The 41393-nt window shown below is 66.6% G+C and carries 37 protein-coding genes; 10 read left to right on the forward strand and 27 right to left on the reverse strand.

What is annotated here, in order from left to right:
• Positions 1-185 precede the first annotated feature (185 nt).
• From FHG66_RS17820 to FHG66_RS17890, 15 genes are all read right to left on the reverse strand, one after another.
• A complete protein-coding gene (locus FHG66_RS17820; protein ID WP_139078403.1) occupies positions 186-1337 on the reverse strand; it encodes a glycosyltransferase family protein in 1152 nt (383 codons plus the stop codon).
• Positions 1334-2494 carry a glycosyltransferase family 4 protein gene (locus tag FHG66_RS17825; protein WP_139078404.1) on the reverse strand — a complete coding sequence of 387 codons (1161 nt, stop codon included), beginning with the start codon at positions 2492-2494 and terminating at the stop codon, positions 1334-1336. The genes FHG66_RS17820 and FHG66_RS17825 overlap by 4 nt, the downstream gene beginning before the upstream one ends.
• Before the next feature lie 12 nt (positions 2495-2506).
• On the reverse strand, positions 2507-3997 hold the full coding sequence (locus tag FHG66_RS17830; RefSeq protein WP_139078405.1) for an oligosaccharide flippase family protein: 1491 nt from the start codon (positions 3995-3997) through the stop codon (positions 2507-2509).
• Positions 3998-4092: 95 nt separating this feature from the next.
• Complete coding sequence (locus tag FHG66_RS17835; protein ID WP_139078435.1) at positions 4093-5514, reverse strand: mannose-1-phosphate guanylyltransferase/mannose-6-phosphate isomerase; 1422 nt, start codon at positions 5512-5514, stop codon at positions 4093-4095.
• Positions 5515-5643: 129 nt separating this feature from the next.
• Positions 5644-6603, reverse strand: a complete 960-nt coding sequence (gene fcl, locus FHG66_RS17840) for a GDP-L-fucose synthase (protein ID WP_139078406.1) — start codon at positions 6601-6603, stop codon at positions 5644-5646.
• A gap of 22 nt (positions 6604-6625) precedes the next feature.
• Positions 6626-7744 carry a GDP-mannose 4,6-dehydratase gene (gene gmd, locus FHG66_RS17845; protein WP_246082671.1) on the reverse strand — a complete coding sequence of 373 codons (1119 nt, stop codon included), beginning with the start codon at positions 7742-7744 and terminating at the stop codon, positions 6626-6628.
• A 220-nt stretch (positions 7745-7964) separates the two neighbouring features.
• Positions 7965-8144 (reverse strand): sugar transferase, encoded by a 180-nt coding sequence (locus FHG66_RS22695; protein WP_425471756.1) that lies wholly within the window; start codon positions 8142-8144, stop codon positions 7965-7967.
• Between the two features lie 45 nt (positions 8145-8189).
• Complete coding sequence (locus FHG66_RS17855) at positions 8190-8639, reverse strand: lasso peptide biosynthesis B2 protein (protein ID WP_139078409.1); 450 nt, start codon at positions 8637-8639, stop codon at positions 8190-8192.
• Positions 8632-8910, reverse strand: coding sequence for a PqqD family protein (locus FHG66_RS17860; protein WP_139078410.1), 279 nt, complete (start codon positions 8908-8910; stop codon positions 8632-8634). The genes FHG66_RS17855 and FHG66_RS17860 overlap by 8 nt, the downstream gene beginning before the upstream one ends.
• Positions 8911-9081: 171 nt before the next feature.
• A complete protein-coding gene (locus FHG66_RS17865; RefSeq protein WP_139078411.1) occupies positions 9082-9987 on the reverse strand; it encodes a phosphoenolpyruvate carboxykinase (ATP) in 906 nt (301 codons plus the stop codon).
• Positions 9988-10353: 366 nt separating this feature from the next.
• Positions 10354-10500 carry a lasso RiPP family leader peptide-containing protein gene (locus FHG66_RS17870; RefSeq protein ID WP_139078412.1) on the reverse strand — a complete coding sequence of 49 codons (147 nt, stop codon included), beginning with the start codon at positions 10498-10500 and terminating at the stop codon, positions 10354-10356.
• Between the two features lie 37 nt (positions 10501-10537).
• A complete protein-coding gene (locus tag FHG66_RS17875) occupies positions 10538-12421 on the reverse strand; it encodes an asparagine synthase-related protein (protein ID WP_139078413.1) in 1884 nt (627 codons plus the stop codon).
• The gene (locus FHG66_RS17880) at positions 12418-14007 is read right to left on the reverse strand and encodes an ABC transporter ATP-binding protein (protein WP_281282966.1); all 1590 of its coding nucleotides are present in this window, start codon (positions 14005-14007) and stop codon (positions 12418-12420) included. The genes FHG66_RS17875 and FHG66_RS17880 overlap by 4 nt, the downstream gene beginning before the upstream one ends.
• Before the next feature lie 62 nt (positions 14008-14069).
• Positions 14070-15224 carry a nucleotidyltransferase family protein gene (locus tag FHG66_RS17885; RefSeq protein ID WP_176556330.1) on the reverse strand — a complete coding sequence of 385 codons (1155 nt, stop codon included), beginning with the start codon at positions 15222-15224 and terminating at the stop codon, positions 14070-14072.
• Between the two features lie 178 nt (positions 15225-15402).
• Entirely contained in the window at positions 15403-16098 is a 696-nt protein-coding gene (locus FHG66_RS17890) for a sugar transferase (protein ID WP_139078416.1), read from the reverse strand.
• Between the two features lie 515 nt (positions 16099-16613).
• Between FHG66_RS17890 and FHG66_RS17895 the strand changes: the two genes are divergently transcribed.
• Positions 16614-18773 (forward strand): polysaccharide biosynthesis tyrosine autokinase, encoded by a 2160-nt coding sequence (locus tag FHG66_RS17895; protein WP_246082673.1) that lies wholly within the window; start codon positions 16614-16616, stop codon positions 18771-18773.
• A 295-nt stretch (positions 18774-19068) separates the two neighbouring features.
• Here the strand turns inward: FHG66_RS17895 and FHG66_RS17900 are convergent, their stop codons facing one another.
• The 3 genes from FHG66_RS17900 to FHG66_RS17910 all read right to left on the reverse strand — a co-directional run bounded on the left by FHG66_RS17900 (position 19069) and on the right by FHG66_RS17910 (position 23671).
• Positions 19069-20436 (reverse strand): polysaccharide biosynthesis/export family protein, encoded by a 1368-nt coding sequence (locus FHG66_RS17900; protein ID WP_176556332.1) that lies wholly within the window; start codon positions 20434-20436, stop codon positions 19069-19071.
• 783 nt (positions 20437-21219) lie between these two features.
• On the reverse strand, positions 21220-22572 hold the full coding sequence (locus FHG66_RS17905) for a family 1 glycosylhydrolase (RefSeq protein ID WP_139078418.1): 1353 nt from the start codon (positions 22570-22572) through the stop codon (positions 21220-21222).
• A 67-nt stretch (positions 22573-22639) separates the two neighbouring features.
• The gene (locus FHG66_RS17910; RefSeq protein WP_139078419.1) at positions 22640-23671 is read right to left on the reverse strand and encodes an aldo/keto reductase; all 1032 of its coding nucleotides are present in this window, start codon (positions 23669-23671) and stop codon (positions 22640-22642) included.
• A gap of 166 nt (positions 23672-23837) precedes the next feature.
• On the opposite strand from FHG66_RS17910, the gene FHG66_RS17915 reads away from it, so the two are divergent.
• From FHG66_RS17915 to FHG66_RS17935, 6 genes are all read left to right on the forward strand, one after another.
• Entirely contained in the window at positions 23838-24665 is an 828-nt protein-coding gene (locus tag FHG66_RS17915; protein ID WP_139078420.1) for an aldo/keto reductase, read from the forward strand.
• Between the two features lie 60 nt (positions 24666-24725).
• Positions 24726-24884, forward strand: a complete 159-nt coding sequence (locus FHG66_RS21725) for a hypothetical protein (RefSeq protein WP_176556333.1) — start codon at positions 24726-24728, stop codon at positions 24882-24884.
• A 113-nt stretch (positions 24885-24997) separates the two neighbouring features.
• Positions 24998-25291: a ribbon-helix-helix domain-containing protein gene (locus FHG66_RS17920; RefSeq protein WP_139078421.1), complete on the forward strand. Its 294-nt coding sequence runs from the start codon at positions 24998-25000 to the stop codon at positions 25289-25291.
• Positions 25292-25391: 100 nt separating this feature from the next.
• Positions 25392-25790, forward strand: a complete 399-nt coding sequence (locus FHG66_RS17925; RefSeq protein ID WP_139078422.1) for a VOC family protein — start codon at positions 25392-25394, stop codon at positions 25788-25790.
• Positions 25791-25815: 25 nt separating this feature from the next.
• A complete protein-coding gene (locus FHG66_RS17930) occupies positions 25816-26337 on the forward strand; it encodes a Twin-arginine translocation pathway signal (protein WP_176556334.1) in 522 nt (173 codons plus the stop codon).
• Between the two features lie 15 nt (positions 26338-26352).
• The gene (locus FHG66_RS17935) at positions 26353-27924 is read left to right on the forward strand and encodes a GMC family oxidoreductase (protein ID WP_139078423.1); all 1572 of its coding nucleotides are present in this window, start codon (positions 26353-26355) and stop codon (positions 27922-27924) included.
• A gap of 149 nt (positions 27925-28073) precedes the next feature.
• Here FHG66_RS17935 and FHG66_RS17940 read toward each other — a convergent pair whose 3' ends face one another.
• Entirely contained in the window at positions 28074-29747 is a 1674-nt protein-coding gene (locus FHG66_RS17940; RefSeq protein ID WP_176556335.1) for a glycoside hydrolase family 2 protein, read from the reverse strand.
• Positions 29748-30396: 649 nt separating this feature from the next.
• On the reverse strand, positions 30397-30981 hold the full coding sequence (locus FHG66_RS17945) for a DUF1003 domain-containing protein (RefSeq protein WP_139078425.1): 585 nt from the start codon (positions 30979-30981) through the stop codon (positions 30397-30399).
• 222 nt (positions 30982-31203) lie between these two features.
• Between FHG66_RS17945 and FHG66_RS17950 the strand changes: the two genes are divergently transcribed.
• Positions 31204-31977, forward strand: a complete 774-nt coding sequence (locus FHG66_RS17950; protein ID WP_176556336.1) for a ZIP family metal transporter — start codon at positions 31204-31206, stop codon at positions 31975-31977.
• A gap of 63 nt (positions 31978-32040) precedes the next feature.
• Here FHG66_RS17950 and FHG66_RS17955 read toward each other — a convergent pair whose 3' ends face one another.
• The 7 genes from FHG66_RS17955 to FHG66_RS17985 are packed head-to-tail and all read right to left on the reverse strand — an operon-like array spanning position 32041 to position 39362.
• Positions 32041-32802: a potassium channel family protein gene (locus tag FHG66_RS17955; protein ID WP_139078426.1), complete on the reverse strand. Its 762-nt coding sequence runs from the start codon at positions 32800-32802 to the stop codon at positions 32041-32043.
• A 32-nt stretch (positions 32803-32834) separates the two neighbouring features.
• On the reverse strand, positions 32835-33929 hold the full coding sequence (locus FHG66_RS17960) for a CgeB family protein (protein ID WP_139078427.1): 1095 nt from the start codon (positions 33927-33929) through the stop codon (positions 32835-32837).
• Positions 33926-35020 carry a CgeB family protein gene (locus FHG66_RS17965; RefSeq protein WP_139078428.1) on the reverse strand — a complete coding sequence of 365 codons (1095 nt, stop codon included), beginning with the start codon at positions 35018-35020 and terminating at the stop codon, positions 33926-33928. The genes FHG66_RS17960 and FHG66_RS17965 overlap by 4 nt, the downstream gene beginning before the upstream one ends.
• Positions 35017-36120, reverse strand: coding sequence for a CgeB family protein (locus FHG66_RS17970; RefSeq protein WP_139078429.1), 1104 nt, complete (start codon positions 36118-36120; stop codon positions 35017-35019). Before FHG66_RS17970 ends, FHG66_RS17965 begins: the two co-directional genes overlap by 4 nt.
• 1 nt (position 36121) lies before the next feature.
• On the reverse strand, positions 36122-37210 hold the full coding sequence (locus FHG66_RS17975; RefSeq protein ID WP_139078430.1) for a glycosyltransferase family 4 protein: 1089 nt from the start codon (positions 37208-37210) through the stop codon (positions 36122-36124).
• The gene (locus FHG66_RS17980; RefSeq protein WP_246082672.1) at positions 37207-38259 is read right to left on the reverse strand and encodes an SDR family NAD(P)-dependent oxidoreductase; all 1053 of its coding nucleotides are present in this window, start codon (positions 38257-38259) and stop codon (positions 37207-37209) included. The genes FHG66_RS17975 and FHG66_RS17980 overlap by 4 nt, the downstream gene beginning before the upstream one ends.
• Positions 38256-39362 carry an NAD-dependent epimerase/dehydratase family protein gene (locus FHG66_RS17985; protein WP_139078432.1) on the reverse strand — a complete coding sequence of 369 codons (1107 nt, stop codon included), beginning with the start codon at positions 39360-39362 and terminating at the stop codon, positions 38256-38258. The genes FHG66_RS17980 and FHG66_RS17985 overlap by 4 nt, the downstream gene beginning before the upstream one ends.
• 302 nt (positions 39363-39664) lie before the next feature.
• Here FHG66_RS17985 and FHG66_RS17990 point away from each other — a divergent pair, with 302 nt between their 5' ends.
• Entirely contained in the window at positions 39665-40648 is a 984-nt protein-coding gene (locus tag FHG66_RS17990) for an MDR/zinc-dependent alcohol dehydrogenase-like family protein (protein WP_139078433.1), read from the forward strand.
• Between the two features lie 371 nt (positions 40649-41019).
• Positions 41020-41393, forward strand: a 374-nt coding sequence (locus FHG66_RS17995) for an NAD-dependent epimerase/dehydratase family protein (RefSeq protein ID WP_139078434.1), incomplete at its 3' end; no start/stop codon positions are given.

Raw genomic sequence — 41393 nt, forward strand, 5'->3', positions numbered from 1 at the left:
AAAGAATGGCAGTCCAGGCCCGAGCTTTTCCACGAGGAGCCGTGCCACTTGATGGCGGGACTAAACACCTAAACATCGCTCACCTTCGCAGCCTCGGCGCGCCGAGCTTCCGAGCCCCTGCCGACGTCTGGCTCTGTGCCGGCTGTGGCGGCCTGACCGGCGCGACAGGGCCTGGCCACTCGGCTTCAGGGCCCTACCAGGATCTCCTGCATCCGCGCATCGAACATCCCGGACGAGAAGCGCCGCCGCGCCATCGTGGCGGCTTCACTGAGGAGCTCTGCCCGCGCTTCGCGCTCGGCCAGCGCCACGGCGAGAGCGCCGGCCACTGTGGCAGGCCACGCGTCGGGGAGCACCCGGGCAGGGTAGCCCGCCGCGGTTGCCCGCAAAGCCGGTGTGTCGAGCACCAGGACCTCTTTGGCACGGCACATCGCTTGGATGAGAGCGAGCGGCTGGCATTCGCTGGCGTATCGTGAGGGAAGGGCCACGAGATCCGACTGGTCCACAAGGTCGCTGGCGGCCTCGGGCCGGACGGGGCCGAGGTACTCGAACCAAGGCTCGGCCCGCAGCGCCGCGAGCCGCGCCTCGACTTGGGGCAGGTCCATCTCGGGATCAGCTAGCGGCGCCCCAACCGCGACTAGCCGGACGGGCGTGCCGGCTGCCACCGCGGCGCGAACGCCCTCGGCCACGTCGAAGAAACCCTTGCTAGCGAGGATGTTGGAGTTCCATGCTACCCGAAGCGGGCCTCCCGTCGCGTGGAGTGGCTCGGGACCGGGATAGCCGGGCAGGAAGTTCTCGCACATGTGCAGGGCCTGGAACGGCAGGCCAGCTAGCGCTTCAACTACATGTGCCGATGGGACGATTATCTCGCACCGGCGGTAGAACCACCGCGCCAGGGGCGACACCTGACGCGCGACCAGCAGATCCGCAATATCGGAGCCGTGGACGTGCACGACCGTCCGCCAGCCCAGGAGTGCCGGCAGGAGAGCCGGCACGTCGCGCAGGAAACCAGCGTTGGAGCGCGAGCAGACCACGTAGGTGACCGAGGCTCGGCCCCGCAGCAATGCGGACCAGAGCCGGGCAGCCGCTACGGCGACGCTTGCCATGGCGCAGCCACGCCCGCCGGCCACATAAATCGCTGGCGTCCACTCTACGCTCTCCTGTGCGGCCATGACACGGCGGGTCACGATCGCTTGGCCGTTGGCCGCCTCAATCCCGGAACTCCAGACGGCGATGCCGACCTTGCGCTGCCGCACCGTGCGTCCGGGGTTTGTGCCGGCCTTCCGGTCGGCGGACGGCATGGGGGACGACGACGCCTTGGCCGCCGCGAACGGGCTCACGAGGCCAACTCCTCAAGGCCTCGGATCGCGGCCAAGAACCGCTCGGTCATCTGGGCTGTGTTGAAACCGTCGCGCACCGTCGACAGGCTGGCCGCCGACATCCGGTCCAGCGTTCCCGGAAGGTCAATTAGGCTGGCGATCGCCGCCGCGAGCCCGGCTTCCTCGTTTGGAGGGAAGGATCGTCCGGTCGTCTCGTTCGAGAAGGCGGCGATCTCGGGCATGTGGGTCCAACGGTCCGAATGGACGACGGCGGGAAGTCCATAGGCCATGCCATGCACCAAACTCAGGCCTACCTCGCCGGGATAGACGAACAGCCGGCAGGCGTTGGCCGCCGCAGCAATGGTGGCTTCGTCGGTCGTGCCGCCATGCCAGTGGACGCGTCTGTCGAGATCCAGCTCGCGCGACAAGCCGCGCAATGACCCGACCATGGAGCCGTCACCCACCACCCGCAGTTCCACGCCTTCAAGCTCCGGCCGGGCGAGGCTCCGCAGTAGCAGGTCGAGACGCGCCTTTGGCTCAATCCGCCCGACGAAGAATAAGGCCCGCGGCCGGTCGGCGGCCAGATAGGGTGCGCGGCAGGCTTCAATAGGGTCGGTGTTCAGTCCGTTGTTCAGGGCCGACACGCGGCTCCCGGGGTTGTAGCCCAGCTCTGCGCTGTACTCGCGCACCTCGGCATCGGTATAGAAGATCTGGGCGTTGCCGAGCCGCATCATCGGCAGCCGTAGCGCCAATCGCCAGCTTCGGCTGGTGGAGCTCCAATAGTGGCCCCACCACACGGTCCGCGCTCCCACGAGTCGGGCCTTGGCCAACAGCAGGAGGTTTGTCAGGCAGCGTGGCGCTCCGCAGACAACGACGATATCGCCGCGCCTCACCTTGACGCCCAGCGCGCCCGTCTGCCAGTGGGCACGGCCACGCAGCAAGGGGCGCATCGGACCGAGGTGGCTGAACCAGCTGGGCATCCGTTCGTGCCGGGTGAGGGCACCCATGTCTGCCGGAGAGGCATAGACCCGGAAACGGTCGCCAAGGATGGCGGCCATCCGGTCGAAAAGATCAACCCTGTAGCTCGGCAGGGCCGGCTGGACAATCGTCACTCGCTCGGCGATCCGCGAGATCGTTGGGCGAGCAGCACGGTCATCGACGTCGGACGACGTTGCCATCGGCAGAACCTCCTACAAGGTGGCCCGGGGGCGCCCACGCGCGAGCGCCCCAGTAAGGGTGCCGAAACCCTCTCGGTTCAGCAGCCAGCTCGATCCTATAAGCGTCAGGAGGGCAAGGGCTGTTGCCGGCACTGCCAGTGCTGTGGCGGCGGGAAGAGCCCAGGCCACCGAACCGCCCGAGACCATGGACGACGCCAAACCTAGGATCGCAATCCCGAGGACCAGAGGCAGGAAGGCGCGTCCGAGCCGCGCCGCCTGTTCCCGGTGGCTTATGCCTATACGCTGCGCAGCCACGGTGTAGCTCAAGAGCCCGATAAAGCCTTGCTGGGCCGCCACGCAGACGGCAGCGCCGGTGAGCCCTCCGGCATAGCCGCCCACCGCTGCCGCGGTCATGAGCGACCCGGCATCAATTATCATCAGCACGGCCCGAAGCCGCCAGCGGCCCCGCGCCTCCAAGACAGAGAAGCCGACGGCTTGGTGAAGGCGGAGCGGCAGCGTAATAGCGATGACGGTCCCGACCAGCGCCGCCTCGTCCCATTTGCCGCTCCAGACCAAGTGGGTGACGAGCGGCAGCAGGCCCAGCAGGCCCAGCGACAGCAGGGAACTGAGGCAGGCCATGCCACTGCACATGGTATGAAATTGGTCGCGAAGCTCCGCCGGGCTGTTCTGAAGCCGGGCAAAAATCGGCATGGATGCCTGCCCAACGCTGGAGGTGAGGAGCACGCCTAGGTTCGCCGTCAAGAGAAAGCCGAAGTAATACTGCCCGAGGTCGTGCTCGGGCAGCACGAGGCCCAGCACGATATAGTCGCCGTTCTGGGTCAGCCCAAAGACCATCCCAGTGCCGATGATCCAGCGCAGGCTCCAGAAGATCTCGCAGAAGCGGTGCGCGTCAATGGCAAGGCCAACCGCCGTGTCCAGCACCTCGCGGCGCAGCAGCCAGACTTGGAACAGCACCGACAGCGAAAGGGCGGCGGCAATGCTGATCGTCTCGGCCCCGGCCAGGGCGATGACCAAGATAGCGATATAGTAGAACGTCGCCTGCGCCATGCTGTTGAGCGAGATGGTCCGAAACCGCAGGTCCAGCGACAGCGCGCTCAGATAAATGTTCTTGACCGCGGTCAGGGGCACGCTCAGCGCGGTCAGGAGGATCACGGTCATGAGGGCTGGCATGTCGTAGATCCGGGCAAGCATTACGCTCGCCGCCGCCATGAGGACCACCCCGATAAGACTGAGCTGGATCGCGAAGGCGGAGTAGTCGCGCGACAGCTGATGGAACTCATCCTGCCGCTGGATTAGCGACTTGCCGATGCCGGTGCTGTAGAAGCCCGAAGTCAGGGCTAGCGCCGCCGCGCCAATGGCGAAGACGGCGTATGTTTCGGGCGAGGCAATGTGCCCGAGCAAGACTTGGTTCGCAAACGACATAACCTTGATGCCGATGGCGGCCAAGGAAAGCCAGGCGATACCCTTAAGGGCGATCGTCCGTTCGGTTGCTAAGTTAGCCATCGTGGCGTGCCTGCCTGTCGTCAAAATCGGAAGCGGGAGGGAGTCTCTGGCCGGGAGGACCAAGGACAACGTACCGAGGTTGTTTGGGGCGATGATCAGGTCCGGGCGTAGACGTCCTCGTAGCGGACTATGTCGTCCTCGCCCAGATAGGGACCGGTCTGCACCTCTATGAGAACCATGGGCAGCTTGCCCGGGTTCTCCATTCGGTGCTTGGCTCCCAGCGGGATGTAGATCGACTGGTTCTCGGTCACAAGCCGGACGTCGTCGTTCACCGTGACCCGCGCGGTGCCCTGGACCACGATCCAGTGTTCCGAGCGGTGGTGGTGGCTTTGCAGGCTCAGCGCCGCCCCCGGGTGGACTACGATGCGCTTCACCTGGAAGCGGTCGCCCATGGCAAGGCTCTCGAACCAGCCCCAGGGGCGGTGGTCGCGCGGGAAGGTCTCGGCTTGCCGCGCGCCCTCTTGCTTCAGGGCGGCGACGGCGGCCTTCACGTCCTGCGCGCGGTCCTTGTGGGCGACCAGAACGGCGTCCGGCATAGCCACGGCGACGATGTCCTGCAGCCCGATCCCGACGATCCGCTGGCCCGGCGCCTCGGACCGCAGCAGCGTGCCCTCGCAGTCGATGGCGGTAGTCGCGCCGGAGGTGGCGGACCCGTCCTCCTGGGTTTCGCGCCAGACCGAGGCCCAGTCGCCTAGGTCCGACCAGCGCCCGGTGTAGGGCATCACGGACAGGTTGTCGGCCTTTTCCATGATCGCGTAGTCGATCGAGATGGCAGGGGCCTTGGCCCAGGCCACCGCATCGAGGCGGCAGAAGCCCAGGTCGCGCTTGGCCCCGCCTAGCGCGGCCTCGACCGCGGTCAGGAGATCCGGGGCATGGCGGCGGGCCGCGTCGATCATGACGTCGGCCCGGAACAGGAACAGGCCGCCGTTCCACAGGTGCCGCCCGTCCGCGAGCATGGCCTTGGCGCGTTCCGCATTCGGCTTTTCGACGAAGGCCACGAGAGGCAGGGGCTCGGGGGTCTCCCCCGAGGGCGGAGCCGCAAGTTCGAGATAGCCGTAGCCGGTCTCGGGTCGGTCGGGGGTGATCCCGAAGGTCACGATGCGCCTGGCCTCGGCCGTGGGTGCGGCGGCTGCGACCGTGTCGCGGAAGCCTTGCGCGTCCGGGATGACGTGGTCGGACGGGGCGACCAGGATCAGCGCCCGGGAATCGTCATGGGCGACCTGAAGCGTCGCGGCCAGGATCGCGGCGGCGGTGTCGCGCCCCTCGGGCTCGATGAGAAGGGCGGAGGGCATGATGCCGGTCTCGTCCAGCTGCTCGGCCGCGATGAAGCGAAAGGCATCGGCCGTGACCACCACAGGGGCCGCGAAGAGCGCGCCCGACAGACGCCGGGCCGAAGCCTGGAACAGGCTCTCCTCGCCCAGAAGGGCCGCGAACTGCTTGGGGTAGCTCTTGCGGCTGAGCGGCCAGAGACGGGTGCCCGAGCCGCCACACAGGAGGACAGGGTGGATCGTGGCCATCGGCGTCTCCGCGGTCGTGGGGCGTCGGTCAGCGACGTCGGATTGGGGCGGGGTCAGGACGGTCTTGTTCATGATCTCATCGGATCCGGCTGGGGAAGGACGGCCCGGCGGGCCAGGTTCTGCGCCCGGTCACTGCCGGATATCTCCCGCTCCTTGCTTGAACCATTCGTAAGTCTCGGCGAGGCCGTCGCGCAATGGGGTCCTTGCCCGCCAGCCCATGGAGGCAAGACGGCCCACATCCATCAGCTTGCGCGGGGTGCCGTCGGGCTTGGCCGTGTCAAAGCCGATGCGGCCCCCGAACCCCGTCACCTCGGCCACCATCCGCGCGAGATCGGCGATGGAGATGTCCTCGCCCGTCCCGACGTTGATGTGCGACAGCATCGCCCGGGTGTTCGCCTCGTAGGTGGCCCGGTCCAGCCCCATCACGAAAAGCGAGGCCTCGGCCATGTCATCCACATGGAGGAACTCGCGACGGGGGGTGCCCGTGCCCCAGATGGTGACCTCATCGCGCCCGTCCCGCGCCGCCTCGTGGAAGCGGCGGATCAGGGCGGGGAGGACATGAGAGTTCTCGGGATGGAAGTTGTCGCCCGGCCCGTAAAGGTTCGTGGGCATGACCGAGCGGTAGTCGCGCCCGTGCTGCCGCGCGAAGCTTTCGCACAGCTTGATCCCGGCGATCTTGGCGATCGCGTAGGGCTCGTTGGTGGGCTCAAGCGTTCCGGTCAGAAGCGCGTCCTCGGCCATCGGCTGGGGCGCCTCGCGCGGGTAGATGCAGGACGAGCCCAGGAACAGGAGTTGCTGGACCCCCGCCGCATGGGCCTGCCCGATCACGTTCGCCTCGATCAGCAGGTTGTCGTAGATGAAGTCGGCCGGGTAGGTGTTGTTGGCATGGATGCCGCCGACCTTGGCCGCAGCCAGGATCACTGCGTCGGGCCGCTCGGCCCGCATGAAGTCACGGACGGCCGCCTGATCCGTCAGGTCCAGTTCCGCATGGGTGCGGGTGATGGGCTCGTCGCGCCCTTCGGCCTGGATGCGCCGCAGGATCGCGCCGCCCACCATGCCGCGGTGCCCTGCCACGAAGATTCGCGCCATTCTGGTCTGCTCCTCGGGGCCGTCAGTTCTCGACGCTGATAGGCAGGTCGAGCCCATGCGTCTTGAGCAGCGCCTGCCGCCGGGCGGAGAGGTGGTCCGCCGCGACCATCTCGCGGCACATCTCGCGCGCGGTGATCTCGGGCACCCAGCCCAGCTTCTGCTTGGCCTTGGCGGGGTTGCCCAGCAGCGTTTCGACCTCGGCGGGGCGGAAGTAGCGCGGGTCGATCCGCATCACGACCTGACCTTCCTTGACCATCGGCGCGTGTTTGCCCTCGACCCGGTCCACGACCGCGACCTCCTCCACGCCGCTGCCCATGAACTTGAGGGTCATGCCTAGGTCATGCGCGGCCCAGGTGATGAACTCGCGGACCGAGTATTGGACACCGGTGGCGATCACGTAATCCTCGGGCTCGTCCTGCTGGAGCATCATCCACTGCATCCGGACATAGTCCTTGGCGTGGCCCCAGTCGCGGAGGGAGTCGATGTTGCCCATGTAAAGGCACTTCTCGAGGCCCATCGCGATGTTGGACAACCCGCGCGTGATCTTGCGGGTCACGAACGTCTCGCCGCGGCGGGGGCTCTCGTGGTTGAAGAGGATGCCGTTGCAGGCGTACATCCCATAAGCCTCGCGGTAGTTCACCGTGATCCAATAGGCGTACATCTTGGCGACGGCATAGGGACTGCGCGGGTGGAACGGCGTCCGCTCGGTCTGCGGCGTTTCCTGCACGAGGCCGTAAAGCTCGGAGGTCGAGGCCTGGTAGAACCGGGTGGTCTTCTCCATGCCCAGGAAGCGGATCGCTTCCAGAAGGCGCAGCGTGCCCACGGCATCGACGTCGGCGGTGTACTCGGGGGCCTCGAAGCTGACCGCCACATGCGACTGCGCGCCCAGATTATAGACCTCGTCCGGTCGGATCTCGGACAGGATGCGCGTCAGGTTCGAGGTATCGGTGAGGTCGCCGTAATGCAGGCGAAAGCGCCCGTTCTCGTGGGGATCCTCATAGATGTGGTCCACGCGCTGCGTGTTGAACAGGGAGGCCCGGCGCTTGAGGCCGTGGACCTCGTAGCCTTTCTCGAGCAGGAACTCGGCAAGGTAGGAGCCGTCTTGGCCGGTGACACCTGTGATCAGGGCTCGCTTGGTCACTTCGTAGGGCTCCTTGTCCGTGTCGTGGCCGCGCCCGGGCGGCTGGCGGTGCGAGACCGGTCGCGATATGTGACGTCGGTCTAATCGATATGGCCGGCGACAGGGAAACAACCGTACGGTCCAGCGTGTCGTCGTAGGGGCGCGCATGACACGGAGCGCCTCGACTGTCCACCGCAGGGGAACAATGGATCGGCAATCACTCGCCTATAACGTGCATAGATCAAGCGCCTTTGGCGCCTAGGACGACGCGGAGGGTTCGGCAGGCGATCCACAGGTCGAGGCGGAGGGAGGCGTGGCGCTCGCGGTAGCCCGGCACCTGTTCGGCGTACACGCGGGCGTGGTCGAAGAAGTCGGGCCGGGGCCCGATCAGGCTCATCTCGCCCTGGAGCACATTGAGCACCTGCGGCAACTCGTCCAACCGCGTGCGACGCAAAGCCCCTTGGGATCAAAGGTCGCGGTCGGGCGTGACGAGTGGGACGAAGCCGCTGACATCGCCGCCGGTGACGATCCTGTCCCCATGCCGCAACCACGCATGGGCCTCGAAGCCGGGGGCCCGGTCCTGTCGGACGCCGATAAGGATGTCGCTCGGGACCCCGGTGCGGGCGAGCCAGGATTGTGCCGCAAGGGCTTGGACGAAGCAGTCGGCGCGCCAGGGAACATGGCCGGCCACGCGCGGCACGGCAAAGGCCACGCGATCCACCATAGTGCTGTCCGTCAGCCCTGCCTTGGGGTTCGTAGGGTTGCCCTGGCGCGCCATCCGCATCAGGGCCCGCCCCGAGTGGCGGCCCAGGCGCCAGCGCGCGCGGCCGAGCTCAAGGGCCGCGCGACCGAGGTCGAACCAAGTCCGTGGCCCGAGGTACAGCAGGTGAACCGCGACGAGCTTCCGCCTAGCCATGCACCAGGAGGCCGTTTCGCATGAGATCGTCGAGGAAGCGCACCATGTCGGCTTCGATGGTCGCCGCGCTCACGCCGTAGTCGGCGGCCAGACGGTCGCGGATCTCGGTCAGCGGAACCCGTTCCTTGAGAAGGCCCCAGATCTCAGTGCCCAGCGTATCGAGCCCGTAATAGGTGTCGTTGCCGAGATGGAGGATCACCGTCTCATCTCCGACGCGGCTCTCGAGGGCCTCGGGGGAGGGGGACAGGTCCAAAGGGTAGGCGTCGATCATCAGCTCCTCACGAATCCACCCAAAACCGTGCGCGGCGACAGGATGCAAATGACCCGCATTGCTCTACCGCTGTCCGGTTCAAGTAGGGCGATATTGGCGAGATCACCGTCCGACCTCGTGGCGATTCCATAGCAACCTGGGTGCGGGCCACCGATTTCGGCCAAGCATGGCTTATCGGGGGCCCTCCAAGCCGATCGTCTCGGCGATCATGGCGCGCACCAGGGGCAGTTCGTCGAAGGTTCGGGGATAGGTCAAGGCATAGCCCGGCACCGCATTGGCCACCAGACTCGCGAGGCGCATCCGCTGTCCGGCCTTCATCCGATCAGCGGGATCGAGGGCAAAGCTGCTGCGGAGGAGTTCGATGCACACCTCGGACGGAGGAAGCCGGGCGATCCGACGCTTCCCGGCTTGGCAAGGGTCGGACAGGAAGAAGAGCCCCTGCAGCCTGAGGTCCGCCGGAGTGGAGGCCGCGTTGCCGACTGCCACGCTGATCTTGCGCCCTGTGGGCCGCGAGTCCGCCCCGGCCTGCGAATAAAGCTGAGCCCAAGCGTCGGGCAGCAGCTTGAGCCGGGTATAAAGCGCTCGTGCCAGGACGGTCTCGTCCTCGTGGCGCAGGTCGACCGCGTCGTCCCCGAGCAGCGGCCATCCGGTCTGGTGCAGGTATCCGGTCAGCGTCGACTTGCCGTGGCCAGATGGCGCGACGAACAGCACGGCCGAGTTGGGTGCCGGAGCGACCGCGCCGGCATGGATCACCAGATGCCCCAGATGGGACAGGATCCGTGGCGCGACATGATCGCCGACCCACTGCGCCACCAGTTCGTCCTCGGCCTCTGGGTCCACGTCATGAACCAGCACGGAGCGGGTTTCAAAGGACACGCGGGCGGAGGCAATGCCTTCGGTGCGGACGAGCCTGTCGGGGCCGTCCTCGGCCTTGCCTGTTTCGGTGCCGCACCCGTCATTCCAGGTCCAGGACGAAGCCCGGGCTGGCGCTGCCTCGCCACGGCGGAAGCTCCAGCCCGGCAAGCCGAACGGGTCGAGGTCACGAGACGCGGAGGGATGATCAAAGGCTTGAACCATCAGCGATGCCTAATCCGGCCATCCCGATCAGGGCTGCTGGACCCCCTCGGAACGATAGACCCTGTTCTCCGATGCTCCGAGATCGGTGCAGGAGACCTGGTTCCGGCCGCCTGGGCCATGTCGGCCAGAAGGCTGGCGCCCGACGGACGTTCCACAAGGACATCCGCCATGCCCACCTTGGCACGATCGCGACAGCCCGTGCGCTTGGGACGTGACGCTTTGGTCATCACATCCAAGGGTCACTGGCTTTCAGGTGACTTGGGCCAGATGCGAATCGCAGGGCTGGTTCTCAACCCCGATCCTCGGACGAGCACAGGGCGAAATACGCCAGTTGAACCTAGGCCGGCGTCCCAGGCCTGGGCGGCTTCAGGGCCGGATGCGGCCCCGTTCCTGGCCTTTGTTGCTTTCCTTGGTGCCCTTGGTGCCGGAAGCCGTCAGGGCCGTGACCGTACCATGCACCGTCAGCGTGGGAGCGGCGTACTTCTTGGCGGCACTCTGCTCTTGATTGTTCATCGCTTCGTCCTTGTTGCTTCCTAGGAGTGTCTGGTGGTCATGGCTTCGGTCCGTATGCCGAATTCGACCAAAGCGCCAAGACCGTCCTGTCCCAGCGTAGGTCGTCTACTAATGGTCTGCTCAGTGGCTGTCCATAGGGCAGGTTCAATGCCTGGTTGAGCAGGGTTGCAGTTGTGTCGCTGGGGCCCGGCATTGCGCCATGCTTGTCGGCGGACCGGATCAGCAATTGGGTCAGTGTCCACCCGAGATGGGTTCGCCCCGCACGCCAAAGCACCTCCTCGGGTAGCAGGCCCCGAAGCGCGCGTCGCAGCAGCACCTTGGGCCAGCCGTCCGTCTTCATCTGCGAGGACGGGCAGCGAAGGCAGAACTCGATGACGCGGAGGTCCATGAAGGGGTCGCGCGGCTCGATCCCGTGCCCCGCCGCGACGCGGTCATAGCGCTCCCGCCCCACCAGCAGGACCGGACCGCTGATGCTGGCCGCGCGCCACGCGGCCTGGGATGGCGCCGGGGCGAAACTGTTCCGCCGCCACCGCGCAACGCGCGACCGAAGATCAACCTGCCGGGCGAAGTCGGGATGGAGGAGGGCGCCCTTCGGACGGGCATCGTCCAGGCCGCTCCAGCGACGCCGAGCGCGGCGAAGCCAGTCCGGAACCGCCGCTTGCCGGAGAGCCTCTCCCATGAACCGCCAGCGCGTGTGCTCCCCGCTCCAGTACCGTTCCTCGGCCACCGCCTCGTTCCAGGCCGTCGTCCATCGGCCCGCGCGGATCAACTGCCCCATCCGGTTCCCGTCGGTCAGAACGATGTCCCCGGCCACGCCATCCAGCACGACCCGCACGCCTGCGCGCTCTGCGGCGATATAGGCGCTGCGCACGAGGTTCATCTGACCGTCGAATGGCTCCTTCAGGGACCGGAGAGCCTCGTGCAGGTCGTCCATGTAGGGGGACAGGTCCGCCACATCCACCAGATGCGGGTCCAGGCCCGGAATGGTAAGGCTGGCCCGGATGGCCCGTGTCTCGGCGCAATCGGGGTCCGCCGAATGGATCACGGAAAACGTGGGGAGAGGCCCGCGGCCCTCGGCCGCGAGGAGGCGCGTCGCGACGGCGACCGCCGAGCCCGAGTCGAGCCCTCCGGACAGCATCGAGCCGACCGGGCCGTCGCTTCGCAGGCGGCATCGCACCGCTTCGGTGAACACGTCGAGGAAGGCGTCCGCATAGGCTTGGTCGCTTCCAAGGCGCATCTCGGGGCCCGGGACCAGGGACCAGTAGCGCCGGACGGTCAGGCCCCTGGCATCCGCCACGAGCCAATGGGCCGGCGGCAGACGGCGGACATGCTGGAAGAAGGTCGACTCGACGTCGATGGCCTCGAGGTAATCCTCAAGATAGTCTGCGATCCGACCCGTATCCAGGTCGGGCGGAACCCCCTGAGCCTCGAGCACGGCCCGAGGCTCGGTCGCAAAGGCCAGCAGGCGGTTCTCGCGGTGCGCATAAGCGAGCTGCCGCATCCCCATAGGGTCGCGCGCCGCAATGATCTGCTCAGCGCGCGGATCCCATATGGCAAAGGCGAAGTCGCCCAGCAGGCGGGTGAGGCAACCCTCGCCCCAGGCCAGCCAGGCCCGGAGGATGATCTCCCCGTCGCCGATCACGCGGCCGGTCCCGAGGAGGTCCAGTGCAGCCAGCAGCTCTGCCCGGTTGTCGAGCCGGACATCCGCAGTGATCGTGCAGCCCGTCGCGGGATCGGTCAGCGGCATGACCTCGTGCCGTGCTTCCGGCGTGGTGGCGAGCAGCGTGTGGCCCAAGGCGACCTGGCCTTCCCGATGGATCCGGGTCGCGTTGGGGCCGCGCCGTTCCAGAAGGGCGGCCATGGCCTCGATGCCGTCAGGCGGCCCACCATCGAGCCTAAGGATGCCACAAATGCCGCTCATGCCGCGCTCCGGTCGGCGACGATCCGGCCCGCATCCAGCCGGACCACACGGTCCGCGAGGGCTAGCGTCGCGGGCCGGTGGGTGATAACGACAACGGTTCGATTCTTGAGGGCCGAGGCCGCGGCGGCCACAAAGGCGCTTTCTCCGTCGAGATCGTACATCGACGTCGCCTCGTCCAAGATGAGGATGGGTGGATCCTTCAGGATCGCCCGCGCGAGCGCGATCCGCTGCCCCTGACCGCCCGACAGCCGGACACCATTCTCTCCGATGCGCGTGTCGTAGCCTTCGGGCAGGTCGAGGATGAAGTCATGCGCTTGGGCGAGGCGTGCGGCGGCCTCGATCTCGGCCACGGTCGCGCCGTCCCGGCCGAAGCCGATGTTGTCGCGCACCGTGCCGTGAAACAGGAGCGGCCGCTGGGGCACGAGGCCGATCTGTCGGCGCAGGTCGCGCAGCGCGATGGCGCGAAGGTCCATGCCATCGAGCCGGACCGTGCCCTGTTGCGGATCCTCGAACCGCAGGAGGAGTGAGGTCATCGTCGTTTTGCCCGCGCCATTCGCGCCGGTCAGGGCCAGTGTCTCGCCGGGGCGGATGGACAGGGTCACTCCTCGGAGAGCCGATTCGCGCCCCGGATAAGCAAAGTAGACGTCTTCGAAGGCGATCGCACCCTTGGCCCGGTGCAGTCGCGGCGCATGGACAGGCTGCGGCTCGGGCGGCGTGTCGAGGATCTCGGACAGGCGGGCGAGGGTGCCGCGCGCCGACTGGACGCGTCCATAGACATGGGCCAGTTCCGCCACGGGGCGGGTCAGGAGGGCCGCATAAAGGAGAAGGCTGACCATCTCGGACGGCGACATCGCCCCTGCTTGCAGGCGCTGACCGGCCAGAGCCAGAAGAAGGACCGCGCCGATCCCGGCCACGAGGCTCGTGGCTGGGCCGAAGACCGCATAGATCTCGGCTTCGCGGATCGCGAGGTCGCGCGCGGTCCCGGCCTGTTGGCCAAAGCGCCGGGTTGCCTGATCCTCTCGGGTGAAGGCCTTGATGGCGGGCAGCATCGCCAGATCTTCCGAGGCAGTGGCCACCACCTGCGCCTCGGCTTCCTGTATGGACTGGGCGAGGCCCCGCAGGCGGCGACCCACGACCTTGAGGGCCAGGTAGAACACGGGCACGATTAGCGGCACCGCCAGGGCCAAGGCCATGTCGATCCGCGCCATGAGGATCACCGCGCCCAAGGCCGTCACCGCCTGCGCCGGCAGGCCTGCCAGCGTTTCGGTCATGAGACGTCCCAGACGCTCGATCTCGTAGGTCGAAAGCGCCAGCAGGTCCCCCTGGGTGTGCCGCTGGTGAAAGGACAGTGGCAGCGCCTGGAGGTGATCGTGGACTTGGGTTCGCATCTCGGCCAGCAGCCGGGCCGTCGCACGACCCGACACTATCCCCAAGGCGGCGCGCAGAACTGCCGCGAGGGTTAGGACCAGAACGAGCAACGCCGCCACTGGCGCAAGCGCAACACCCGCCGTTTCCAGGATCGCACCGGCCATTCGTCCAGCCAACGCGGGCAGCAGCAGCATGGCGCCGGACTCGGCCAGCATCAAGACCGCCAGGAGCGCAAGGGCCCCGGTATGAGGTCGGGCCAGGTGACGGAGCCGGGTGAGGGTCAGGTGCCCCTCCCTCGCGGACGCGGCCTCAGGAAAGCCGCGATGCGGCGGAGATGGAGAACGGGCAGGGGCTCCTTGGAGCGGTCCGGGTACTTGGCCCGCATGAAGCTGGCAGGGGGCACCAGCCGACCCCAGAGGAACCCGATCTTCCGGCCCAAGCCCGGCACCGCGCGGAGATCCCGCAAAGCGCGTCCGGCCTGATGGCTGCCCAGCAGGTAGCGCGTCTCGGGGGTGTCCTGGGGTGCGGCAGACAAGCGGCCGACCGTTCCGGCCGGCACAGGCGTGCCCAGTTGCCGCGCGGCGATCGCCAGCCCGTCCAGCGCCACGCGCGCCAGCCCAGCCTTGGCAGCGGCGGCCTCGAAGTCCTGCCACTCGGCGGGCTCTATGACGCGCGCCAAAAGGTCGATGTCGCGGAGCCAGATCAGCCGGTCGCCGCTGTAGTGGACTTGGCCGTCCACGTAGTACGGGTTGACGATGTGCTGGGCCCGATGCGCGCAGGCCAGCAGGAGCGCGCCATCCCGAGGCAAGCCGAAGGCTGCTTGGCACAGCCGAGGCAAGGGGTGCCGGCGGGCCCACACAGCATCGAACTGGAGCGCATGGGCGAGCAGGGGCGAGTTGAGGGCCTGCCAGTGGAGGTCCACATCGTGAACCAGCCCGTCGGGCGTCTGCTTGGTCCAGGTTTCCTGAAGCCGGACGGCCTCGTCCCCGGTCGGATCGTCATAAAAGTGAGCAAACCCCTGGGCCGCCAAAACTCGGCGCGCGGTGTCGCGGTCGGCGGGCGCGATCAGGATGTCGCTGTCCCCGCGCGCACGCGCAGCGGAAGGCTCGTAAAGGTCATAGGCCAGCGCCGATCCCTTGAGTACCAGCACTCGGACTTCGGAGGCGGCCATGACCGACAGGAGGTTGGACAGCACCAGCCTGTGCCGCATCTCCCACATCGCCTGCGCCATGGCGGCACGGCGCAACGCTTCGGCCGCTTCGGATGGCCAGCCCTCGACGGTCCCGGTCAGGCATCCGGCAACGCCGTGATAGAGTGCGCGCCGAACGACGACTTCGGGCCGAACCTGCGGCGGGCAGGCGACCGGCCCGCAAAGCGCGCGGGCCAGGACTGCGTCGGCGGCGCCATCCTCATCTGTGGTGATCGCTGGTGCCATGGCAGGAAGCTTGGTCCGGGAAGCTGGGACGGATACGCCGCGGTCAACTCGCGCGCGTTCCCGCATGGCGTCGCCGACGAACGGAATCAAGTCCCTGTGCGACCGGCATCCAGCGCAGCCGAACGAAGCCCCTGAAGGCGCCCCTTCGGGCTTCGTCCGGGGCCACGCTGTGCATAGATCAAGCGCCTTTGGCGCCCAGGACGACGCGGAGGGTTCGGCAGGCGATCCACAGGTCGAGGCGGAGGGAGGCGTGGCGGACGTAGTGGAGGTCGGCGGCCACCTTGGCGTGCAGGCCGTCGAGGCCGTCCACGTAGCCCACCTCGACCTGCGCGAGGCCCGAGATGCCGGGGCGCACGGTGTGGCGCTCGCGGTAACCCGGCACCTGTTCGGCGTACACGCGGGCGTGGTCGAAGAAGTCGGGCCGGGGCCCGATCAGGCTCATCTCGCCCTGGAGCACATTGAGCACCTGCGGCAACTCGTCCAACCGCGTGCGACGCAAAAGGCCGCCCAGGGGAGTGATGCGGTGACGGTCGAGAGCATCGAACGCGCCACGTGCCACCTGGGTGGCGTCCGTCATCGAGCGGAACTTCCAGGCCTGGAACGGCTGTCCTCCCTGGCCCATGCGAGTTTGCACGAAGAAAAGCCCGCCGCGGTTGAACCACGGGTTCAGCACGACCAGCAGCAGCGCCACCAGCCCCAGGGGCGCCAGCAGCACCAAAGCGCCCAGCACGTCCCCGGCACGCTTGACCCATAGATAACCGGCACGCGAGCGGCCCGACCCGATCTGGCCCGACCCGACCTGGCCCGACCCGACCTGGCCCGACGCAATCTGGCCCGTTTCGCCCCAGCCGCCCTCGGCCAGAATGTTCGCCATCGCCGCTCCGCCTCCGCGCGGCGCGTCTCCAGTCCTGCCCAGCATCCGTGTCCCTCGTCGTCCCTGCTTCAAGACAGGTTAAACAGGCCATTAAGGTGACAGGCGTGCGATGGAAAGCCAAAAGAGGCGAAGTCGACAAATTCCTGCAACCTTGAGGTGTAGATGCCGCGCGACCCGGGGGTGTGGTGACCTCTCGGCGAGCAATCGTACCCGAAGTCGATCTGGACCCGGCAGGTTGGCTGTGGATACGCTGCGCTGGCCGCAACATCCGGTCAGTCAGCCGTCAGGTCTACACGTCCAAGTGTAGCCACGTAAGCATCAAACCGCTCAATGGCGAGTCAGCCACCGAGCCCGTCGATCCAGGGTGGGGCAACTTTATGTATGTAAGGCAGTAGTTTACTGGAGAGATGAAACCTCGTGGGATCGTGAGTCTCAGGGTTAAGTTTAATACTTATCCAATCGGCGAACCTGGTCTAATAGAGCCCGGATGCTCCGAGGCGAGAGACAAGGCCGTGATGCAAAAACCCGTGCCAGCTTATGAGCTGCAGCCCGCCGTCCGTCACGCCGAGGCCGGGGACGAAGTCGATCTTCTGGAGGTGATGCGCACGCTCTGGCGCGGTAAGCACTCCATCGCGCTCTGCGCCGCGCTAACCCTGTCCTATGGGGGGTACAAGGCCTTCGTCACGGCCCAGCCACTTTACACGGCGACGGCGCAGATGGCTTTGGAGGTCAGCACCCCGTCAGTGATGAACGTCGAGGCGGTTGTCTTGGGCTTTGCGGGCGACGAAGCCAGCATCAACACGGAAATGGCTGTCATCACCTCCGGTGATCTCATCGGCCGCCTGGTGGACGAGCTGCAACTGACCCAGGACCCCGAGTTCAACGGCGCCATCGAGACATCCGATGACCAGCCTGGCCTGATCGCGCGGGCCAAGGACGTCGTCCGGGGTTGGCTTAATCGCGAAACCGCCACTGTGGAGGACCCCGTTCTGCCCGAGGAGGAGCGGCGCGACGTCATTGACGCTGTGCGCGGTGCCATCGAGACGGGCAGCAGCTGGGATACCTATGTCTTCACGATCTCGGCCACGACCGAGGATCCTGACAAGTCGGCCCTGCTGGCCAACACGCTTGCTCGGGTTTATCGCGATGATCAGGCCCGCATGAAGATCGAGGCCACGGAGCAGGCTGCGGAATGGTTGTCTGGTCGTGTCAGCGAGCTTCGGTCCGAACTCGACACCCATGAACGGCGGATCTCTGACCTGCGCGCAAGCAGTTCTCTGGTCAGTGCGGAAGGCCTTGATGCTCTCAACGGGCAGGCCATCGAGTTGCGGAGCCAGCTTCAGCAAGTCCGAGGCCAACTCGAGCGGATCAACGAACGCCTGCAGGCCCTGCGGGCGGCCGAATTCTCGGACGACATCCAGATCAAGCTGGACGCGGCGCAAGACGGACAGCTCGAATCCGCTGCAGGTGCCGTCGCGTCCTCCGAGCCGGGCGCACAGGCTCGGTTCGACCGTCGCTTCGTACAGGTCATCCTGCAGACCGAAGCCGAACAGCAGCGGGCCGAGGCCCTCATCACCGAGCTTCAGCGCCGGGTGGACGAGTTGTCTACCCAGTTCGAGGGGCAGTCGGTCGATTTCCAGGAACTCCAGCAGTTGGAGCAGGAAGCCGAGGCCACGCGCGTGCTTTACGAGAGCTTCCTGACCCGTCTCAAGGAAACGACCGTCCAGGAGAGCGTCCACCAGTCCGACAGCCGCATCCTGACCGAAGCCCGCCCGGGCGAGCAGGTAGCGCCGCGGCGTTCGCTCATGCTGGTCATGGCGCTGATGGCCGGCCTTCTGCTGGGTTCGGCGCTCGTTCTGCTGCGAGAGTTCCTGCAGAACACCTTCCGCAGCGCGGAAGAATTGGAGCAGTACACCGGTCGGACCGTGCTGGGGCAGATCCCCCGGATTCCCACCCGTGCCCGCGTCGACACCATCAAGTATCTCCTGTCGAAGCCGACCTCGGCTGCGGCCGAAGCGATCAGGAACCTTCGGACCTCGCTCCTCCTGTCGAACGTGGACCGGCCGCCCCAGGTCATCATGGCAACCTCCTCGGTTCCGAACGAGGGCAAGACGACTCTGACCATCGCGCTGGCCCAGAACCTGGCCGGCCTGGACAAGCGGGTCCTGCTGATCGAGGGCGACATCCGCCGTCGCACCTTTGCGGCGTACTTCCGGCAGGCTCCGGGCAAGGGCGGCATCCTGTCGGTGATCGCCGGACGGGACAGCCTGGAGGGCGCGGTGTTCCGGCCTGAAGGTTTGGACATCGACGTCTTGGCTGGCGAGCAGCGGTCCAACGTCAATGCCGCCGACCTGTTCTCGTCCGACAGCTTCCAGCGCCTGATCGAGCAGGCGCGAGGGGCCTACGATTACATCGTCATCGACACGCCGCCGGTGCTGGTCGTGCCGGATGCTCGGGTGATCGGCCAACTGGCCGACGCCGTCGTTTATGTGGTGCATTGGGACCATACGCCCAAGGGCCAGGTCGAAGACGGGCTCCGGCAGTTCCGGTCGGTCAATGTGCCCGTCACCGGGCTGGTGCTGTCCCGCGTCGATCCCAAGGGGATGAAGCGCTATGGCTACGGCGGCCGCTATGGGGCCTATGCCCGCTATGGCCGCAGCTATTACGAGGCCTGAGCCAGGACCTCATGGCCCGGAATGCGAACGGCCGGTCAGTGGACCGGCCGTTTTCTTTTGCTGAGCAGGCCAAGTCGGCCGAGAGGACGTCCCCGGGATGTCGGGATGTGTCAGCCGACCCCGTATCAGGACCAGAGCGGTCGGCATGTTCCGATGGTATCGCCAAGACAAGGGGCGAAGCCGGGCAAGTTCGGGTGAGGTTAAGCGTCCCCAGTGCGGGCCGCCGATCCGCGCTTTTGCGCCGTGGTGTTCCGGGCCACCCCCGGAAGGGATGGCCTGATGGGACGCGTCGCCGTCAGTCCGCGGCTGACGAGGCTTCGGACAAGATCGTCGGGAAGAACTGCTGGAAGGCGCGGTTCCACCGGGTGATCGGCTGTTCCTCGACGAAGATGATGTCGTTGGGCCGAAGCTCGAACTGGGTGGCCAGGATCAGGTTGCCCGCGTTGCGGGCGTCCAGGTGCCATGCGATCACGGGCTCGGCCAGTCGCGGATCGGTGGACTGGCGAAGGACGTAGATCTGCGACGGGTTGCCGGTCTCGGTCTGGAAGCCCCCGGTTTCGAACAGCGCATCGGCAAGAGAGGCCTGCTGGTCGTAGGGCAGGGGATAGCGCGTCTGCTCGGACACTTCGCCGGCGAGGTAGACGTAATCCCGATCCTCGGCGCCAAGGTCCGAACGGCTCTCGAAGACGGAGCGTACCTCGTCGAGCTGGGCCCGACGGATCCCGATTTCCGCGGACAGCTCGGTCAGGGCGGCGGTGCGATCATCACGCCGCAGGCTCGATGCGGTAATCTGACGCTCGAAGTACTCGAACGCCCGGTCGAGGTCGTAGCTCGTGTCCACGAAGACCGAATCACCCGGGAGGAGTTGCACAGACTGGAGGTCGCCGCGGTTGAGGTAGTCTTCGACGGGCACCTGGTACAGCGTACCACCCCGGTAGATGCGGATCGACGCGTATTCGGGCGTGTCCACGTCAAGGCCGCCCGCCGCAGCCAGCGCCTGATCCAGCGTGGGAACGTTGAGGGTGACGGGCACGGCGCCCGGCGCGCCCACATCGCCGCCCACGGTGATCGACTGGGAATTGAACTCCGCGATCTGAAGGCTGAAGTTCGGATCGATTCCTGTCTCGATGAAACGCTCGAACAGGCGCTGCTCGGCGTCCTCGATGGTCATGTCGCCGACTTGGACGGTGCCGACTTCGGGCACCGCGATCGCGCCGTCATCGCGGACGGTGTATTCCTGTCTGACCTCGCCTCCGGAGATCGAGCCGGTCACGGCCTCGGCGCCGCTGGTGGGGGTGCGCGTCGCCAGTTCGACCACGTCGCCGACCCCAAGCCGGTAAGGCTCGGGCGTTGCCGGCGGCGGCACCCGCAGTTCCAGGGTGCCGGGTTCGAGGTTCGGGACTTCGGGCGTCGGCGGGAGTGCGCCGGCCCCGCGTGGGGTTCCTCCGCCAGCAGTCTGCGAGAACGCGGCGGGCAGGCTGCGCGGCGTGTAGGGCGCGCCGTTGTTGGCGGTGAACACGCTTTCCCGGGTGACCGGGATCACCGTCACGCCGTCGTTCTGGTCTCTCTGGTTCACCAGCGGGCTCACATAGGTGACGCCGCAGCCCCCGAGTCCCAACGCCGAGGCGAGAAGGAGACTCCGGAGTGTAGGTAGGTTGCGCATTCTTGTCCTCTTACCGTCCACCCGGGCCTCTTGCGGGATCCAACCCCGAGCCCAACGCGCTTTGCGTCTGGTCCCAGCTTGGTCCCGATCATGGCCCTGTTGTTCACTCGTTCCGTCCGGGCTGGTGCCCGTGTCGTCATTCACCCGCACAAGAGCACGATCCTTCGCCACAGTTCCAGTGACCGGATCATCCTGATCGCGGTGTGCGGATCAGGAGTGTTGCAGCTTTGCCTTGTCAATGCGGGCGTGTCACGGGATCCGCTGCCGATTATCCTCAGACATCCCGGCTGACCGGCGATCCTCTGCCGACCCGAACAGCGGGCCCGAGTGTCGGCATCCCCATGAGGATGGCTGACAAGCGAGTACGTCGACGTGCAAGTCATCACGCCGTTCTTATCAGGATCGGGGACTCGGCCCAGGGGCCACGCGAGGAGATGGCGCTACCTCCCCCTGAGGAGATGGCGGAGACCCCATTGAACGAGGATGGAAGAAACGGCTTAGAGAGTTCCGCGCCGATCCAGGAGCCTTCGACCGGACGGGATCCATCCCCTGACGATGTCCCTTTGGTCGGCCGTTTGCCAAGCCCCGAGCCCGAGAACGACCGAACCCTGGCCCTTATGGTGGCTCTGGCCTTTCTGGTTGGGCTCGCCATCTGGGGAGGGCTTGCGCTGCTCGTGCTATGGTGAGGGGGGAACCGTGCCGGACATCGGCCAAGTATGCCAGATCAGGGACGCGCTCGTGCCCGTCAATGGAAATGCGGCTGGTTGCGGGACGCGAGGGGCCCTACCAGCCGCCCGGCGGCCCTGGCGACCGGTCGGGCCCCGGACCGGGCCCACGCCGCGCTCCGCCGGTCCGACCGATGTTGCGTACCGCGTGGCGGCGGAGCCGCTCGGCCTTGCTGTCGGGTTCGGCGTTATCCCCGTCGGGCATGTCGAGGGGCAGCACGAGGCAGTGGCTTTGGGCAGGCAGCACGGTCGACCAGTCCTTGATCAGCTGCTTATAGCACTTGCCCACAGGACGGATGTTGCGATCGAGATCGAACAACCCGAGCGGATTCACGGTGCCATTGTCCTCGCGCAGGGCGGAGTCCCAGTCCACCTGGTCTGTGATCGAATACCAGGTGAAGCCCAGGATCGGGATGCCGATGTTCCTGACGCGCAGGACGTTCGCCCACTGCTTCCAGAGCCAGTCCACGGCCTCCTGTCCGGTCGGTCCTTCCCAGAGATTCGTCTCGGTGTGCATGACGGGCAGTTGGTATCTGTCGTGGTATTGCCGCGTGATCTCGTCGTAGCCGAAGACCTCACCCGAGGCGGTCACGCGGCCGTCGGCGTAGACCCGATGCTCGTTGGTGAAGTAGTAGTCCGTCCCCATGATGCAGTGACGGCGCAGATGCTGGTTGAGGAAGAAGTGGTACTCGTCCCGCGTCATGCCGTTGTCCATCAGGAACTCGTACATGTCGCTGTTGACGCGCTGGCCGTAGTTCAGGTCCAGCGTCAGGAAGCGCTGCTGGTTGTAGGTTTCCGCAAGCTTGATCGCGGCGGGGGAGGAGGCGTGGAAGTATTCCGACGACTCGCTTTGGATGAAGAGAGCGTCGGGCCGCACCTCCAGGATCGCCTGCATGGCAAGGACATTGGCCTTCACAAGGTGCTTGAGCGCGGTGACGAAGCCCTGGTCGGACGTCATCTGCTCGTTCCACCAGCCATTCCTCCCAGAGAAGGTGGCGCAGATGAACATCTCGTTCACCGGCGTATAGAGCTGCACCCAAGGAAAGCGGGCGGCGAAATCGCGGGCGTAAATGGCGAAGAGGTCCGGAAAATCGCCGTTCTGGAAGTTTCCGATCCAGTCCGGGACGCCGAAGTGGCACAGGTCCACCATCGGCATGATCCTGAGCCGCTTCATCTCGGCAAAGGTGAGGTCCGCGAATTCCCAATCGTAGCGGCCCGGCCCGAGCCATGTCGTGTGGATGGGGGGCCCGTAACGGAGGAACTCGATCCCGAGTTCCACCACGCATTCGAAGTCGCGCTTCCAATGCGTGTAGTGGCCGCACTTCTCCATCTCGTCCACGCGATGGGTGCCGGAGCGAATGGTCGGGTAGCTGTTCTCGACCCCCGTCGCGAAGATGAAGCCCGCCGCCATGTCCTGTCCCCCTGGCCTAGTCGGCCCGTCCCGCCGCAACGTCAGCGGAACGGGCCGGTTCCTGCGGCTAGCGACCGCCCTCGATGCGGCGATGCCGCTGCGCGATGCCCTTGGCGCCGTAAGGGTAATCACCGACGATCGGTTCGCTGGCCGCGTCCAGGCGGGACATTTCTTCGGATGCGAGGGTCAGGTTCGCGGCCTTCAGGTTCTCGGCCAGTTGCTCGGGCGTGCGTGCGCCCAGGATCACCGACGTGACGGCAGGTTTCTGCACGAGCCAGGCCAGGGCCACCTCAGCCATGCTGACGCCGCGCGTCGTCCCGATCTCCTCCAGGGCGGCGATGATGTTCCAGGTCCGCTCCTGTGCGTTGCGGGGTCCGAAAGCCTCAACCCCACGATTCGGGTCCTCGCCCAGACGGGTCGTTCCCGTGGGCGTCTGGTCGCGCCTGTACTTGCCGGTCAACCAGCCGCCGCCCAAAGGCGACCAGGGCAGCAACCCGATCCCGGCATCGAGGCAGGCGGGCACGATCTCGTGCTCGATGTCGCGGGCCAGCAGGTTGTACTGCGGCTGGAGCGTCACCGGCGGCGCCCAGTGGTGCGCCTTGGCGAGGTGGACCGCCTTGGTGATCTGCCAGCCCAGGTAGTTCGAGACGCCGTAGGCGCCGATCTTGCCCGCGCGGATCGCGTCATCGAGGAAGCGAAGAGTCTCCTCCAGGGGGGTCAGGGCGTCCCAGGCATGGACCTGGTACAGGTCCACATGATCCACCCCGATCCGACGGAGGGAGTCGTCCAGCGCCCGCGTCAGGTGGCGGCGCGACAGGCCGAGATCATTCGGGCCGGAGCCCATCGGGAAGCGGCCCTTGGTGGCCACGACCATCTGCGCCGCCTCGGTCGGGCGGGCCTTCAGCCACCGGCCGACGATCTGCTCGGACAATCCGGCCGAGTAGACGTCGGCAGTGTCGATGAAGTTGCCGCCCGCCGCCGCGTAGTCGTCCATCATCCGGAACGACGCCTCCTCGGAGGACTCCGCTCCGAAGGTCATCGTCCCAAGGCACAGCGTGGTCACCGCCGTGCCGCTGTGGCCCATTTGCCTGAGTTGCATCCTGTCCTCCCTTGCGCTGATCTCGCCGGTCGGGTCCCGGGCCCGTCCGCCGGCCTGACACGCACATAGCGCCCAAGGCTGGTCGGCCAGCCCGGAAGCTCCGGCCCGGCCTTGCCCCCCCGTGACCGCCGCTAGGTCATGGCCTGCGCAAACCAGGAGCCCGCCCATGACCCCGCACGTGCCTGCTCTCACCCTCAACGACGGCCGGAGCATCCCCCAGATGGGCTTTGGCCTGTGGCAGGTCCCGGCGGGCCGCACGGCCGAGCTGGTGGCCGAGGCCACGGAGGTCGGCTACCGCCAGTTCGACGGCGCCGCGCTTTATGGCAATGAGGAAGGTCTGGGCGAGGGCGTCCGGCGTTGCGGCCTCCCGCGCGAGGAGGTGTTCGTCACCACAAAGATATGGAACGACCGCCACGGCTTCGACAGCACCCTTCGAGCCGCCGAGGAAAGCTTTGCCCGGCTCGGTCTCGACCGGCTCGACCTCCTGCTGATCCACTGGCCCGCCCCGGCGCGCAACAAGTATGTCGAGACCTGGAAGGCGCTGATCCGCCTGCGGGAGGAGGGGCGCGTCACCTCGATTGGCGTGTCCAACTTCGCCCCCGAGCATCTTGACCGCATCGTCGGCGAAACTGGGGTGGTTCCGGTCCTCAACCAGATCGAGCTCCATCCCGAACTGCCCCAGGCCACCCTCCGCCGGAAGCATGCGGAACTGGGCATCGTGACCCAAAGCTGGACCCCATTGGGCCAGTCGAGGACGTTCGATTCCCAACCAGTGCGCCGCGCGGCGGAGCGGACCGGCGCCACATCCGCGCAGGTCATCCTCGCCTGGCATGTCGCGCTGGGCTGCGCGGTCATCCCTCGCTCCACCAAGGCCGAGCGGCTGGCCGAGAACCTGGCGGCCCTGGAGATCCGGCTGACCCCCGAGGAGGTGGCGGACATCGAACGGCTGGAAAACGGCCACCGCACCGGGCCGGATCCGCTGACCTTCTCCTGACTGTGGGAACAAGCGGCGCGCGCGCGCGGTTGACGGTCGGTCAGGACAGGGAGGCGCATCATGGCCAGCGACGAAACGCCTGAGGAGGTGCCGCCGGGCACCGTGGGTTCGGGCGAGAACACCTGCCGCAAGTGCGAAGGCACCGGAAAGATCGACGGAAAGGATTGCCCCGATTGTGCGGGCACCGGCGTGGTCAACACGCCCATCGGCGGCGCCTGAACGCGCCCGCCGCCTGACCGTCCAAGGGCGGCAGCGGCAAGGACGGCGGGTTTTCAATTGCATCAAGGCCCTCTTTGTGTGTTGGAATGACCAGCCCACAGGGAGGACCCGTCATGTGCCGCATCTTCTCCGGCCAGCCCCCCGAGCGCTACGAGCCCATCACCCGGCGGCTCCGGCTGAACGGGCATTCCACCAGCATCCGGCTCGAACGCGGCTTTTGGGACATCCTGGACCGCATGGCTGCGCGCGAAGGGGTGACGACGCCCGTCTTCATCTCGCGCTTGCACGACGAGGTGCTGGACCTGCACGGGGCCGCCAACAACTTTGCCTCGCTCCTGCGCTGCGCCTGCCTGACCGACGTCACGCAGCAGTCAACGGCGCCCGCCTACGCCATGGCCGCCGAGTAGGTCACATTTCGGTCATGTAGTAGCGCGCTACTACCACCGGTTGCCCCAGCTCGCGCAACCTGCCCCGACAAGTCCGAACGGACGCCAGAGGAGGGGTTAAGTGGCCAAGGCAATCCATTCGATGATCCGGGTGCTCGAGGAAGCGCGCTCGGTGGCCTTCTATGACACGGCCTTCGGCCTCAAGGTGGAGACGCGCCTTGATTTCGAGAGCTTCACCCTCGTCTACCTGCGCAATCCCGAGGCCGACTTCGAGGTCGAGCTGACGGTCAACAAGGGCCGGACCGAGCCCTATGACCTGGGCGACGGCTACGGGCACCTGGCCTTTGTCGTGGACGACCTCGAGGCCGAGCACGCGCGCCTGAGCGAGGCGGGCCTCGAGCCCCGCAAGCTGGTGAGCTTCGCGCCGGACGGAGGCGAGCCCATCGCTCGCTTCTTCTTCATCGCCGATCCGGATGGCTACCAGATCGAGGTGCTGCAGAAGGCCGGACGCTACCGCTGAGAACGAACGATCCTGGGAGGAGATCATGACGACGTCGAACCATCGCGGCCTCACGCGCCGCGAACTGCTTTCGCGCAGCCTTGTCGCTGGCGGGAGCTTCCTTGTGGGGTCAAGCTGGATCACCAGCGGCTCCGCCGCCTGGGCTGTCGAGGTGACGGCCCTCAAGCCCGAGACCATGGCCACACTGGTCCAGATGGCCCGGGACATCTACCCGCACGACCGGCTCCGGGACGAGTTCTACGTCGTGGCGGTCAAGGGTCACGACACCGCCGAGCAGGCCCCCATGGTGGAGGAGGGGATCGCCGCGCTTGATGGGGCCGCGCGCGGCAAGGGCCACTCCGGTTATCTGGGCGTGGGCTGGGAGGCCGACCGCGTCGAGATCCTTAGGGCCATGGAGGAAAGCGCGTTCTTCCAGACCATCCGCGCCGGCCTCGTGACCGGTCTCTACAATCAGAAGGAGGTCTGGCCGCTCTTTGGCTACGAGGGAGAGAGCTACAGCCAAGGCGGCTACATCAACCGCGGATTCAACGACATCAACTGGCTCTGACGCGGGGAGGCTTAGATGGTTGCGAAGTACGACCTGAGCGACGACAGCGTCGTGGTCATCATCGGCACGGGCGCGGGCGGCGGCACGCTGGCCAACGAGCTGGCGCAAAAGGGCATCAAGGTGGTGTCACTGGAGGCCGGGGGCCGCTACCTGCCTCAGGACTTTATCAACGACGAATGGGAAAGCTTCGGCCAGCTGGCTTGGCTCGACAAGCGGACGACCAGCGGCGACTGGCGCGTGGCGCGCGACTTCTCGGGGCTTCCAGCATGGATTGTAAAGGCCGTGGGCGGCACCACGACCCACTGGGCGGGCGCCTCGCTGCGCTTCCAGGAGCATGAGTGGAAGACGCTGACCCATTACGGTCGCGTGGACGGGGCGAACCTTCTCGATTGGCCGATCGACGCCGCCGAGATGGAGCCCTGGTACGCCTTGGCCGAAACCAAGATGGGGGTGACCCGCACCGGCGGCCGTCCGGGGCTGCCGGGGAACAGCAACTTCCTCGTCCTCGAGAAAGGGGCCAAGTCGCTGGGCTACCAGGACGTCCACACCGGCAACATGGCCATCAACTCGATCGAGTATGATGGTCGGATGTCCTGCCAGCAGACCGGCTTCTGCTTCCAGGGCTGCAAGTGGGGCGCCAAGTGGTCCACCGCCTACACCGAGATCCCCCTAGGGGAGGAGACCGGCTTCCTTGAGGTTCGCGAGCGGTCCCACGTGGCGCGGATCGAGCATGATGCCCAAGGCAAGGTCACGGCCGTCGTCTACTTCGATGCGGACGGACAGGAGCAGCGCCAGGCGGCGCGGATCGTCGCCGTGGCCGGCAACTCGATCGAGTCGCCCCGTCTCTTGCTGAATTCGGCCTCGTCGATGTTCCCCGACGGGCTCGCCAACTCCTCGGGGCAGGTCGGGCGGAACTACATGCGGCACGTGACAGGCTCGGTCTATGGCGTGTTCGACAAGCCCGTCCGGATGTGGCGTGGCACGACCATGGCCGGGATCGTCCGGGACGAGGCGCGCCATGATCCCGCCCGCGGCTTCGTGGGTGGCTTCGAGCTTGAGACGCTGTCGCTGGGACTGCCGTTCATGGCGGCCTTCCTCAACCCCGGCGCCTGGGGGCGCGAGTTCACCTCGGCTCTCGACAACTACGAGAACATGGCCGGCATGTGGATCGTGGGCGAGGACATGCCGCAGGAAACGAACCGGATCACGGTCAACTCGGACGACGTGGACCAGTTCGGGCTGCCCACGCCCAACGTCAACTTCGACGACCATCCGAACGACGTGGCCATGCGCAACTACGCCTACGCCAAGGGGGCGGAGATCTACAGGGCTGTCGGAGCGACGCAGGCCTACCCGACGCCACCCTATCCTTCGACGCACAACCTGGGCACCAACCGAATGTCCGAGAACCCGCGGGACGGCGTCGTCAACCGCTGGGGCCAGACGCACGATATCCCGAACCTATTCGTATCGGATGGATCCCAGTTCACGACCGGGGCCGCCGAGAACCCGACGCTCACCATCGTGGCCCTAGCGATCCGTCAGGCCGATCACATCGCCCGCGAGATGGCGGCCGGCACGATCTGATCCGGGCGGTCGGAGCAGGGAAGGGGGAGCGGGCGACCGCTCCCCCTTTCCACGTTTCGGCGCAGGCCAAGGCCCAAAGCCATCCGCCCCGAAACGCGAAAGGGGCGCAGCCTCCTGCGCCCCTTTGCCGACGGTCCTGTGCAGACCGTTCAGATGTTCTTGGCCCAGCTTTCCCGCGCCCGCTGGTTCGCGAGGCGCACGGCATCGCCCGCATACTTGGGCAGGCCATGCCCGTCGAGGATGCCGTTGATCTCTCCCATGGAGGTCTCGTCCTCGGGGTCGTTGCCGGCGTCACGGGTCTGGGTCAGGACATAGCCGCCGCGAAGGACGGGCATGTCGCCCATGATCTCGATCAGGTCCGACAACTCGGCCGCCCAGGTTTCCGGCTCGCGGTGGATGCGGCCATAGGCAAAGACGCCCTTGGACGGCCGGTTCAACAGCGCCCGGCCGCCGACCTCGGAGAGCACGAGCGGGGTGCGGCCGTCATACGTGTAGCCGTTCGGGTGGAACACGTGCCTAGGGTTCTTGCCCCAGGCGCCGGGCTCGGGCCACTGCGGGATGCGCCCGTAGATGGCCTTCACCTTGGCGTTCTCGGCGTATTCGTGAATGTTGAACATCAGCCGGTTCGGATCGAGCCGGTTCTGCAGATGGGTGTTCTTGCGAATCGTGACGCAGCGCCAGCCATCGTTGGCGGCGTATGGCATTCCCGGAGGCGCGATCGCCTCGGTCAACTCGCCCAGTTCGTACTGGTATTCCTCGCGGTCGTCATGCGTCGCGTTCACCTCGTGGTGGGCGTGCTCCAGCAGGCCCCAGTCCTCGTTGCCCGGGACGAGGAAGAACACCGACGGGTGGTTCCAGGCATAGGCCCGGACGATGCGCCGCCATTCCTCCAGAGCCTGCGCGCGGTCGGCCCGGTCAAGCAGGTTGCGCGCCGAGGGCATCTCCACCGACAGCCAGTAGCCCATCTTGTCCGCGAGCCACAGGTCGCGGTGGCGCGGGGTGGTCTGGTGACGCCGCTCGCCGTTGAAGCCCTGGTTCAGCGTATGCTCGAAATCGGTGAGCGTGTGCTTGTCGGTGGGGGTATAAAGCGTGTCCGGGTAGATCGCCTGGTTCAGCAGTCCCTGCAGGTAGAACGCTTCGCCGTTCAGGCGGTAGTAGCCGTCCTGCATGACGAAGTCGCGAAAGCCCGCATAGGTCTCGATCTCGTCAACGATCCGGCCCTTGCTGTCGAGCAGGGTCAACGTCCCGAAATACAGGTTCGGCGTGGCGGGCGACCACGCAAGCACGTCGGCCATGCGGCCGGCCAGGACAGCCTGCCCATCGAGGACCGGAGCCCGCAATTCCAGGCCGCCCCCGTCTTCGTGGGCGAGCCTCAGGACCACGAAGTGCGTCTCGCTCCTGCCCGAAACGTCCACCGTGGCCGACAAGTCGCCCGAGGCCCGCGCAGTCAGGAAGAAGTCGCCCAGGCGCGTCTCGCCCGCGTGCTCGATCCAGGTGGATTTCCAGAGGCCGGACATGTTGGCGTAGAAGATCGCGCCTTCCTTGTCCTTGCGCTCCTGCTTGCCGGACAGAATGGTCCGGGCGTGCGAGGAATCGGTCACCGCCACCTCGAGCTTGTGGAGCGAGGTGCCCTCGGCTTCGAGGCCCAGACAGAGGACGGAACGGGGCACGAAGACTTCGCACGGGTCCCAGGCCCCGCGGTGACGAGCGAGCGAGACGCCGTTCACCAGCACCTCGGCTTCGTGGTCCACGCCTTCCAAGTGGAGCATCGCACCTGTCCAACCGCAAGGCAGCTCGAAGGTGGTGGCATAGCGAAGCGCCACCTCGCCCTCCGGAACCTGAATGCCGTTCAACTTTGATTGCGGCACGTAGGGAACCACGACAGGCTGAGCGGGTTCTCCATTCACAGAGAGCGCCCAGACCCCGTCCAGGGGCAAGGTTTCGCGCCGTATGCGCGCGGGATTCGGAGCCGTGTCCCTTGTGAGGATCGGCAGGGGATTCAGACCGAAGTCTAGGGCCTGGTTCTTCATCGCTCGCCTCGCTCGACTGGGGACTTCTGTCCCCTCCCGCTTCTCATTGTGGCGGTTAAAAGTAAGTTAACTTTGGATAGGGGTAGGCTGGTCGGCAAGTGCCGATAACATCACTTTTCCCGGCTCGCTGTGATATGTTAGCATCAGTAGCCGAGTCATCATGATCCTGCGTCCCCGCGATTTGTCCCGGGCCAAGATCAATGCCGTTTTAGCGCTGCCCGCCATGCGCTTAGCGTCCCTGTTCATCGCCTGTCGAGACACTTTCATGGAAAGCGGACAGTGAGATGCTCACGACTTCGTGAGCCGGTTTCCGGTCCTTGAAAACGATCAGTTTCCTTGATGGGCGGAATGGAGCCCTGCGACTCGCCCGCTCCCGACATCCTCTGGAGGACCGGCTCTCAGCCGCATTAATGCAAGCCTAAGGCCGTGAACGCTTGAACCCTCAGCGGTCTGGGTCGCTGGCCTCGGTCGCTTCGATCCGGTCGAGAACGGCCTCAGGGGACACGTTTTGCCGGATCTCCGCCATCTCTGGCTCTTGCGCGGCGCGAATATCCAGGCGCTCGGCCATGGCGGCGATGAGGCCGGCCATCTTCGTGATCTCGTGTTCAGCCAGGAGGCTGATCTGGAGGTCCAGGTCCGCCCGCTTGTCGGCTGCCGCGGCCATGCGGTTCTGGCTGATCAGCACGAAGGTCGACAGGAAGATGGCCTCGACCGACGCCCACATGGCCAGGACCACGAATGATTCGTCCCATTTGGGCACCCCGGGCACCCAGCCCAGGTTGGCCACGATCCAGAATCCGAAGAACACGAGATGGATGTAGACGAAAAGCATGGACCCGGTGAACCGGGTCACCCCGTCCGCGATGCGTTCCTGCAGCGTTGCCTCGGCCGTCTCGCGCTGCCGGCGCGCGTGGAGTGTCTCGATATTCCGTTCCAACACAGTGCTGAGCCCCGGCGAGGGGGGCGGTGGGTAGGTGGGGCTCCGCAGCAGGTCAGCGTGGCGCGCGGTCTCGGAAGTGGCCGTCATCAATCGATCCTTGCCTTGGGGCCTGGGCCGGCTGCGGCCATCCCGTGTTCCTAAACCATCGTCCTTTGCTGGATGTTCCCCTGGGACCCTTACCCGGAACAAGCTTTGGGTCAGGCTGTTGAAGGGGGCCATGCGCTCCATGGCGGCAAAGGCTAAGCTCATGATGACCACGAACGTCCGCTTGAATCGGGTGCGGCCCAGGGCGCCGTTTCTGGGCGCCGCATGAGCGACTGGCCCATCTGGGCCATGGCCGGAGCCTGGGGGCTGCTGGGCGGCTCGGGGCTCCTGCTCGGCGTTGCCATTGCTTACCTCGTCCGGCTGCCGCCGCGCGTCACGGCCAGCATCATGGCCTTTGGCTGCGGCGTGCTCGTCTCGGCCGTTGCCTATGACCTGATCCTCGAATCCTATGAACTGGCGAGCTTTCGGCCCATTGCGATCGGTGCCGTGCTGGGGTCCATCGCCTATACCGCCGCGAACTGGCTGGTGGTCCATGGCGGCCTGTCGGGCGGGGCTCGGCACCGCAAGCGGTCCGGTGGCCAGCAGCCCCATGTGAGCGAGGGCGGAGGTCTTGCCATCGCGGTAGGTTCGCTCTTGGACGGCATCCCCGAGTCCGTGGTCTTGGGCGTGGGTCTGCTGGACGGTGGAGGCGTCAGCCTGGCCATGCTGGCGGCCATCCTCCTGTCGAACCTTCCCGAAGGGCTCTCCAGCGCGGTTGGTATGCGGCAGGCTGGGCGAAGCCGGACCTACGTGTTCGGGTTGTGGGGCGGAATCGCGCTGATGTCGGGGCTTGCGGCCGCTCTCGGGGCGGGGCTGCTCGGGGGTGCCTCGGCCGAACTTCTGGCGGTCGTGAGCGCGGTGGCGGCAGGGGCGCTGCTCACGATGGTGACGGACACCATGATTCCCGAGGCCGTCGATGGCGATGGCGGGCTTGCGGGCCTGTTCGTGGTGCTGGGCCTCTTGGCCGCCTTCGGCCTGTCGCAAGGTCTTGCCGCCTGACGGCGGTCCGCCCAGCCTTTGGGGCCGTCCCTGTCCCTCTTGCGGCACCTTTCGCTGACCGCGTTAACCGCCCTCGTCGTTCGGGATGTTGAGGAGAGTGCCGCAGGCCTTGCAGTGAACCGCATCGGGATCGTGCCGAAGAAGCCCGCAGGTGGGACAGCAGAAGCGGACCTTGTTCGGCCTGAACAGCACCTGCGCCAACCGCAGGAACAGCGTGACCCCGAAGATCATGATGAGGACGGTCAGCATCCGTCCGGTGGTTCCCGGCAGGGTGATGTCACCAAAGCCAGTCGTCGTGAGCGCCGTCACCGTGAAGTAGAGGGCGTCGGCGTAGTTGCTGATCTCGGGGTTGGTCCGGTGCTGCGTCTCGTAGACGATGGCCGTCATGATGAAGATGAAGACCCCAAGGTTCGCAGCCGCTAGGATGATCTCCTCGTTCCGCGTGATCGGACTGTCCGATCCCCTCACCTTGTTGAGGGTCGTGTAGGCATGCAGGATCCGAAGGGTCCTGAGCACCCGAAGGAAGCCTGCGGCCTCGCCGGTCAGAGGGGCCAGGAACGACGCGATCGCAATCAGGTCGGTCCAGGTGCTCAGACGAAGGAACTCGCGGCCCCTGTGCCGGCTGATGGCCAGACGTGCCCCGAGATCCAACGTGATCAAGATGCCCAGAACGACGTCGATGGTCTCGATCCAGGCCGCCCGCTCGACAAAGGAGGTGGCCACGATGAAGACAAGGGTGGCAACGTCGAAGACGAGAAGGCCCGTGCGGAACCGGTGCGCCCGATCGGTCTGGCCCTCGTAGATCTCTCGGAGAAAGTTCATCATGAGGGGCACCCTAGCGCATCCTGCGGGCGCGTTCAGGTTCCTGTTGCGGCAACGGCTTCGGGACCGGGCCAAAGCGCCTGCGCCAGTTCCCTGGCCCGTGCCCGACCCGTATGGCCTGCCAGCACCCGCGTGCGTCCGGCAGATCCGATGGCGCGGCGGCGCGGCTCGGAAAGGTCGAGGGTGCGCAGCACGTCGTCGGTCCCGTGGGCGATGATGATGGCCTGGTCCGGAGGCAAGAGGTCCGAGATGCCACGCCAGGGATCGGAGATGATCGGAGTCGCGCAGGCTGCCGCCTCGAACAGCCGGACCGACGGAGACCAGCCCATCCGGCGCATCGCGGCGCGCGTGACATTGAGGGTGAACCGCTGGGCGTTGTAGAACGCCGCGTGATCGGCGGGGGGCAGATGCTCGATCCGCTCCACGTTTGAAGGCCAGTCGATGTGGTCGGGATACTGCGGTCCGGCGACGACGAAGCGTAGGTCGGGCCGCTGCCTCGCAGGTTCGAGCAGGAGCGCGTCGAGCGTCGGCTGCCGGTCGTCGCTATAGGTTCCAAGATAGCCCAGATCCCACCGCTTGGCCGCCTCCGGGTCCGACGGATAGGCTCCGGCATCGACCGAGCAGTACAGAGCCTCGGCCCGTCTTGCCCTGCGCACCAGCTCCAGGTGGTCCAGCACCTCGCCGCCGGAGAAGGAGAAGTAGATGTCGAACAGGGGCACCTGCCGGGCCGCAATGTATTCCTCATGCCCCTCGTCAAGAGCGGCGAGCGTCACTGGCGTATCGATGTCATAGAAACAAAGATGCCTGAGGGTCATCTGCGACAGTCTGTCGATGAGCTGAACCCCTTCGGGCACGTAGGAGCCGACAATCACCGCATCCGCCGTTCGCAGCCGCCCGCCGTGACGCGACAGCATCGCCTCCATGTCGTCGTAAAGCTCGAACTCGCAGAAGTCGGGCTGGGGCAGATCGCGCTCGGAGGCGTACCAGGGCCGGTCGCGTTCCAGGAACAGGACGCGGTGGCCCTCCTCGTGCAGGCCGCGGATCAGGGCGCGGAAGGTGGTCGCGTGCCCGTTCCCCCATGAGGAGGACAGCGTCAGCCCCAGGATGACGATGTCGAGCGGCCGGGTCACTCCGCCGCCTCCATGCGCGCGGCATGGAGCCTGAACAACTCGTCGGTCTGGGCGGCTCGCTGGTCGTAGGTGTGGTGGGCCAGAACGCGCCGCAACGCCGCCTGACCGATCCGCTGCGCCTGCTCGGGCGTGACGGAGCGGACGAACTCGGCCACGTCGGCGCCGTCGCGGGCTACGAGGACCTCCTCGTTGGGGGTCAGGAACAGTTCGATCCCCTCCCACGCGTCGGTGACCAGGCAGGCTCCCGCACCGGCCGCCTCGAACACGCGGGTTGCGGGGGAGAAGCCGTTCACGGCCATGCTGTCGCGGGCGACGTTCAGCACCATGCGCGGCGAGCAGTTCAGCGCGTTGTGCTGGGCCGTGGGGACATGGCCGAGCTTCTGGACGTTCCCAGGCATTGCGACGTCATGCCAGCCATTGCCGCCCAAGATGAAGTGCTGGTCGGGAAGGAGGGCGGCCGCGCGGGTGAAGAATTCCGCCACCCGCTTGTCCCGGTCGGGAAGGCGGTTGCCCAGAAAGGCCATGTCGCAGGCGAAGCGCGGCTCGGGCGGGACGGGGTGATGGGTCGACGGATCGAGCGCGTTGTAGACCGGCACGCAGGCCTTGGCTCCAAAGCCCTGGTAGGCCGCGATCACCGGCTCCCCACCGCCATAGGTGAGCACCATGTCGAGGTCGGGGAGCCAGCGGCGCAGCGCGTGGTCAGGCGCGCCCCTCATTTCGGCCAAGGTGGCCGGTGCATCCACGTCCCAGAAGATCCGCAGCGCGCCCGGTCGGGCGGCAGCCATCACCTCGGACAGGATCAGGTCGTCCTCGAAGCCCACACCCGATGCCTTGACGACGATGTCGTACTGCGCGGCCTCGGCGGCCACCTTCCGCAGCGCCTCTACCGTGCCGTCATAGACCACGACGCGCGCCCAGTCCGGCGGGTCGATGTCCCGGTTCTTCTGCCGGTCATAGACGTCGGGCTCGTAGAAGGTGGTCTGGTAGCCCCTCGCGTGCAGCGCTCGGATGATCCCCCGGTAATAGGTCGCGGCCCCGTTCCAGTAGGCCGACAGGAGGCTCGATCCGTAAAAGGCGATGGTCTTGGTCATGCGGTCTTCCTTGCGGGCGCACGGAACTGGTCCAGGGTGCGCATCAGCTCATCCACGCGATGGCGGCAGGTGTGGCGGGCCTGGATGGTCTCCAGCCCACGCTGGGCCTGCTCGGCCCGGGCGGCGGGGTCGTTCACCAGGGTACGAAGCTGGGTCCGCATCTCGTCCCCGTTCCGCGCCCAAAGAAAGTCACCGGGGCGGAACAGCCCTTCGACGTCGTCCCAGGGCGCGCTGACGAGGGGGATGCCGCAAGCCAGCGCCTCGAAGGGGCGGATGGTCGGGATGCCGGGAAGCTGCTCCACATAAGGCCGCCGGGGGACATGGACGGTGACGCGGTAGCGGGCAAAGGCGCGGGGCACCTCGGCGTTGGGGATCCAGCCGCCATAATCAATCTCGGCGGCATCGAGCTTGGCCAGAGCTTCGGCGGGGTAACGGACGCCGCGCACGGTGCTGCGGAGCCCCAGGTCGCGCGCGGGTTCGATCAGGAACTCCGACAGTTCGGCACTCCGTTCGTCGTCCCCCCAATTGCCGATCCAGACGAGGTCGCCGTCCTCGGGCTCGCCGGGGATGGGGTGGAACAGCGCGTCATCTGCTGCCTCGTGCCAGGCAAAGACCTGACGGCCCCAACCGGCCTTGAGGTACCGCTCGCGCAGCGCCTCGCCAAAGGCGAGGATGCCGTCGTAGCCGGACAGGTCCATCGCCCCAATCTCGCCCTCCGCGCTCACCGCGCGGTGGTGCGTGTCGTGGAAAAGCAGCGTGAAGCGTCCGCCGCGGGTCCGGGCTGCCCCGATCCGTGCCACGAGCGCGGGCTCGCTCCATTCGTGGACGATGACCACGTCGGCCGCATCCAAGGCCGCCTCATGGTCGAAACTCGCGTCGTAGATGCTCGCAGTCAGTCCCGGAAAGTCACGGTGGAACGATGCCAATGCCCCCTGGCCCTGATCGGCCAGCAGGTTGTCGCGGCTCCAGGACTCCTGCGGCTCCAGGGCCAGCGTCTCATGGCCGCGCCGGTTCAGGTCACGCATCACGCCGCGCAGGAAATGCGCGTTGCCGTGGTTCCAGTCCGAGATCAACGAATGGGTATAGAACAGGAAGCGCATCTCACCTCGTGGGGAGGGGTTGGCGGACAAGGTCCATGTAAAGCGACAGCATCGCCGTGGCCTGGGCCTCGGGAGTGAAGCGGCGCGAACGCAGACGCGCAGCCTCGCCCAACCGTCTCCGCTCGGGCGGATCGGCGGCAAGCCGGTCCAGCATGACCGCCAGGGCCTCGGCGTCGCGGGGCGGAAAGAACATCGCGGCCTCTGACCAGAGCTCCCGGAACGTCGGGATGTCCGACAGGACCAGCGGCAGCCCCATGCGGGCCGCCTCGGCTACGGCAAGGCCGAACGGCTCGTAGATCGATGGCGAAACGAAGATCCCCGCTTCGCTCATCAAGGCCACGGCCTCGGCATGCGGACGCTCGCCCTTGGCGATCGCGTTCCGCGCCGTGAAGATCGTGCCGTTCGGACCCTGCGTCGGGCCGAGCAGATGGATGGGCAGGTTGGTGTGTTCGGCGGCGGCGTCGAGCGTTGCGCCGTTCTTGCCCTCATCCCACCAGCGCCCCGATGCCACCACCATCGGCTTGCCGAGGGTCTTACCCAAAGGGGCCGCCGTAGAGTTCGGAACAACGCGAAGGGTGGGAAGCTGGCCATAGCAGGCCGTCAGCGCGGCCCCGTGGGAGCGGGATGGGGCCACGACCGCGTCGGCTCGGCTCAGGCCCTGGGCATTCAGCGCGCCGTGCCATTCCCAGCCGGGCGGCAGGCCGCTGCCCCGGACGGCCCGGAACCATGTGGTCACACAGGAATGAGATACGACGACCACCGGCCGGTCCGTCTTAAGCCCTGCGGCCTGCGTGGGCAGATTGAGATGCAGGAGATCCGCGCCGTGCCTTTGCGCGGCCCCCGCGATCAGGTCGGGAATGGCCCGCAGGTCGGCTGCGTCCTCGGCCAGCCAGTCGAGCGGCGCGTCGATCCAGTCGAGCAGTCCCTTGGCCTCCGCCTCGGCCCGTTGCTGGTCCGAGGGCGAGGGTCCAAAGCCCAGGAACACCGTGTCCACTCCACGGGGACGCAGGGCCACGGCCAGGTCCATCGCATAGCGCCAGACCCCGCCGACGGCATCGAGCGTCATCAGGAGCCTGATGCGCTCCGTCATGCGCGGATGCGCTCGGGCGCGGCCGGCAGGGACCGATTGGCCCGCAGCCAGGCCGCGAGATCGGCCAGCCCGTCGCGCCAGCCCATCCTCGGCTGCCATCCCGTTCGTGCCAATAACCGGGAGGTGTTTGCCACGAAGTAGTGCTGGTCGCCTTGCCGCCACTCGCCATGTGTGACGGGAAGACGCCGCTCCACGAGGCGCTCGATCTCGCGCAGGACGGCAAGGAGGCTCACCGCGTTCATGGGCCCGCCGCCCAGGTTGAAGGCCTGGCCCGACAGGCGATCGATGTCCTTCAGCACCGCGCGGTAGGCGGCCACGGCATCGGCCACATGGAGAATGTCGCGCACCTGCTTGCCGTCGCCATAAACCGAGATCGGCTTGCCTTCGAGGGCACGGATCAGGAAATGGGCGACCCAACCCTGGTCCTCGGTCCCGAACTGGCGCGGGCCGTAGATGCAGCTCATCCGCAGCACGGCGGCCGGAAGGCCGTAGGACCGGGCGTAGTCCAGCACGTACTGATCCGCGACCCCCTTGGAACATCCGTAGGGCGTATGGAAATCGAGCGGCTGGTCCTCTCCGATCCCGCTGGCGCGGATGCTCTCGTCGGCCGGGACGTAGCGGTCGGTAGCCTCGGCCATCTCGAGGGCTTCCAGGCAGCCGTAGACCTTGTTGGTGGACGCGAACAGGACCGGGATCCGGCGACCGGTCGCGCGAACCGCCTCCAGCAGGTTGATCGTGCCGCGTGCGTTGACCTCGAAGTCGTCGATCGGGTTCGTGAGGCTCGTGGTGACTGCCGTCTGTGCGGCGAGGTGGATCACTGCGGATGCGTCCCGCACCGCTTCGCGCAGGCTGGCCTCGTCCCTCAGGTCGGCCTGCATCGCCCTGACCCGCGATCCATGTCGCCCTTCCAGCCAGCGGAGGTTCTGCTCCACGCCCGGTCGGCTCAGGTTGTCGAAGACGACGACCTCGTGCCCATCCGCAAGGAAGCTGTCGGCAATGTTGGACCCGATGAAGCCCGACCCTCCCGTGATGAGGACCGGTTCCTTCACGACACGAGCCTCCGTTCCTCGAGTTGCTTGCGCATCTCGGCCCCGCGGTCGATCACGACCTCGCCGCGCACCCATTCCACGAACTCATCCAGGGAGTCCTCGAGCCGGTGCTGCGGCTCAAAGCCCAGGAGCTCGCGCGCCTTGGTGATGTCCGAGAAGCAGTTGCGGATATCGCCCGAGCGCGACTTGCCCAGGATCTCGGGCCCGAGATGAGGCAGGTTCATCGCCCCGGCCAGAAGCCGTGCGACGCCCGACACGGTGTAGGCCTGGCCCGAGCCGATGTTGAACAGCTCGCCCGCGGCGCGGTCGCTTTCGTAGGCTAGACGGAAGGCGCGGGCGACATCGCGGACATGGACGAAGTCGCGCTTCTGCTCCCCGTCCTCGAAGATCGTGGGACGCTCGCCGCTCGCCAGACGCGAAGCGAAGTTCGCCAGCACGCCAGTATAGGGGTTTGACAGGGCCTGGCCCGCGCCAAAGACGTTGAACAGCCGAAGCGCCACGGCCGGCACGTCGTAGGCTTCGCCGAAGATCAGGACAGCGCGCTCCTGCGCATACTTCGTGAGAGCATAGATGGACGCCAGATCGACGCGCTTGCGTTCGTCGGTGGGATGCGGGGTCAGGGGCTCGCCATTCGGTCCCAGGGCGCTCCATTGCCCGGTCTTGATGTCGGCCGGTCTGCGCCGGACCGTTTCGAGCAGCGTCCCGTCCGGCATGGCATAGTAGCCCTCGCCGTAGACGCTCATGGAGGACGCGACGACGATGCGCCCGACCGGGTTCGCCAGCATCGCTTCCAGAAGCACCGCGGTGCCGAGGTCGTTCGCGCCGACATAGCGGGCGATCTCGTACATGGACTGGCCCACGCCCACCTCGGCCGCGAGATGGATCACGCCATCGCAGCCGCTCAGGGCAGGGCGGAGCCGGTCAGCATCGCGCATGTCGCCGCGAACGACCTCAGCCCCTTTGGGAAGCGCCACTTCGGCTGCGCCGTGCACCTGGTCGATCATGGCGTCGTAGAGACGCACCTCGTAGCCATGGGCCAGAAGCTCCTCGGCGACGTGCCGCCCGATGAAGCCGCAGCCGCCGGTGATCAGTACTTTCGTCATCAGTCCCCCTGCGCATCCCGAACTGGCGCCAGTCGAGCGGGAACGCTCTTCATCTACAAAGGTTCCTGAAAACGTGATCGCGACCGGGTGTCGGCGCATTTCCGCGTTGCGCCCTGACGTTGTGAGCCGTTGCCAAGACGGGGTTGCCTCTTGTTCCCTTTCTGTCGTGCCCTAGGCTGGAACGCAGTCGGCGTGGCGGCTGTTGAGTTCCTTCTGGAACGCCGCGCCTTGATCATAGGACGGCCCATGCTTCTAATAAACCATCGTTCGACCCAGCTTATCGCTTGTCCGGAGATCCTGGCATGACGGCCGATGCGGGGCTCCTCCACGCTGCCCGTGTCGTCGGCCCCGGGCAGGTCGAGATCGTGACCCTCCCACTGCCCGAGCCCGGGCCCGACGAAGTCCGGGTCAAGCTGGAAGGTTGCGGCGTATGCGCCTCCAACCTGGAGCCATGGGCAGGACCCGACTGGATGACCTTCCCGACCGAGCCGGGTGGCCTGGGCCATGAAGGCTGGGGTGTCATCGATGCCGTGGGCCCCAAGGTGGACGGCCTGAAGCCCGGCCAGCGCGTCGCGTTGCTGGGGCAGCATGGCTATGCGTCCCATGATGTGGCTAAGGCAGGCCAAGTGGTGCCCTTGCCGCCCGAACTCGATGGGCTGCCCTTCCCCGGCGAGGCGTTCGGCTGTGTCATGAACATCTTCCGCCGCAGTGCCATTGCACCGGGCGACACGGTCGCGATCGTCGGGATCGGCTTCATCGGGGCCGCCCTGACCCGCTTGGCGGCGCGGATTGGAGCCAAGGTCATCGCCATCTCGCGCCGGGACAGTTCCCTTGATCTTGCCCGAGACATGGGGGCGGCGCATGTCGTGCCGATGCACGATCACTGGGCCATCATCGAAGAGGTGCGGAACCTGACGGATGGTCGCTTCTGCGATGTCGTGATCGAAGCGGTGGGCAAGCAATGGCCTCTCGATCTTGCGGGGGAAATCGTTGCGGAAGGTGGGCGGCTGGTCATCGCCGGATACCATCAGGACGGGCCACGTCAAATCAACATGCAAAATTGGAACTGGCGGGGGATCGACGTCATAAATGCCCATGAACGCGATCCGGCCCGCTACGTGTCGGGGCTCCGCCAAGCCGTGGAAGCGGTAGCAACGGGGCAACTCGACCCGACGCCGCTCCTGACCCACCGCTTTCCTCTGGATCACCTGGCGGAGGCGTTGGATGCGACCCGGGACAAGCCGGACGGCTTTGTAAAGGCCTACGTGGCGTGGGAGGAGTCCTGACCTCCTGGAGCGTCGATCCGACATCCCTGACCCTCCATCGGCGTTCCGGCGGGGCAGTGTTCGTGCCTAGGGCGGCGATTCACCCGGCCCGCCGGCCTTCCCTGTTCAGGGCACCAAGCCGGCTGGTGTCGATGGAGGGGTTGCATGTGCTCCTGACTGTTGCGGCAGGGCGACAAGGTGCGGCAAGGATCAGCCGTGCCTGTTTCGCCCCTCACATCAAGAGGTTGACGGAGCGAACCGCGCCCTAGGTTCGTAGAAGAAGCTTCTGTGTTCCTCCGTGTGCGTTGTCGGTCCACGGGCGGCGCAGGGCCGAACCGCCGTGACGCGCGGACCATGCGACCGCGCGTGCTGCGCCGCAAGAAAGGTGCTGAATGCCTCGTACAGAGCAACTCAATGGCCAATCCGCCACATCCCGTCCACGCCGGATCCTTCTGGCGGGGGGTGCGGGGTTCGTGGGCTCCCATTTGGCCGAACGGCTGGTCGGAGCGGGGCACGAGGTCATCTGCGTGGACAGCCTGCAAACGGGCCGGCTGTCGAACTTGGCTCCCTTGATGCGGGAGCCGCGGTTTTCCTTCCTTCGCCACGACATCGGGCTTCCCCTGAGCGTGGATGGGCCGTTGGACGAGATCTGGAACCTGGCCTGCGCGGCCTCCCCGCCGCAGTACCAGCGCGACCCCCTGCACACGATGCGCACCTGCCTGCAGGGTAGCTGGAACCTGCTGGAACTGGCTCGGGAGAAGCGCGC

Origin of the sequence: Rubellimicrobium rubrum, from assembly GCF_006152115.1 — a bacterium.
Classification (GTDB): domain Bacteria; phylum Pseudomonadota; class Alphaproteobacteria; order Rhodobacterales; family Rhodobacteraceae; genus Rubellimicrobium; species Rubellimicrobium rubrum.

Coding starts and splice junctions, on each gene's coding strand:
- FHG66_RS17890 (WP_139078416.1), bottom strand. CDS start 16,098: ATGGCGAACATTCTGGCCGAGGGCGGCTGGGGCGAAACGGGCCAGATT.
- FHG66_RS17865 (WP_139078411.1), bottom strand. CDS start 9,987: ATGGTTCAAGCCTTTGATCATCCCTCCGCGTCTCGTGACCTCGACCCG.
- FHG66_RS17900 (WP_176556332.1), bottom strand. CDS start 20,436: ATGCGCAACCTACCTACACTCCGGAGTCTCCTTCTCGCCTCGGCGTTG.
- FHG66_RS17875 (WP_139078413.1), bottom strand. CDS start 12,421: ATGAGCGGCATTTGTGGCATCCTTAGGCTCGATGGTGGGCCGCCTGAC.
- FHG66_RS17935 (WP_139078423.1), top strand. CDS start 26,353: ATGGTTGCGAAGTACGACCTGAGCGACGACAGCGTCGTGGTCATCATC.
- FHG66_RS17955 (WP_139078426.1), bottom strand. CDS start 32,802: ATGATGAACTTTCTCCGAGAGATCTACGAGGGCCAGACCGATCGGGCG.
- FHG66_RS17830 (WP_139078405.1), bottom strand. CDS start 3,997: ATGGCTAACTTAGCAACCGAACGGACGATCGCCCTTAAGGGTATCGCC.
- FHG66_RS17910 (WP_139078419.1), bottom strand. CDS start 23,671: ATGCAACTCAGGCAAATGGGCCACAGCGGCACGGCGGTGACCACGCTG.
- FHG66_RS17895 (WP_246082673.1), top strand. CDS start 16,614: ATGCAAAAACCCGTGCCAGCTTATGAGCTGCAGCCCGCCGTCCGTCAC.
- FHG66_RS17835 (WP_139078435.1), bottom strand. CDS start 5,514: ATGGCCACGATCCACCCTGTCCTCCTGTGTGGCGGCTCGGGCACCCGT.
- FHG66_RS17965 (WP_139078428.1), bottom strand. CDS start 35,020: ATGACCAAGACCATCGCCTTTTACGGATCGAGCCTCCTGTCGGCCTAC.
- FHG66_RS17855 (WP_139078409.1), bottom strand. CDS start 8,639: ATGGCTAGGCGGAAGCTCGTCGCGGTTCACCTGCTGTACCTCGGGCCA.
- FHG66_RS17930 (WP_176556334.1), top strand. CDS start 25,816: ATGACGACGTCGAACCATCGCGGCCTCACGCGCCGCGAACTGCTTTCG.
- fcl (WP_139078406.1), bottom strand. CDS start 6,603: ATGGCGCGAATCTTCGTGGCAGGGCACCGCGGCATGGTGGGCGGCGCG.
- FHG66_RS21725 (WP_176556333.1), top strand. CDS start 24,726: ATGGCCAGCGACGAAACGCCTGAGGAGGTGCCGCCGGGCACCGTGGGT.
- FHG66_RS17945 (WP_139078425.1), bottom strand. CDS start 30,981: ATGACGGCCACTTCCGAGACCGCGCGCCACGCTGACCTGCTGCGGAGC.
- FHG66_RS17990 (WP_139078433.1), top strand. CDS start 39,665: ATGACGGCCGATGCGGGGCTCCTCCACGCTGCCCGTGTCGTCGGCCCC.
- FHG66_RS17905 (WP_139078418.1), bottom strand. CDS start 22,572: ATGGCGGCGGGCTTCATCTTCGCGACGGGGGTCGAGAACAGCTACCCG.
- FHG66_RS17985 (WP_139078432.1), bottom strand. CDS start 39,362: ATGACGAAAGTACTGATCACCGGCGGCTGCGGCTTCATCGGGCGGCAC.
- FHG66_RS17970 (WP_139078429.1), bottom strand. CDS start 36,120: ATGCGCTTCCTGTTCTATACCCATTCGTTGATCTCGGACTGGAACCAC.
- FHG66_RS17825 (WP_139078404.1), bottom strand. CDS start 2,494: ATGGCAACGTCGTCCGACGTCGATGACCGTGCTGCTCGCCCAACGATC.
- FHG66_RS17885 (WP_176556330.1), bottom strand. CDS start 15,224: ATGGCACCAGCGATCACCACAGATGAGGATGGCGCCGCCGACGCAGTC.
- FHG66_RS17915 (WP_139078420.1), top strand. CDS start 23,838: ATGACCCCGCACGTGCCTGCTCTCACCCTCAACGACGGCCGGAGCATC.
- FHG66_RS17920 (WP_139078421.1), top strand. CDS start 24,998: ATGTGCCGCATCTTCTCCGGCCAGCCCCCCGAGCGCTACGAGCCCATC.
- FHG66_RS17975 (WP_139078430.1), bottom strand. CDS start 37,210: ATGACGGAGCGCATCAGGCTCCTGATGACGCTCGATGCCGTCGGCGGG.
- FHG66_RS17860 (WP_139078410.1), bottom strand. CDS start 8,910: ATGATCGACGCCTACCCTTTGGACCTGTCCCCCTCCCCCGAGGCCCTC.
- FHG66_RS17870 (WP_139078412.1), bottom strand. CDS start 10,500: ATGAACAATCAAGAGCAGAGTGCCGCCAAGAAGTACGCCGCTCCCACG.
- FHG66_RS17950 (WP_176556336.1), top strand. CDS start 31,204: ATGAGCGACTGGCCCATCTGGGCCATGGCCGGAGCCTGGGGGCTGCTG.